Genomic DNA, 57,671 nt, shown 5'->3' with positions numbered 1-57,671 from the left:
CGTTGCAAGGGTCAGAGGGCGTTCAAGCGTCGCTGCGATATTCAGAATGCAGGCTTCGTAGCATGTCAAACGGGCGCGGTCCTGCATTGATTTAAACGTGCTCATTTCACCTCGATCCAATTGCCAAGCGAAATTCCGAGCAGGTCCAGAATGTCTCCGGTAAGGCTCAGAGCCGCGTAGTTGGTCAGAAAATAACTCTGTTCGGCCAGAATCAGGCGTTCTTGCGCATTTACGTAATCGCGTTGAGCGTCCAGGATTTCGATCAGGCTGCGACGCCCGATCGAGAACTGTGCGCGGGATGCAGCAACACTGTCGGCATTGGCACTTGCCGCAATACGGGCCGCGCGCAGCCGTTCCGCGCCTGCTTTTTGATCGGATCGAATAAAGCCCAGCTCCCGCATGATTTCGCGAACCAATTGCTCTCGCGCGAACTCCGCTTCTTTCACCTTTGCTTCTGCGGCGGCGATGGCGGCGCGGCGTTGGCCGGTGCTGTCCAGCTCGTAGTTGAAAGAAAGATCCACGCCAAAATTTGCATCCCGAGTGTCATCCTGGTTGGCAAATGCGGCGACCCGAACGTTCGGTTTGCGCCGTGCCTGAGCGGCCGACCATTCGGCTTTGGCTGCCAGCAAGCTGGCATCCGCCCTACGGATCTGAGGGCTGTTCATCACGATCTGGGCATCACTTCTATTCAGCGGTGGGGCTGGTACAGGAGGGGGCAATGATCCGGGAAAAGTCCCGAAAACTTCTCGAAACCGCGCTTCGGCCCGATCAGTTCGTGATCGCGCGTCAGCCAGTCTTGTGCGTGCATCTGCCATTCTGGACTGAGCGGCCAGAACATCTGCATTTGAACCGGCGCCGCCCGCTGTGCGGTCCGAAATCTGACGCACCAGTTCTTCATGAACCGAGACATTGTCGGCCACGATGCGGAGTATTTTTCTTTGATCAATGACAAGCACATAGGTCTCGATGGCGGCCAGCGCCGTGGCCGATGCCGTCTGAATCTGATCGCCCCGTGTTTCCAGAACACGTGCCCGGGCTGCCGTCAGATCCCCCGAGGCAGCCCCACCGTCATAAACCAATTGTGAAATTCTCAGATAGGGTGAAACATCTGCAATATCAGATTCGACCCGTTCGGACCGTGCATTTATTCCCAACGAGATCTGCGGAAGAAAGGCGCCTTCCGCTGCATCTTGATTGGCTGATGCGATATCCATCCTGGTATTACTTTGCGCCAGTGTCGGGCTTGTCTCCACCGCCTGGCGCACGCGTTGCCCGAATGCACTACTGCTGAGCTTTGCCGATGGCTTTGCTGCCCCTGCACCGGTGGTCCCGGGTGCAAAGGACACTGCCACTGGAGTCAAATCAGGAGGGGGCGTGCAGGCGGACAACGCTATTGCAAGCAGAGCGAACGCAACCCAGGACAACACTGCTTTACAGGAACGCATGATGACCCTCCTGACTGCAATGGTCCATGGCTTCTTCTTTCTGTTGTGCCGCAACCAACGCGTCCAAGAACCCTGAAACACCGGTGGTCTGTTGTGTCAGAGAACTATCAGCTTCCCGATGTGCGCGGGCATGTGCATGTGTCAGCCAGATACTATGGGTCAGCGAAATCTGATGAGCGTGAATCAGTCGCAACCCCCCATTCGATGTAAGCAGTGACAAGTGCGCGCGGGGAATTTTCTCCAGGGCTTTCTGCGTGACGCCAAAATGCCCGCTCGGAAACTCAACCCCCTGAAAAGAGGTAAGCGGACCAAACAATCCCATGTCAGCAAGAACACGACACAGATGAGTTGTGTATTTCATCGACTCTTGCAGGGCGCGAAAAAAGGCTGCGACTTTTTTCAGTTCCGGCGCAAATTGCCCAGATTTGTCGAAGAATACCTCGTCCTCCGGATTGTCAGTGATAAGCCCCGCCGTTTCGTCGACAAGCAATTCGTCACTGCCGTCACCATCCGATTCAATCAGTCGTGGCCGAAACGGAGCACAGCGCAAGACGCATGGGACATAAGTCGCCAGCCATTTGCCATGCGCTGATACAAATGGCGTAGGCTGGTCTGGTTGCATGGACAAAACAGCCACTGGGTAAAAGCCGTGTTCAGATTTCCGAAAAGTGATTGGAAATGTGGCGGCGGCCTGAAGAATTTCTGCTTCGACCACAGGGCAATCTGCCATAGTCCCTGCGAAATCGAACGAGGTGAACCGCCGCCAGAACCGATGACCATGTCGTCCAAGACTGACCGGAGTTAAGCCATTCTGTGCCATAACTGCCTCATGATGTTGAATTACGTCTGTATGTGCGCCGGTCTGGATCAGGCCGTTGCCCCGGTCGGGTCGGTGTGCAGGATGTTATCTGCGGTCAGGCCGCTCAGATCGCTCAGGTCTTGGAACGTGGCCACGGTTTCAACGCTGGCATCGTTCGCCGCCTGGAAATCTATCTTGACCAAAACACTGTTTGTTCCGTCGGTTGCCATCACGTAAAGTTCATCGCCCGCCATGGCTCCGGCAAGACTCTCGACAGCGGCTTCGATTGTGCTGAGGTTGAGGTCTGTGAGTACCGTGCTGAGGCCGACAAATCCGGTGTTTGTGCCCAACGTGTCCCCGGTGGAAAGCAATTCGAACCCGGTGCCATCACCGCGGAGCGTATTGGTGTCCAGCCCGCGGAACATCAGTGCGTCAGTTACATCCGCAGCCGGGCCAATCGTAAAGCCAGTCACAATATCTGTACCATTGCTGGCCGGGTCCGCCTCGAAGACGACGATGTCTCGCCCTGCTGCAGAAACATCAATGGTATCGTCGCCGACACCGCCGCGCGTGATAGTGTCCGTATTCGCAGCGTTGAGCGTGTCATCACCATTGGTGCCAAACTGCACTGTCGTTGGTCCGCCATCAGACGTTTTGATTGTCAGCTCAATAGGCTGGCTGGAGTTCTGGATCGTCATCGTGAAAGTGACAAGCGGCTGAGAAAGATCTGCAAAGGTTGTCGCGGCCCCGGCAAAATTCATCGCGCCCCCGGCGCCTGGGCTGGCCAAAAACAAATCGAAGGCGTTGTTTTCCGAAACCGATGCAGAGTTGAAGGTGACAACCGAAGGGTCAAATCCGAGCTCTGCCGTCAACGCCAGACCACCAGAGATATCGCGGTCGGCTTCGGCATAGATTGCGAACGTCACTGTAGATCCCGAGCGCCCAACTTCAGAAATCACATAGGCGGCGGGTTCGTGCGCAACGGCTTGCTCGGAAACCGACAGCGGATCTGGTCTACCCGCAACTGTCGCCTGCGCGGAAAAGACAAGGTCATCACCTGCCTCTACTGCCGAAAAGTTGGACGCCGCGACAGCCAGCGACCAGGATCCGTCTGCGGCCACCGTTGCAGATCCGACCGAACTGCCGTTTAACGTGACATCCACCGACTGGCCGACTGACAATCCGGTCGATGACCCGCCGATAGTAATCCCGGAGGCCTTGGCATCGGCAAGACCAATCGAATTGTTGACCCCGACATCGTTCAACGTCAACAAGGGGCGAAAATCTGTGGAAAGTGAGCTGTTCGCCGCGGCCGAGCTGTTTCCGGCCAGATCGTCAACAGTGGCGGAAATGGAATAGCTCGTTCCGTCAGAGAGCATTCCAAGACCACTTGCTGGAACGGTAACTGCCCACGAGCCATTTGATGCGACGCCAGTATAGGTTTGCCCGCCGAATGTGACCGAAACGGTCTGGCCATCTTCAGCCGTGGTCGTGCCTGAGATTGCAAGATCCACGCCCCTTTCGGTCACGTCCAACACGGCACCCACAGGCAGACTGTTTATGGTTATTGAAGGTGCTGTGAAGTCAGTGGCAAAGCTTGTCGTGGTTTGATTGTGGTTTCCCGCCGCGTCCGAGATCGACGCATTGATATTGTAAGTCTCGTTGTCTTGCAGGGCAGACAAATCTGTCACGGTTGCCGTATAGGTCCAAGTACCCCCGGTTACTGTTGCCGTTCCGGTGACGTCCGTAGTGCCGTCAGCGCGCGTGACTTCGACGGTAACAACTGTTCCGTCGGGCGCATCGGACGTTCCTGACACCGTCAGGTCGGTTCCTTGTTCAACGACGTTCATGACGGCCCCGTCGGATACGGTTGAAATTCCGATCGTCGGTGGCGTGAAATCGGTGGTAAAGCTGTTGTTCGCTTGCAAGGCCGGATTCCCGGCAGCGTCCGAGACATCCGCGGTTACGGTGACGGTCGCCGCGTCAGAAAGACCTGCCAGATCCGAAGCAGGTACGGTTACGCTCCAATTGCCGCCAGAAACCGTTGCGCTATAGGACTGCCCGTTCAGACTGACGGTTACGATTTGTCCGTCTTCAGCTGTCGTACTGCCCGAGATGGAAAGATCCGTGGCCCGCTCGGATGCGTTCATGACAGCTCCGTCCGAGAAACTGTCGATGCTAAGCGTCGGCGCGGTCACATCCTTGGAAAATGTCACTGCGGCCTGCGGTGCCGTGACGCCACTGGCGTCGTCGACATCTGCGGTAACAGAGAAGTTGCCTCCATCCGACAAGGACGCCAGATCCCCAGCTGGCACAGTCACGTTCCAGGCCCCGCCAGATACTGTGCCGGAATATGTTTGACCATCGAGGGTTACAGTAACTTGCTGACCATCCTCAACGTTTGACGTCAGCCCGCTGATGGTCAAGTCGGATCCGGCTTCGGCTGCGTTCAGTACGGACCCAACAGGAAGCGGTGATATAGAAATGGAAGGGCCGGTCAGGTCCACGGGAACCGATACAAGAAGCGGTACTGCCGGATTGCCCGACACGTCCTCGACGGCTACCAGAACAGATGCCGGCACTCCGGTGGAAAGACTGCTCAAATCGGAATTGGGGATCGTTACACTCCAGCTTCCGCCAGACGCGGTGCTTGTATGCACTTGTCCGTTGAACGTGACGATGATGGTCTGACCATCCTCTGCCGTGGTGGAACCGGTCAAGGCCAGGTCGCCGGCTACGTCGATCAGTTCTATCGAGCCGCCAGCCACGGGATCCAGAGAAACAGTTGGTGCAGTGAAATCAGTATCAAAGCTTCCGCTCGCCTGTGGTGCGGAATTTCCCGCCGCGTCGGCAACATCCGCGGTAACGTCAATCGTCGCGCCATCAGGAAGGGCCGAGAGGTCTGCCGCCGGGACAGTGACGCTCCAGTGTCCGTTGGATACCGTGCCCGAATAGTTTTGCCCGTTCATTGAGACGGTAACGGTCTGCCCGTCTTCTGCATCGGTTGTTCCGGTGACCGTCAGATCCGTTGCCTGTTCGATCGAATTCAAAACAGCGCCATCGGAAAACCCGGTGATCGACAGGGTTGGAGGAATTGTATCAATATCGAACTTGACGGATTCGCTGGACAGTTCCGTGCCTGAATCGTCCAGATGTCTGACTGTCACCGTAGAGACGCCTTGCGGAAGCGCATTTGCTTCGGCCGCAGTGAGAGAAATGCTCCAACTGCCGTCATCGTTGGGTGTTACGGTTTTGACCAGCGAACCTATCGTGACCTCGACTGTCGATGTTCCTTCGGGTGCGGCGGCATTGGTAATGGCACTGTTCAATGCCGTTGCCTGAAGTTCGGCCAGGTTCAGGCTGGTATAGCTCGGTTCCGGTTGGGGTTGGGGTTGGGGTTTAGGCTCTGGCGCGACAGGTTCCGGGGAATCGCCGCCGCCGCCGCCACCTCCGCCCGCAGCGGCAGCTGCACCAGCCAGCCCGAGGCCGCCCAGCGCAGCCCCGGCGCCGCTGATTCCGCCAGCTGCTGCGCCAGCTTCAGCTGCGCTGAACTGGGCGATTTCAGCAACCGCCTCTTCTGCGATCATGATTGCGCCGCTGTCCAGGACCTGCACGTTTTCCGCCGCCACGATCATCGTCCGACCGTCAGCCATTTTCAGAAGAACATCGCCGTTTTTCAGCAACTTGGCGGAGCGCACACCCGGAATTGTCTCTGCAAACTGGAAGGCGTAAAGCTCTTCGATGGTTGCTTGTGACAAGGCAGGCAAGGCCATCAATGTGGACATGAGGCCGCCAGCCGCGCCGCGACCCGCCCAACGACCAAGCTTTCCCTTGATCCATTGTTGAACTTGAGATTTGCGATCTCCGTCCGTTGAGTCAGCCGCCGGACGGTTGTTGGCCTCAGGTGCTTTGGTCATCGTGCCCTCGCATGTGGTGTCCGCGATCATCGCAACAGGAAAGGATGTGCTGTTTGGCGTTTTGCTCATCTGTCTTTCCCATTTGTTGCCGTTGCGATCGGACCTGAAAAAATTGAGTTAAACTGAAACCGAACTTCTCGTTTTCACCACAATTCTGCTTCGGTTTCGGTCTGCTCATCTGGTCATCTTGCCGTAACTGCCAGGGGTGGCGCAGGAGGTGATGGCTGTGATGCTTCAGTTCGAAAGTGTAGTGGCAACGGGGAGCACGGCGCTCGATTCAGGTATCGGCGATACGGCTTTAAAAACGCTTAACGGGAATACGTATCTCTACACGGTGACCGGCCCGGGTGGCGGCGTCGCGGTCTGGCGGCTGGTCGACGGTGCCCTGCCGCAGCTGGTTGATACCGAGTATTACAGCGGTTCGATCACCTTCCAGGTGGGGCGCAGTGCCACGTCGATAACGCTGGCGGGAACCGAGCAGATTGCGCTCGACATCAACACTGCCACGGGCCTGGTCGGGTATGACGTGAACGCGGACGGAACGATCGGTAACCTGAAGGAAACGGGTGTGCTCAACGGAGGCGGAGATATCTCGGCCATCGTACAGTTTTCACTTGGGTCTTCGGGTGTCCTTGCGATGGCGCATGAGGATACAGGTAATATCGGAACCTACCATGTGAACGCGAACGGGACGCTCAGTCTTGCGGGTTTGATTGCCGGCACAGCGGATGCCATGCAGACGTTGCGGTCGGGTTCGGAACATTTTCTGATCTCAAGTGACGCGGCAACAAACTCTGTCTCGACATATCGCATCGATTCCGGCACCGGCACTTTAACCGAGATCAACAATGATTCGGCGCTCGGAACCCTTGGTGTTTCTACTCCAACGGATGTCGAGACCGTAGAGGCATACGGTAAATCCTGGGTCGTGGTGGCGGGGTCCGGAAGCAACTCTCTCAGTGTTCTTCAATTGAACAGCGATGGAAGTTTGAAGGCGACGGACCATGTGCTTGATACGCTTCATACGCGGTTTGAATCGGTTCAGGATCTGGAGGTCATAGACGTGAACGGTCGGGTCTTTGTGGTTGCAGGCGGCGGCGATGATGGCCTGTCTCTGTTCACTTTGACACCCGAAGGTCAACTTGTTCATATGGACAGTTTCGAGGATACGCTGGCCAGTGGATTGCAGAATGTCGAATCGCTGGCGGTTGCACATGTGAGCGACGAGCTGCAAATTCTCGTGACATCACAACAGGATGCCGGGGTGAACGTCCTGACGGTCCCGGTCGATGATCTGGGTGTGGTGCGCAAGGGGTTCGGTACCGTGAACGGGAGCGCGTCGGACGATATCCTCAGCGGCGGTATTCTGGACACGACCCTTTTAGGAGGCGCCGGAGACGACATTCTCATCGCGGGGAAGGGTGCGACGACGATGTCAGGTGGTGCAGGGGCCGACATCTTCGTAATGCAGTCCGGTAGCGGTCTGACCACAATAACCGATTTTCAGGCGGGCCTGGATCGTCTGGATATGTTCGACTACCTGCTGTTGCGGTCGCCTCAGCAACTGACCTTTACCAGCACAGCAAACGGGGCTCAGATCGAATATCGCGGCGAGATCGTGCAGGTCCAATCCGCGTCGGGCGGCGCTTTGACAAGCACGGATATCTTTGGCGCAGGCTTCGCCGGACCGGATCACATCCCGGTAGATTTCGGGGACCTGGGCGGGCTGACACCGGGCAGCTCTGATGGATTGGTCGGGCAGATTACGGTGGACAGCCAGGTTGCGAATCCGGGGCTGACGGATGCGGAAATCCGGTTCACGCCGGACGGCGGGGGTACGGTATCCGCCATCGCAGATAGTCAGGGGCGGTTTGATCTGGAATTGCCCGATGGCACCTTTCCCGGAGTGCTGGACATCACCAAACACTATTCCACGGCAAGCGGGAAGATTGACGCGCTGGACGCTTTGCAAGTGTTGCGTATCTCGGTTGGTCTTGACCCGACATGGGGTCCAGCGACCGCGGAAAACCTGATAGCGGCAGACGTCAACAGGGATGGCACCGTGAACGCCCTGGATGCGCTTGCAATTTTGCAAGTCGCCGTCGGGCAGCCCACGGCCCATGACCCTGAATGGGTATTTCTGGATGAGAACGCGGACCTTTCCGGAATAACCAAGGACAATGTAACCTATCAGACGGGTGTCGATGTTGTGGCGGTGGATGGGGTCATCAACGTGGACATGACCTCCATCCTGTTGGGAAATCTCGAAGCGGCCTGAGTGCCGATAGATATCTAGGCCAAAGCAAAGTTGTATCTTTTTTAGCGGTAAGGTGCGGATTGGCTTTTGCCGCCAAATCGACACGACCCAGCCTCAGCGCTCGGATGCCGCCCCATGACGCGGTGCTTTAGCTTTCGGCCCAAGTGTTGTCGCGCCGGCGGCTTCGTTATCTGTTCCATCCCTGTGTTTTCATTTGCAGATGGTCCAATAATTTCAATGAATTCTATCAGAATCGCAAGTTGCCTGCGATAATCGCCTGACCTTTGGAACCGATAAGCCGCTCAAATTGCTGGTCGGACAACATAGGTCTTGGCGTCGGTGGAGCAAATGTGACATAGCAGGCCGAGACTTCAACACAGAGATGAAAATTAGTAACAATGGAAATATTGGCGCTTTCCATTCCGGAAGTGAAACTGATCACCCCGAAGCGTTTTGGCGATCACCGCGGGTTCTTTGAGGAAACCTACAATGTCGACAGCTTTGCGGCACAAGGGATTCATACGCAATTCGTTCAGGACAATCATTCCCTTTCGAGCACGGTGAACACGGTGCGCGGATTGCATTTTCAGGCTCCGCCAAGAGCGCAGGCCAAGCTGGTGCGCTGCGGTCGTGGACGGCTGTTTGATGTCGCGGTCGATATCCGCAAAGGTTCGCCCACCTATGGTCACTGGGTCGGTGAGGAACTGAGTTTCGAGAACGGGCGGATGCTGTTGGTTCCTGCGGGGTTCGCGCATGGGTTCGTGACGTTGGAGCCGGAGACCGAGATCGTCTACAAGTGTTCTGATACCTACGCGCCGGAAACTGAAGGCGCGGTTCGTTGGGACGATCCCGATATCGGCATTGAATGGCCACAGAGTAATTCAGAACCCCAGCTGTCCGAGAAAGATCGGATCGCACCACTTCTGCGCGAAATTGAATCTCCTTTCGTATTCGAGGACACACAATGAAAATTCTGGTTACGGGCGGGGCGGGCTTTATCGGGTCTGCCGTTATCCGTCGTGCGATTGCCGATGGGCATTCGGTCGTCAATGTCGATGCCCTGACCTACGCGGCCTGTCTGGACAATGTTGCCTCTGTCGCGGATGCGCCGGGATACGTTTTTGAACATGCGGATATCCGGGATGCCGCCGCCATGTCGGCGATACTGGACAGACACCAGCCAGACGCGATCATGCATCTGGCCGCTGAAAGCCATGTTGACCGTTCGATCGATGGCCCAGCCGCGTTCATCGACACGAACCTGACCGGGACCTATGTATTGTTGGAAGCCGCACGCGCCTATTGGGTGGGTGCCGGCCGGCCCGAGCATTTTCGGTTTCACCATATATCAACCGACGAGGTCTTTGGGTCCTTGGGTAAAACCGGGTTTTTCACCGAAGACAGCCCATACCAGCCGAACTCACCCTATTCGGCCTCGAAAGCGGGATCGGATCATCTCGTGCGGGCGTGGCGTGAAACATACGGCCTGCCAGTGGTTCTTACCAATTGCTCTAACAACTACGGCCCTTACCAGTTTCCGGAAAAGCTGATCCCCGTTGTCATCCTCAGTGCGCTGGCGGGCAAACCGATCCCGATATACGGGAAAGGCGACAACATTCGCGACTGGCTGCATGTCGATGACCATGCCGAAGCCCTGTTGCTGGTGCTCGAAAAGGGTGAACTGGGCCGCAGCTACAATATCGGTGGCGAGAATGAGATGACCAATCTTGATCTTGTCAGAATGCTGTGTTCGATCCTGGATCGCCTCAAGCCGGGTGAAACGCCCTATGCGGATTTGATCACGTTCGTCGCTGACCGCCCGGGTCACGATCAGCGTTATGCCATCGATCCGACCCGGATTCGCACCGAACTAAACTGGCGTCCCTCCTACACGCCCGAAACCGGGCTGGAACAGACGGTTCAGTGGTATCTGGACAACAGTGCATGGCTGAACGCCTTGCAGGCCCGCAGTGGCGTGGGTGAGCGGCTGGGTGTTGCCAAATGAAGGCGCTGGTGTTCGGCCACGGGGGGCAGGTGGCGACCGAGTTGCGGCGTCGCGGACAGGCGCATGGTGTCTTGGTTGAAGCTCTGGATCGCGCCGCGGCGGACCTGTCTGACCCGTCGCAATGTGCAGACGCCATCCGGCATACGGATGCGGACGTGATCATCAATGCGGCCGCCTATACGGCGGTGGACCAGGCCGAAGAAGAAAGCGACCTGGCGCAACGGATCAACGGAGATTCACCCGGAGCAATGGCGCGTGCCGCCGCGGCCCGCAACCTGCCTTTTCTGCATATTTCCACGGATTACGTTTTTGACGGCTCTGGTCTGACCCCCTGGAACACCGATGACCCGACCGGGCCCTTGGGGGCCTATGGTCGAACCAAGCTGGACGGCGAACACCAGATCGCAGAGGCTGGCGGTCACTATGCCATTTTGCGCACAAGCTGGGTGTTTTCGGCACACGGAAAGAACTTTGCAAAGACCATTCTCCGACTGGCAGAGACTCGTGACAAGCTGACCATTGTCGCTGATCAGATCGGCGGGCCAACACCTGCTGCCGACATTGCCGAAACCTTGCTGAAAATGGCCAAGGCCGGCCTCGAAGCCAAAGGGGGGGTGTTTCACTATTCCGGCGCACCCGATGCCAGCTGGGCGGATTTCGCCCGTGAAATTGTTTCTCAATCCGGCTTGTCGGTCGAAATCGAGGATATTCCAACCGAGGCTTACCCAACGCCGGCGCCCAGGCCGCTGAACTCACGTATGGACTGTTTGCGGCTGGAAAATGTGTTCGGAATCCAGAGACCCGACTGGAAAGCCGGACTGGCCGAGATATTGAGCGAGTTGAAGTCAGCGACCAGCTGAACCTTGAAAGGACAGATTATGCAGCGCAAAGGCATTATTCTTGCCGGTGGGTCCGGAACCCGGCTTTACCCGATCACCATGGCGATATCGAAGCAATTGCTGCCGATCTACGACAAGCCGATGATCTTTTACCCGCTGAGTGTTTTGATGCTGTCGCAGATCCGCGAAATCGCGATCATCACCACCCCCCAGGATCAGGATCAGTTTCAGCGCCTGTTGGGGGATGGCAGTCAATACGGATTGTCCTTGACATGGATTGTGCAACCGTCTCCTGATGGTCTGGCGCAGGCTTATACACTGGCCGAGGATTTTCTGGACGGTGCCCCGTCTGCGTTGATTCTGGGTGACAACATCTTCTTTGGACATGGCCTTCCGGACCTGCTGCTCGAGGCGGATCAACTGAAGCGCGGCGGTACGGTTTTTGCGTACCGGGTCGCTGACCCAGAACGCTACGGAGTTGTGGATTTCGAAGGGAACAAAGCCCGCGCGATCGTCGAAAAACCCAATGTGCCTCCGTCGAACTACGCGGTGACAGGTCTTTATTTTCTGGATGGCGACGCTCCGGCCCGCGCGCATGAGGTCAAACCGTCAGATCGCGGCGAGCTGGAAATCACGTCACTGCTGGAAATGTATCTGGACGAAGGTTTGCTGGATGTGCAGACTATGGGGCGCGGTTTTGCCTGGCTGGATACCGGCACGCACGGGTCTTTGCTGGATGCGGGAAACTTCGTGCGAACGATCACGGAACGTCAGGGTATGCAGACCGGCAGCCTGGATGAAATCGCCTGGGCGAATGGCTGGATCGACGACGAGGCTCTTGAGGCGCGTGCGCGACTGTTCGCCAAGTCCACGTATGGCACCTATCTGAAAGGTCTTTTGAGCTAGGCCGCGAACTGTATCATGGTTACGTGTTCAGGCGGAAATTTGCACGGGCGGTAAGCTGCTTCACGCTTTGTGATCAAGGTCTGAACGGGGCTGGTCGGACATTCCGGCCATGCCAAACGCCACGCAAGAAAGCCCATTGTTTGGCGCGTTTTCTCGTAGAAAACAACACAACCGGTGACAGCATTTGCAGAAGCGCCGATGCCAGGGCTCGACCAAAAGCCATCGGGACTTCATGCTTGCGGGCGACATAAACGCGTGATTGCCCCATATACCAGCCCTTCAGGCCAGCGATGGCTGGGCTTCCCGGCGAGGATTTGCCTCTGGCGTGGCGCATCTGAGCGTTGTGGACATAGTACAGTGGCCCGCAAACGGCTTTGAGCCGCAGGCTCAGATCATCGTCCTCATGATACAGAAAGATTTCGGGATCAAACCCGCCGACCGCTTCGAATGCTTCGCGGCGGACCAGGAACGCGGCGCCGACGAGGACCGGCAATTCAAAGTCGGAATCGGCTGTTTTCCTGGGCAGGGTTTCATTTCGGGGAATGATCACACTGTATCGCCTGAAACGAGGTGCCCCCTTCCGGTCCAGAATTGCAGGGTTGAAGGCTGACGCATCCGGATGATTGTCGGCCCCCTCTTGCAACGCATCCAATGCTCCGGGCAGCAAGTGAGAATCCGGATTCAGAAAAAAAAGCAGGTCCGTTGTTGCCTTGGCGGCACCAAGGTTGCATGCGCGGCCAAACCCGATGTTGTCGGGGCTTTCGATCAGAGTTGAGCTATGTGCCCTGGCCATTTGCCGAACGGCTTCAATATCATCCGAACCATTGTCGACCAAAATTGTCGGCACGCCCTCTGGGATGGAATTCAGCATCTCAGGCAGTACGCCACTGCTGTTGTAACAAACGCTTATGATCGTAATCTGTGACAATCCTGCCTGCCGTATCTGTGGAATGGGCCTGATCGTTACTTCCTCGCAAACACAGTTAGGGTCAACCCCGGTTACAGTACGACCGATCCGGGCTGCTGAATGCGGTCAGTGATCTTGTGCGCTCAGCGACGACAATCGGAGAAATGATTGAAATGGTTCTGCCCCTATGAAGCGAAGGCGGGAAACCGATCATCAAGCGCGGCCGGATGGTAAAGCCGCATCAGTGGATGCAATGTCTGTTTGATCGGAGCGGTAAGATTTACCTCTTTGGTATTTTTCGATTTCAGGTGGCCGTGGTGAATGAGCAGATTGTTGCCAGTCGTCGGGTTGAAACCAGTAAATCGCAACATGCCCTGAAGGTGATATCGAAATTCCAGCGCCAATCACTTGCCGGAATGAAGGCGTTGGCGGTTCTCAGAACGTTCTGCAAATGGTTGCGGACGCAAGCCTGTGCGCTCAACACCCTGCGCGCGTTTACATGACCTCGCAGTGCCAAAGCCGTGGTTTCCAGTGATATCGGTAAGCTGTTGAAAAGCGTATCAAGCATACCTCAACTGAAGTGCGGCGGGAGCTCACAAGGTTCAACCCGACGCCCACGCGGATGCCGCTTCTTTCGCAGAAAAGGCCACGAAATAAAACCCTGTCAAAACATGGTTCTTTGAAGAAGGTTGCGTGGCGCCCTTGGTGTGAATGATCCCCGGGTGAGTGGTCATTGCCGCTGGGAGAGTTTTGTGCAACAGTGTTCTCTGAGTTGAACATAATTTGGGTACAACATCCAAAGCCTTAGGTATCGGTTTGGTATTGGGGATTGCAGAACCAGACCAAACTATATAGCAGCCGAATTGAAGCACGAAATAAGCATCACGGAAGAATTACAGTGAGCGATAGACATACTTACGAATACGACATTGACATGAACAGTGATGTAGCACCCGCACGCGTGCTGCGCATGGTAAAGCCCGGGTCCAAGGTGCTTGAGATCGGGGCCGGGCCAGGTTCGATCACGCGACATCTTTCCGGCACGTTGGAATGTGATGTTGTGGCGCTTGAGATCGACCCTTCGGCGATCGAAAAGCTAAAGCCGTTCGCACGTTCTGTGTACCCGATGGATCTCAACGATGCTTCGTGGAGTGACATCGTTCGCGAGAAAGACGGGGTATTCGACTACGTGATCGCAGCGGACGTTCTGGAACATGTTTACGACCCCTGGAGCGTACTTTCAGGCATGAAATCGCTGTTGAACGACACGGGATCGGTTATTCTTTCGCTGCCGCATGTTGGCCATGCAGCCATTGCCGGTTGTCTTGTCGATGAAGATTTCGAATACCGTGACTGGGGCCTGCTGGATCGGACCCATGTCCGGTTTTTTGGCATCAAAAACGTTCAGCACCTGCTTAATTCGCAGGGTATGAGCATTGAACAAGCCGAATTTGTGGTTCGTACGCCAGAGATGACTGAGTTTTGTCAACGCTGGAGCCGTCTGCCACAGGATGTTCAGGCCGCCTTGCAGCGCAATCGCTATTCCCATGTCTTCCAGGTCGTAAGCAGATCGGTCCCCAAGGACCGCGCAGAGAATGACATCTACCTGATGGGCCTGCCCGTCGAACGACCCGATGAAGAGACCCGGCAGCATTGGACCAACATGATGGCAGGCCTGCCCCTGTCCGAAGAGATTGATCTGCAATCGACTATCGGGCCGGTGGACGCGAGCGCCGCTTCCCGAGTCGAGCCCGGCCCACTGGCCAAGAAGAAAAAAAAATCGCTGGCGCGGCTGTTGGGGTTGAAGAAGTAATGTCCTCAAACACCGCGGATCGTCAATTCGGCAACATCAGGACAATTGCCTTCTACCTTCCTCAGTTTCATCCGATCCCGGAAAACGATGAATGGTGGGGCAAAGGGTTCACCGAGTGGACAAATGTCGCAAAAGCCAAGCCGCTTTTCACCGGGCATTATCAGCCTCATCTTCCTACGGATCTGGGGTATTATGACCTGCGTGTCCGCGAAACGCGGCTTGAGCAGATCGAGATGGCCAAGGCCAGCGGAATTGATGGATTCTGCTACCACTATTACTGGTTTTCCGGGAAAAGACTTCTTGAGCGGCCCGTCGACGAAATGCTTGCGGATCCCGAAAGCGATATGCCGTTCTGTCTTTGCTGGGCGAATGAGAACTGGACGCGCCGCTGGGATGCGGCCGAGCACGAGATTCTCATTGAGCAGAAGTACAAGCCCGAGGATGATCTGGAGTTCATCAAGTCGATCGAGCCGTTTTTCCGGGATCCCCGCTACATAACAATAGATGGCGCTCCGATCCTGATTGTTTATCGGCCGCAGCATTTGAAGAACTCGCGCAAAACCGTGCAGGTCTGGCGTGACTATTGCGCGTCTGTCGGAATTCCGAAAATCCATCTGACCTGTGCGCTTACGCACCGAAACTGGGACTATGCGTCATACGGGTTTGATTCCGGTGTGGAATTCCCGCCCCACGGCATCAACGTGCCCAACCTCTCGCCAGAAGTGGACTTGTTCGACGATTTCCAAGGCCATTGTGTTGATTTTTCTGCGATCGCAGAACAGTACCTGGGTCACAGCTATGGGCCTGAGAACAACGTTCATCGATCGGTTTTTCCGTCCTGGGACAACACGGCCCGGCGTAAGGAAAATGCCATGGTCGTTTTGAACGGAACGCCGGAAAACTATGAATACTGGCTTTCGCGGGCCTTGCACCAAACCGCTCAGGATTTCCCCGACCAGGAACGTTTCGTTTTTGTGAATGCATGGAATGAATGGGCTGAAGGATGTCACCTGGAACCGGATCGCGAGTACGGGCATGCGTTTTTGCACGCCACCAAGGCCGCTCTCCAAGGTTCAAAGCTGATCGACTGGACGCATGTGGGTGTCCCGGAAATTTCGCGCCGTGGCGAAACCACGGAAGGCATCGCGCATCCTGTTCCATATGGTGCCAACAAGCCGTTGGCCAAACGGGCTTTCCGTCTTTTGCGCGATACGGTCAGCGGTCGGTTGCTGAAACAATGGCTGTCCGCGGCCCGCACAAAATAGAAAACCACGCCGGATTGAGTTGCATGAAAGTCCCAAGTACTTGTCATGCAACTCAGTCTCGTGCTTTGCGTGAAAAAAAGGGTTTTCTTTGTCATAGTCGGCACGACGCGCCTTAGTACGAGAAACTGCATGTCCATCAAAGATACCCTGCTTTACTATTTGCTGACCGCTGCGTCGAAACTCAGCCCACCTTTGTCGCCACGTACGGCAAGGCGGTTCAGAAATTCAGCCAAGAAAAGAGACCCCAAACGGGGTTGGGACAAACCGGGGCAATCCAACAGGCAGGGTTTTGAAGCCATCGGTCAGGCTGAAGAGTTCAAACCCTTCGACCCGCCTGCGAAAGCTGAACCCGCAGTACGGGCAATTGCGCATTACCTGCCGCAATTTCATCCCTTCAAAGAGAATGATGAATGGTGGGGCAAAGGCTTTACCGAATGGTCCAATGTCGGAAAGGCCGTCCCGAATTATCCGGGCCATTACCAACCTCATTGTCCGATTCATCTGGGTTACTACGACTTGCGGTTGCCAGAAATCATGGTCGAACAGACGCGGATCGCGAAGTCATACGGGATAGGAGGGTTCTCCTATTACTACTACTGGTTCGGCGGAAAGACCTTGATGGAGCACCCGCTCGAACAAATGTTGGGCAATCCGGAAGTCGACATGCCGTTTTGTCTGACATGGGCAAATGAAAACTGGACGCGCCGCTGGGACGGGCGGGCGCACGACGTTCTTATCGCGCAAAACCATTCGATCGAGGATTCCCTGAACCTTCTGCGTCATATACGAAAATACTTTGATGATCCGCGCTACATTCGGATAGATGGGAAACCGGTTTTCATCGTGTACCGAGCGAACATCATACCGAATATCGAGGAAACAACCGCAGCTTGGCGAAAAGAGGCAGAAAGCTGGGGCGAGCCGGACCTGTATCTCATAGCTGCCCAGACTTTCGATATCGGCGACCCCGAGAAACTGGGTTTTGACGCTGCTATGGAGTTCCCTCCGCATCAGGTAAAGCGCACCGACATCACGGATGAGATGGGGATCTACAATCCAGAGTTCACAGGAGCCGTTCTGGATTACCAGGCCGTGGTCGAGGCAGAGCTTCAAAAGCCGGAACCCCGGTACAAGCTGTTTCGGTCCTCCACGCTCTCATGGGACAATACCGCGCGCAATCAGGATGCCCCCCGGATTATGGGGCGGTTCACGATCGATGCCTACAAGCGCTGGACGGAACATTTGTGCCGCCAGGTTCTTGCGCAGGAAAAATACAGTGCCGACGAAAAAATCGTTTTCATAAACGCGTGGAACGAGTGGGCAGAGGGGACTCATCTGGAGCCTGACCGAAGATATGGCTTTGCCTATCTTCAGGCGACCTATGATGCGTTACCCAAGAAGTCTGAAAGTCAGATCAATACGTGATGTTTTCGACCTTGAGGTTTCGCGGACCTGACGGTTGGCGCCTCTGATATCCGGACGTCACATGTTGCCCGGGGTTCCGTATCAATTCTGATCGACCCTATGATGCTGTTCCGTATCGTTCGCTCTGACGGTGCGACCTGCAATTTGGTCGAACATCCATTGTACGGCTTCGTCGCCGTCGGACCGGATATGCCGATAAAGGCGAAGTTCGATCGGAGGCACTTCAACCGGCAGCCTCAACATGCGCAGCCCCATTTCACGCGCGCTGCATTCGGTCAGCGTGGCAACCATATCTGTATTGTGCAGAATATCCCGGATGTTCAGATAACTTTGCATCTGAAGCCCGAGTTTGCGCCGTGCGCCCAGTTTGCGCAGGACGATGTCGACCGGACTCGCCCCCTGAGGCCGTGAGGAAACATGCAGATGTGTCAGCTGAAGATAACGCCCCAGCGTCAATGGGCCTGAACCCAGCGGGTGGTCGGGTCGCATGGCACAGACATAGCGGTCCTTCATGATGGTTCGGCTGATCAGATCCGAACTGTCCGGCATCGGAATGTCAGACGCGATGTCGATCGTGCCCTGCTGCAACGCCTTGCGCGTATCCCGGCGGGGAATGCGCACGAGGCTGAGTTCGACCTGGGGTGCCGTGCGCTGAAACCCGGACAAAAGCCCGGGCAGGATGATGAGGCTGTGAAGATCGACCAAACTGACCCGGAACAGCCGTTTGCTGGTGAACGGGTCGAACCGTTCACCCTGCGCCGATGCGGCTTGCAACTGGTGAAGAGCGGCTGAGATCCTGTCCGAAATGCTCTCTGCCAGGGCCGTGGGCTGCATCCCCGTGCTGGTCTTCACGAAAAGCGGGTCGTTCAGTGTCTTGCGCAACCGGGTCAGGGCGTTGCTGACGGCCGGTTGCGTGATCGACAGGCGTTCGGCAACGCGGGTCAGATTTCGTTCGGTATAGATGGCGTCAAAAATAACAAAAAGGTTCAGGTCGATCTTGTTGAGCTTGGTCGTCATGTCATTCACCAGAATTATGCTGATGATCATGCAAGTAAATTTCACAAATGTCATTGAGGGCGGTAAGCTGAATGGTATCCCGGCGGAATACGGAGTTTCATGCATGACCTCATCCGGCCTCGAACTCGATACCGAGCGGCTTTCGACATATTTGGGGCGCCATATCCAAGGTTTCGCCGGCCCATTGTCCTATCGGAAGTTTTCGGGCGGGCAGTCGAACCCAACCTATCTGCTGAAGGCCGGTGGTTCGAAATACGTGCTGCGCCGCAAACCGCCAGGTGACCTGCTGCCTTCGGCCCATGCCGTGGATCGGGAATATCGTGTTCTCAGGGCACTTCATGGCACTGCGGTTCCGGTCGCCAAACCTTACGTGCTGTGTGAGGACACGGATGTCATCGGTTCCATGTTCTATGTCATGAGCTTCCAGGAGGGCCGGATTTTCTGGAACCCGGCGCTGCCCGAGTTGGAGGTGGCCGACCATCATCCGGTGTTCGATGAAATGATCCGGGTTCTGGCCGCGCTGCATTCGGTTGACACAGGCGCCGTCGGCCTGTCCGACTTCGGCAAGCCGGGAAACTATTTCCAACGCCAGTACAGCCGCTGGACCAAACAGTATCGGGCCGCAGAAACAAGTAATCTTCCCGAGATGGAACAGCTTATGGGCTGGCTGTCCCGCAACCTGCCCGATGGTGACGGTTCGGTCAGTCTGATCCACGGTGACTTTCGCATAGACAATTTTATCTTCGCTTCGGATGCCCCGCAGATCACCGCGGTTCTGGATTGGGAACTGTCGACGCTGGGCCACCCGATGGCTGATCTGGGCTATTTCTGTGTGTGTCTCAGATTGCCGCCCACCGGTCTGATCCGGGGGCTGCAAGGGCTGGATCGCGCTGCTTTGAACATCCCTTCCGAAGCTGAGATGATCGAGCGGTATTGTTCGCTTCGTAACCTGTCAGAGATTGAAAACTGGACCTTCTATCTGGCTTTTTCCTTTTTCCGGATGGCTGCGATTGCACAGGGTGTTTACAGCCGTGCGCTGGCAGGAAACGCATCGAACGAGAACGCAATGGCGTTCAAGGGGCTGGTGGCCCCTCTGGCGCAAATGGCGCTCGACGAAATCGCTGCTGCAACGCACTGAAGAGGATCACAATGGATTTTGCTCCATCGCCACGCGCCACGGAAATGCACGACCGGCTGAAGGCCTTCATGCAGGCGCATATCTATCCGCGCATTCGCGACCACAAAGAGGAAATAGAAGCCGGCAATTTCCCCGTTTCGTTCATGGAAGACCTCAAGTCGCTGGCCCGCGCCGAAGGGCTTTGGAACATGTTCCTGCCCTCCTTGCGGGATGATGAGCCCGGAACGCGGCTCAGCAATCTTGATTACGCGCCCCTGGCCGAGCTGATGGGCCAGGTGAGCTGGTCTTCGGAAGTCTTCAACTGCAACGCGCCGGATACCGGGAACATGGAATTGCTGCACATGTTCGCCACACCCGAGCAGCGCGAAGACTGGTTGGTGCCGCTGTTGAACGGCAAGATCCGTTCGGCCTTTGCCATGACCGAACCCGACGTGGCCAGTTCGGACGCGACCAACATAACAACATCCATCCGGCGCGAGGGTGATAAATACGTCATCAATGGCCGCAAGTGGTTCATCACCAATGCGTGCCACCCCAACACCAGACTTTTCATCGTCATGGGCAAAACCGACCCGAACGCCGATCGCCATAAACAGCAAAGCATGATCATCGTTCCAAAGAATACGCCCGGTTTGGAGATCGTGCGCAATCCGACGATCCTGAACATGCACGATCCCGAAGGCCATGCTGAACTGGTGTTCAAGGACGTGCGCGTCCCGGTCGGCAATCTGCTGGGCGAAGATGGCAGCGGTTTTGCACTGGCTCAGGCGCGGCTTGGGCCCGGGCGAATTCATCATTGCATGCGCTCGATCGGGGCGGCGGAAATGGCACTGAACCTGATGGTGGAACGTGCCCAGGAACGGAAGACCTTTGGCAAGCAACTCTCGGAACAAGGCGTGATCCGTGAATGGATCGCCAAATCCCGGTTGGAGATTGAACAGGCGCGGCTGTTGACCCTGAAGGCGGCCTGGAAAATAGATCAGGTGGGGGCGAAAAAGGCCTTCCGCGAAATATCCCTGATCAAGGTCGTGGCGCCCCAGGTACATGCAAAGGTTACGGATCGTGCAATGCAGGTCTTTGGCGCAATGGGCATGACACCCGACACGCCATTGGCCGATAGTTACACTTGGGCCAGGGCATTGCGCTATGCAGATGGACCGGATGAGGTCCATCTTCAGGCCATTGCCAAACAGGAGTTGAAGAATTCCAACTATGGGATGTCGGCGCAGTGGCTGACACCGCCTCTGCGCTAGGTCTGGGCAGGGATGGCATCACCGGAATATCCCTAAGATACGCAAGCCGAGTTGCCCAGTTTTCCTGGCATTCGGATACGCGGCCTGCCGCGCTATGTTCCGGCGGCAAGCAAATCGCTCGCCTTTTCTCCGATCATGATCGCGGGGGCGTTTGTGTTGCCGCTGACGATTTCCGGCATGATCGAACAATCCGCGACCCGGAGGTTTCCGATGCCGTGCACCTTTAGCGCGGGGTCTACGACTGCGGTTTCGTTCGTACCCATCGCGCAGGTCCCCGTTGGGTGATAGATCGAAACGGAATTCGATCTGACCCAGTCCAGCGTGCCCTCGTAATCGTCGGTCGAGAGTTGGGATGTCGGGCGGAACTCTTCGGAAATCTTCGATGCCAGCGGATTGTGCTGTGCGATTCTGCGGGCGATGTTCACGCCGTCAACGATGGTTCGGCAATCCGTTTCCGTCGACAGATAGTTCGGAATGATCTTTACATGCTGTGATGGGTCCGGGCCGTTCAGATGCAGTTCACCCCTGCTTTCCGGCCGCAGCTGGCACACGGACATGGTAAAGGCGGAAAACGGGTGTACGCCTTCGCCGGGGCTGTCGGCGGACCACGGCTGTACATGGAATTGAATGTCGGGTGTTTCTACGTCCGGGCGCGTTTTCATGAATCCGGTCGCAAGGCTGGCCGCCATGGTCATCGGACCGGCGCGGAACAAAGCGTATTTGAGCGCGATACGGGCCTGATTGATCAGGCTGCGCACCTCGTCATTCAATGTGGGCTCATTGCATTTGAAAACGAGACGGGCCTGCAAGTGATCCTGTAGTCTTTTGCCGACATTGGGCAAGGCATGGACCGGATCGATGCCGTTTTTCTTCAGGTGGTCCGGGTCGCCTATACCCGACAGCATCAGAATTTGAGGAGAGTTGATTGCACCGCCGGACAGGATGATTTCGCGCCGAACGTTCAAGGTTTTCTCATTGCCTGCGCGATCCCGATAGACAAGTCCGGTCGCCTGTTTTCCATCCAGCGTTATGCGTGTCACCAATGCGTTGGTGATGATGTTCAGGTTTTGTCGGTTTCGAATGGGTTTCAGATACGCCACAGCCGAGCTGCACCTGCGCCCATTGCGGGTGGTCAGCTGAAAATACCCTACGCCTTCCTGATCTGCGCCGTTGTAATCCGGATTGAACGGGTATCCGGCGGCTTGCGCTGCCGCGACCCAAGCGTCGCAGATCGGTCGCTGAATGCGCATGTTCGACACCGACAGCGGCCCACCGACACCGTGATACGGGTCTTCGCCGCGTTCTTGATCTTCGCTGCGTATGAACAGCGGCAGCACGTCGTCCCAGCCCCAGCCGACATTCCCCATCTGGCGCCAGCGGTCATAATCTTCCTTTTGGCCGCGCACATAGAGCAGACCGTTCAGAGAGGATGAGCCGCCCAGCACCTTGCCGCGTGGCCAGTCGATCGAGCGCCCGTTCAGGCCCGGATCGGGCTCGGTCCTGTAACACCAGTCCACCGAAGGGTTGTGCATGGTTTTGAAATAGCCAACCGGGATGTGGATCCAGGGGTTGGTGTCGCGGCCGCCGGCCTCTAACAGCGCGACGGTAGTGTTGGGATCGGCGCTGAGCCGATTGGCGATGACACAGCCCGAAGACCCCGCGCCAACTACCGCATAATCCACTTCCATGACCGCCTCCTTCCAACGTCGTTGAAAAAAACTCTATGCAAGATGCAAGAAATATACTAGCCTTTTTTGATACAAAACGTCTCAATAATTGCGAACAGGGAGGTAAGCAATGGAGATTGGTCGGAAACTGAGTGGTATTTCGCGGCGGGATTTCTTCCGGGTAGCGGGGCGCTATGGCATGAGCTCGACGCTGCTTGCAGCAGGAGGGTTTGGCGGTGCGATGAGCCTGGCCAATCTGGCGCAGGCGGCGGAATCCACGTATGAAAAACGCTTTTCGAAAGAACCGAAGTACACGTTGAAATTTGGTGCGTCGGGCTTCAACACCCGCAACTTGCTGATCGAGCGCGCCGGCGCCATCGAATTTGCACGCGACCTCGAAGAACGCACCGATGGCGAGATTCGGATCGAGTTCATCGGCGACAACCAGATCTGCGGACAACTCAGCTGTGTTGAAAAAACCCAGCAGGGAATCGTCGATATCTACGCAGCTTCGACCCAGAATTCGGCCGGCGGTGCGCCTTATCTGAACGTCCTAGACTATGCCTACATGTTCCCCAGCCGGGCGGCGCAGTATCATTTCTTCTACAGCCCCGCCAGCCAGCGCATCCTGCGCGACCCGCTTGAAAAGCGTCACGGGCTGAAATTCCTGTTCACCCATTGTGAACTGCGCGGTCTGCAAATGGGCTCGACCTTTGCCGACAAGCCGACCGTCACCAAGCTGGAAGAGCTGTTCGGCACCAAGAACCGCGTGACCGGTACGCAGCTGGGTCGGATCGCGATGCAACTGCTGAACCTGAACCCTGTTCCGGTGGCATGGGAAGAAACGCTGGATGCGCTCAAGACCGGTCTGATCGATGGTGCGGAAACCTGGGCCTCGGCGGTGGCATATGCGAACATGGCGCCTGTGGTTTCGCAATCGGTGAACCTGAAGTTCTTCTGCGGTACCGAACACACTTCGATGTCTGCCAAAGTATTCGATGGCCTGGGCGGTGAATTGCAGGATGCCGTGATGGAATCGTCCTATTTCACCCAGGCCCTGATCCAAGGCGCGAATGAGGCGGCACTGCTGAACACGGTCGGATTCTCGGATCCGCAATTGCCGCAAACCATTTTTGCGGAAAACGGCGTGCGCCCGGCCTTCCTGCCGGAGGACCAGATCAAGCTGGCCGAAGAAATGTGTGCTCCGAACTACAACCCCGAGCCGTGGGCGCAGTGGCGCGAGCGGCTGAACAAATGGGCCGGTGGCATCGATACTTACCAGGAGATCTACGACATCGCGCGCGAGATCCCAGCGGACACGCTGCCGGAAAATGTCGAGCCGCGCCGCTGGTGGAAGGGCGAGGCCTGATTAGACTGCCAGAACCGGCCCGAACGGGCCGGTTCAATCAATACCCACTGGGAGGACGGGCTTCATGTCACTTTGGGCAGACATTGGCGCAATATTCAGCGCTTTTCTCAGCCAGGATTCTTTCGAGATTCAACTTGCTCTGGAATCCGACGCGGCTTGGATCGTTGGTGCGATCGTTGCCGCGATCGGGGGTTTGCTGGTCATGTTGATCTATCGCATGGTGCCGTTGATCGAACGTCATCTGGAACGGTCGGTCATGGTGTATTCTTATCTTGCCATCGCACTGATCATCTTCTGGGGCGTGATCGACCGGTTTGTCTTCAATGATCAGGAACCCTGGTCCACAACCATTCCTCCGCTTCTTTTCATGGTGATGGCCTGGTTTGGTGCGTCCTACAACGTACGCTTGCGCACGCATCTGAGTTTCAGTGAATTCCGCACCGCCATGCCCCGCGGCGGGCAATTGGCCTGCCTGTTTCTTGACGCGGTGCTGTGGTTCATCTTCGCGGTGATCGTCATCGTGACCACCTCGCGACTGGTGGCGCTTTCGGCCTCGAACTTTCAGATCGTACTGGGCACGGACAATATCATGCAGTGGTGGTTCCTGCTGGCTGCACCATTGTCATTCTTCTTAATGGTCGGTCGCGTGTTTCAGAACCTCGCCGATGATTTGCACAACTGGAAAACAGGCGAGCCGCTGATCAAGCAGGCCGTGATCGGGGCAGACTGATGACAGACGGAACACTTGTTACACTGATCTCGCTGGGGGTCACCTTTCTGTTCATGCTGGGCGTGCCGGTGCTGCTGGTCATCGGTTACTGGGTCATTGGATGTTCCTTTGTCCTTGGTCTGACGCTGGACAATATGGGGGCCGAACTTCTGAACGTTTTCAACAAGGGCTTCGCCCTGTTGGCGATGCCGTTGTTCATCCTGACCGGCGACCTGATCAACAAATCCGGCATCGCGCGACGGCTCAGTGATTTTGCCTATGCCTGCCTAGGCTGGATACGCGGCGGACTTGCAATGGCGTCGCTGGGGGCCTGCGGGCTGTTTGCGGCGATTTCGGGGTCGAACTCGGCCACGACGGCGACCATCGGGTCGATGCTGCACCCCGAGATGGTAAAGGGCGGCTATGACGAACGGTTCAGCGCCGCGACCGCTGCTGCGGGCGGTACTGTCGGTATCATCATCCCCCCTTCGATCATCTTCATCGTCTATGGCTTTCTGATGAACCTGCCGATTTCCGAATTGTTCGTGGCCGGTATTCTGCCCGGTGCGCTGATGGTCATCGGGATGCAGCTGGCGTGCTGGATCATCTGCCGCATGAACGGGTGGGGCTATCTGATCCCACTGCAATTGAACCGGGTGCTGAAAACCGCCTTCGGGGCCTGGCTCGGCTTTTTCGCCATCGGGCTTGTGCTTTGGGGCATATATACCGGCAAGTTCTCTCCGACAGAGGCCGCTGGCGTGACCGTGGGCTTTTGTGTCATTGCGGGGCTGGTCAGCTACCCGATCAACCGCATCATGGGGGCCCGGAACGATATACCGCCAACCGAAAAGAGCTTCGCTGAAATGTTCGTGGTCGAGGGGTTCACGATCCCTGAGATCCCCTCAATCGTTATCAGGTCTGCCCAGATTACGGGTATCCTGGCCCCGTTGATCGCAATTTCGGTTGTGATGCAGCAGATCCTGTCCCTACTTGGCGCACAGGAAACAATCGGAAACTTCGTGACCTCCATGGGGGGGTACCATGCGGTTCTGTTTACATCGATGGTGATCGTCTTCTTTTCAGGCATGGTGCTGGAAAGCCTTCCGGTCACCATCATCCTGGCCCCGATCCTTGCGCCAATCGCAGCCTCGGTTGGAATTGATCCAATTCATTTCTCAGTCATCTTCCTGGTCGGTGCATCCATCGGGTTTATCACACCACCATACGGGCTTAACCTGTATGTCGCTTCAGGCGTGACGGGCGTGCCGTACTTCCGGTTGCTGCGCTATACGGTGCCTTATTTGGTGGCCCTGCTATCGGTCTGGATATTGGTGTCGCTGGTGCCCGAACTGGCCTTGATCCTTCTGCCAAATAACTAGAATGTTGAAGGATGGCCGAGACTGATACTAAAGACAGAGAAACTCAGATTCCCACCAACCTGCGCCTGTTGCTGATCCTTGAAGAGGTGGCACGGCGCGGCGTTGCGGTCAAACCTTCGGATCTGATCGATGCATTGGGATTGGCCAAACCCACAATCCATCGTTTGCTGCAAACGGCAGAGGCAGAAGGGTTCCTGCAACGCGATCTTGACGGACGGTCCTATGGTCCGGGCAGAAGACTGCGGCTGTTGTCCGTGAATACCATGTCCGCCGAGCATCTGCGGACCGCGCGTCTCGCCATCCTGCGCGGCGTGGCCGACGAAGTGGGCGAAACATGCAATCTGGCCATCCCGGATCGCGAAGGCATGATCTATCTTGACCGGGTAGAAACCAAATGGCCGTTGCGAATTCAATTGCCGATCGGAACCCAGGTGCCGTTCCACTGCACGGCCAGTGGCAAGATGTACCTTTCCACCTTGCGCCCCAAAACTCTGAACGGGTTTCTGTCAGCCGGAAAGCTAAAAGAGCAGACCGCCCGTTCATTGACAGAGCCGAAGGCCCTGCTGAGTGAAATCAAGATCACGGCCGAGCGGGGGTTTTCCACAGACGACGAAGAATTCATGGCGGGCATGGTGGCGATCGCCGTGCCGGTGCAGGACGCGCAGGGCAGGCTGGTTGCCACGCTTTCAGTTCATGCCCCGACGCAACGGCATGATGTCGGCAGTCTGAAGTCATTTCTCGACACCTTGCGCCGGGGGGCGGAAAAACTGTCGCAGCTGTTGGGCGAGTAAATGGCGCAACGGGATAACCGGCAATAATCAGGCCGACGGCCGTTCGTGGCAGTTGTATCGAGGATGCCGCAAAGCCTCGGAAGGCCTCTTGCCGAAACACAAGACAATCCATCAGCACCGGAATGGCCGTCGTCGCGCCGGCATCGGAACCCTTGGCCAAAAGGCCGCCTCAACATGCAGAACAAAACACCCGGGACTGGGCGTCCCGGGTGGTGTTTTTTGCTGGCCTTTTAAGTTTTTGCCCGACGACTATCCAGCGATACTCAGATGTCGAATTTGACGCCCTGGGCCAGTGGAAGTTCGGCCGAGTAATTCACGGTGTTGGTCTGACGGCGCATATAGGCTTTCCACGCGTCCGAACCGCTTTCGCGCCCGCCGCCGGTTTCCTTCTCTCCGCCAAAGGCGCCACCGATCTCTGCCCCTGAGGGCCCGATATTGACGTTGGCAATTCCGCAATCGGATCCGGCCGCAGACAGAAACTGCTCGGCCTCACGCATGTTCAGGGTAAACACGCAGGATGAAAGGCCTTGTGGTACGTCATTCTGAAGCTCTACCGCGTCGTCGAAATCGTCATAGCCCATGACGTAGAGGATCGGCGCAAAGGTTTCGGTTTTCACGGTCGCGGTCTGACCCGGCATTTCGACGATCGCAGGTTCCATGTATACACCTGCCGGAACACCTTCGGTAACGCGGTTGCCGCCGAACACCGAACCGCCTTCCGCTTCGGCCGCTTTCAAAGCGGCGGTCATCGCCGCGCCCGCGGCTTCGTCCACAAGCGGCCCAACCAACGTGCCGTCTGTCAGTGGATTGCCGATGGGCAGACCCGAATAGGCTTTTTTCAGACGGCTCACCAGTTCTTCGCGGATCGAGTTGTGCACGATCAGGCGACGCAACGTGGTGCAGCGTTGACCGGCGGTACCAACTGCCGAAAAGACAATCGCGCGCACGGCCATCTCCAAATCAGCCGAAGGGCCGATGATCATTGCGTTGTTGCCACCCAGTTCCAGAATGCACTTGCCAAAGCGCTGTGCGACGATGGGGGCGACAGCGCGGCCCATGCGGGTCGATCCCGTGGCCGAGATCACCGGAACATCTTCACTGGCCACCAGTGTTTTTCCCAGATCGGCGCCACCGATAAGCGTTTGCAGAAGACCGTCCGGCGCATCGCCAAATCGGGCCAGGGCGCGTTCGAAAATCTTTTGACAGGCCAGCGCCGTCAGCGGGGTTTTTTCGGACGGTTTCCAGATCACCGGATCACCGCATACGATGGCCAGAGCAGCATTCCACGACCAAACCGCAACCGGGAAATTGAACGCGGAAATCACACCAACCGGGCCAGCAGGATGCCAGGTTTCCATCATCCGGTGGCCGGGACGTTCGGACGCGATGGTCAGGCCATAAAGCTGACGCGACAGGCCGACGGCAAAGTCACAGATGTCGATCATCTCCTGCACTTCGCCCAGACCTTCCGAGGTGATCTTGCCCGCTTCCCAACTGACCAGAGCACCCAGGTCGTCCTTGGCTGCGCGCAGCTCTTCACCCAACAGGCGGATCAGTTCACCCCGGCGCGGGGCGGGGACAACGCGCCATTCCCTGAACGCAGCCTTGGCTCGGGAAAAGATGGCGTCCATGTCCGAGATCGGCGTCTCGTGCACTTCGGCCAGCAGGCTTCCGTCAATCGGCGACGTGACCCTGAGCGTGCCGCCTTTTAGTTGGGCCTCGGTCAGATCCAGGTTTGCAAGCGTGGTTTGGGCTGTCATTACGATGTCTTTCATATCTCAGGCCGCCTTGTTCTGTTCGGTGACGTCGCCAGCGCGATACAGCTGGCCAAATTCAGTGTTGAGGAAATCGTCCAGCTTGACCTGTTCCTGCCGGACAAAGCCTTTCGAGGGCAGAGCTCCGATCCGCATCAGATCGACCACCCCCAGCACGCCTGCGGCGGTCGTGACCTGAATAGCGCTCCAGACCTGTCCATTGATGGTGCGGGCAAAGGATTTGTTGATCAGGGACTTTTCGCGCAGCACGCCATCAATGACGCCTTTTGCGGTGCAATATACCAGCACCACGTCCTGATCGGTGCGGGGCAGAGCGGCCTCGAATATCTCTTTCAGCAGGTCGCGGCGGCGTTCCAGTCCCAGATCGTTCAAAAGCAGCTTCAGGATATCGCAATGACCCGGATAGCGGATCGAGCGATAGGACACATCCCGCGCCTTGCCTTCCAGCGTTTCCGGCAACGTGCCCAGACCGCCCGAGGTATTGAAGCATTCGTATTCCACGCCGTCATGGCCCAGAATCTCGTAGTTCTCCAACGGCGCGGTCTTGACCAGCTTGCCGTTCACGATGGCATCGCATGGGTTGCAATATTCGTTGATCAACCCGTCGGTGGACCAGGTCAGGTTGTATTTCAGCGCATTCGTCGGATAAAGCGGCAATGCCCCCACCCGCATGTGCAGGCTGTCAATCTGGTCAAACTCCGCCGCCAGCGAAGCTCCGGCGATGCCGACAAAACCTGGCGCCAGACCGCATTGCGGCATAAACGCAGTTGCGCTGTCCCCGGCCAGTTCACGTACCGCATTCGTGGCCGCAACATCTTCGGTCAGGTCGAAATAATGCGCCCCCGCCGCTTTGGACGCTTTGGCGATGGAAGGGGTCAAGAAGAACGGCGCTGCCGAGATGACTGCGTCGAAACCGGTCAGTTCCCGGGCCAGCCCGTCCGCGTCATTGGCATCGATCTGTCTGGTTCCAATGCCCATCTTCGAGATATCACCAAGCGCTTTTAGATCATGATCAGCGACCGTCACAGAGTAATTCGGCGACCCTTTCAACAGGGTTGCAATCATCTGTCCGATCTTTCCAGCGCCGACAACGCACACATTCCAGGACATAAAGATCTCCGCTGTTTCCCATCCTGTCGCAAGCGTGACGCGCGGCCACGACAATTCATAGGTGCCAATTTGACGAATTGATGTAGATGGTTGTCATATTGTCGGAAAAAGGGATAAATTATCGGAAGCGCAATTGCCGGCCATGTGTCGCGACAGGTCCTGCCACGTGCCAACGTGGCCCTTGGCCCGATTGCGCCGTGACCTTTTGTCTTGTGTTGCCTGACACTTGGGAAGCGTCACGTTCTTGAGCGATTCCAATAACTTGTTTTCTGACTGCTGGGCGCAACGGTCCGGTGATCTTTCAAGCCGACTGATCCGCTTCCATCCAAGCCTCGAAGCGCTTCCAAGTTCGCGTCACACGCGGATTTTTGAGCGGTGTTTCTCGTTTGCGACATGGTTTGGTCAAATCGAACAACTTCTTGGCATTGCTCGGCTGCATGGTACGCCCAGCGGTCGCCGGAGAAGGCTGTGAAGCTCGGCCGTGGCCGCCTTGTCGCGTGTTGAACAAGGGCAGGTGTTGCATTGATCGCGTTATGTCCCAAGCCCGAAAACTCAGCCTGTTCCGAGAAGGGCGTTGTGATCTCTTGCCTGCACGCCGATTCGCAACAAACTCACCAAACACCCTGGGAGGGTCACAACGAATGACTGCAAGGCCACTCGATCATATTCGTGTCCTCGATTTTGGCCAATACCTGGCTGGTCCACTGGTTGGCATGATGCTTGCTGATTTGGGGGCAGAGGTGATCCGCATCGACCCGCCCTGTGGCCCGCGATTGAAAGAACCGGCCACAGACATGCTGTCACGTGGCAAAACCGCCGTGACGATCGACCTCAAATCCGAAGGGGGTTTGCAGGTCGCGCGCGAACTTGTGGCGCGGGCTGACGTGGTGATCGAGAACTTCCGGCCCGGCGTGATGGAGAGGCTGGGCCTGGGTCCGAAAGCTCTGCGCGACATAAATCCGCGCATCGTGTCATTGTCATTGCCGGGGTTTGCCTCAACCGATCCCGCGCTGGCCGATCTTCCGGCGTGGGAAGCCGTGATCGCGGCCCGCACTGGGCAATTCACGGATATGGGGCTGAACCGGCGCCTGATGGGCATCAACCCATCCTTTTCACCTTTGACGCTGGCATCCGCCTATGGCGCTTCGTTCGGCGCGATGGCCGTGCAGTTCGCCTTGGCTGCACGTGACCGGAACGGAGGCGACCACATCGAGGTGCCTCTGGCTTCGGCCCTGCTGGAAGGGTTGGTGTATAACTGTGAGCAGATTGAAGACTATCCCGAACGTTACAAGTCCCCTCGCGAAGTGGAACTTGACAGGCGCGCAGCCGAAGGCTTGCCAACGGATCTGAGCTTTGCGGAACTGGAAGAGTTCCTGGACCCTTTCTATCGAACTTATACCTGCGCCGACGGGCGTGGGTTCTATGTGGTGGCGGGCAGTGTGAAAACACATCCCCGGCGGGTGTTGGAGACGCTTGGCCTCAAACACCTTGCCGATCAATTGCCGGACTTCGACGCCTATCTCGATACCGCAGACTGGCCGGATGAATGGTCGCTGCGCAACTACCCTGTCGGAGCAAGGGATCGCGCGCGTGTATCCGACGCAATGAAAAAGGCCTTTCTGACAAGGCCCTCTCATGAGTGGGAAGCCCTTTTCGGGTCTGCCAAGGCGCCCGGAACGGCGCAACGGTTCAGCAAGGAATGGCTGGCCGATCCGCACGCTTTGGCCTCGGGCCTGGTGTTGGAGGTAGAGGACCCGCGTCATGGGAAGATGCAGCAGATGGGAAATGTTGCGTGGCTTGCGGATGATGGCGCTGCGCTGGTCAAAAAACCGGGCCCCGATTCCGATGACGCACCCGTTTCAACGATCCTTGCCGAACCGCCGCGCAGCGGACCACCAGCCGCAAGCGGCCAGGGCTGGCTGGAGGGTTTGAAGGTGCTGGACCTGACCAACGTGATCGCCGGTCCGACGGTCGGGTCCACGCTGGCACGATTTGGCGCTCAGGTGACTTCCGTTCAGCCGGCAGAGCCATCAGTTGATCCGTGGAACACCGTGGTTTTCGGCCTGCACGCACATCGTGGAAAACAAAGCGTTTTGCTGAACCTGAGCTCGGATGACGGGAAGCGGGCGTTACGGCGGCTCATCGACTCCTCGGATGTCATCACCATAAACGGCACGGATGAGCAGCGCGATGCCCTGGGGTTGAGCGCGGAAGAGCTGGCGGCGATCAACCCCCGTCTCATTCTGGTGCAACTCGATGCCTTTGGCGGTCCTGCGCGCGGACCCAAATCGGACCATCTGGGGTATGACGACCTGGCGCAGGCGGCGACAGGGGTCATGGTGCGTTTTGGCGGTGGCATGGCCACGCCCGAAGAGCATGCGCATTTCGGTACCATTGACGTTCTGACCGGCTATTGCGCATGTGTTGCGCTTGGTGCGGCCCTGCTGAGATTGCAGAAAACCGGCAAAGGCGGGATTGCGCGGGCTGCGTTGGCGGCGGCCGGCAACCTCATTCAGGCGCAATTGATGTATGATTTCGAAGGCCGCGCGCCCTTTGATGAACCGGCCGGGAGCGCAGCTATGGGCTGGGGACCATTCTACCATTGTTACCGCGCGGCGGACGGGTGGATGTTCTTTGCCGCACCCACCGAACAACGCAAAGCCCTGCGCCGTGTCTCGGACCTCGCCAGCGTGGCCGATATGCCGGAAAAGGAATTGCCGGATGCGCTTGCGGATCATTTTGCAAGGCAACCTGTTGAATACTGGCAAAAGGCGTTTTCCGGTTCCGCCAGCACTGTCATGCCTCTTGGATCGTTGCATGACACGCGCGACGCCGTGTTGCAGCCGGAAAGCGCCGGGAATATCGACCTGACGCGGGGAACGTTCAACGTCATTCGGCATGACATGCATCCCATGGGCCGGTGGTGCGATCTGGTTGCCCCAAATGCCGTGCGACCCGAACGCGCCCGGATCGTCATTCCCGGACCGATGCCGAAATACGGCGCGGATACACGCAGCATTCTGCGAAACGTCGGTTATGCAGATGAGGATATCGACGCGATGATCTCTGCTGGATCTGCCGCCGAAAGCTGGTCGGAAAAGTACTTGCCCGAGTAGCCGACCAGCCACAGACGGTTCGGAAATCAAGAAGATATACCATCCGCCGCCGCAGGCACGGGCTCCCGGGCCTGGCGATGGGCAATATCTGTCGTGACAAGCTTTGGACTGGCACCCGCGCGACTTGCACAGAATATTCAACCGCTTTGCCACAGTTTTTTTTGCATGTCTTGCGGCAAGAACCGTCCTAGGGTCGGCAAAGCACAGCTTTGCACACACAACGAAACAAGAACCACTGACCATGAGCCAAATATCAGAGAGCCTGCTGAACCAAATCCGCAGCCGATTTGCCCAGATCGATCATTGCCCCGAACAGGGTGAGCGGATCTTTTTCGAGAATGCCGGAGGCGCACTGACATTGAATTCAGTTTTGGAAAGCTCGGTTCGTTACGCCGCCATCCCGGACAACCAGGGGCGCGACAATCCGGGATCCCATGCGCTGGTCGCCACGATCAACGCGGCCAAGGCGGATATGCGGGATTTCATGAACGCACCCGGCGGGCAGTTCTTTGTGGGTGAAAGCGGTACAGAACTGTTGTTCCGGCTGATCATGAACGCATGTCTGGGAACGGGTCCGGGCGTTGTGCTGGGATCCACATTGGAACACCCGGCGACGCGTTCGGCCTGTGATCGTTGGGCCCGCATTTCCGGGCAAACCCACGTTTTGGTACCCCATGATGACGCCACCGGCACCGTCTTGGCCGAAGCCTATGCCGCGGCCGTGACACCGGATACCAAAGTGGCGACGATCCTGCATACCTCTCCGGTGACGGGAATGGGCGTTGATGTCGCTGCCGTTTCTCAGGCCATCCGCACCGTGGCTCCGGATTGTTTCATCATCGTCGATGGCATCCAGCACGCAGCGCATGGCCGGATCGATCTGACCACCTATGACGTCGATGGTTATGTGATTTCGCCCTACAAGGTGTTTTCGCGTCATGGCTACGGCGTGGCCTGGATCTCTGATCGCTTGACCGCGCTGGAGCACAACGCCTTGCTGAATGGCCCCGCGGACAATTGGGAAATGGGCACGCGCGACACCGGAGCTTATGCCACGATGTCCGACGTCGTATCCTATTTCGAATGGCTGGGCAGTCAGGTCAGCGATGCCGAAGACCGGCGCGGCAAGTTTCTGGCGGCGGGTGATGCGATCCATGCGCAGGAAAAGGCGCTGACCGATGCGATGATCCACGGCACCGGTAACCTGAGCGGCCTGGCCGAGATGGAAAAAGTCACCATTCTGGGCGGGGCCGACAACCCGGCACGAGAAGGTCTGGTATCGCTGCGTGTCGAAGGCGTGGCCTCGTCCGAGGTCGTCAAACGGCTGAACGAACACGGTATCCGCACGCATCTGCGCAAGGCGGACCACTATTCCGGCAATATCCTGACACCGCTTGGCTATGATGCCTGTGTACGGGTCTCGATGTGTCACTACAACTCGATTGGCGAAGTCGCCAAATTCCTTGCCGTCATGAAAGAAATCGCCGCCTGAGCCGCGCCATATCCAAGGACATTCCCTCATGAAAACCCATGCACAAGCTGTTGTCATCGGCGGCGGCCTTGCCGGTACGTCGATCCTGTATCACCTTGCCAAACTCGGCTGGACGGACTCGATCCTGCTGGAACGCGATGAGCTGACCAGCGGATCGACCTGGCACGCGGCGGCCAACATCCACGGTCTGCATGACAACAACAACATCACCCGCATCCAGCACTATACGATGAACCTGTACAAAGAGCTGGAGAAGGAAACCGGCCAAAGCTGCGGGGTGTTCCAGCCCGGATCGCTCTATCTGGCCCAGACCGAAGAGCGCGAACAGCAGTTGCGCCTGCAAGAGGCGAAGGCCCGGTTCTATGGGCTGAATTTTCACGAGGTCAGCCGGGAAGAGGCCAAAGAGCTGCACCCGCTGGCGCAGTTTGATGACATCCGCTGTATCATGTACGAACCTGATGGCGGCAATGTGGACCCGTCCGGCGTACCGCATGCCTATGCCGCCGGGGCCCGTGCGATGGGGGCCACCATCGAACGGTTCTGCCCGGTGATCGCCACGGAACAGCAACCCGATGGCAGTTGGATCGTTCGTACGCCCAAGGGTGACATTCATGCCCAATGGGTGGTCAACGCGGCGGGCCTCTGGGGGCGCGAGGTGGCGGCGCTGGCAGGCTTGACCCTGCCGCTGCAACCGACCGAACATCAGTATTTCGTGACCGAAAGCATCGACGAAGTGGCCAGTCTGGGCCGTCGTCTGCCGTCAATCGCCGACCGGGACGGCGAGTATTACTTCCGACAAGAGGGCAACGGCCTGCTGATCGGGGCCTATGAGAAAGACATGAAGTTCTGGGCCGAAGACGGTACGCCGCTTGACTTCGCGCATGATCTGTTTCCCGACGATCTGGACCGGATCATGGAAAATGTGATCCGCGCCACCGAACGCGTGCCGGTTGCCGCCACAGCCGGGGTGAAACGGGTAATCAACGGCCCGATGATCTGGTCGCCCGATGCCAATATGCTGTGGGGGCCGGTGCCCGAACTGAAGAACTATTTCCTCTGCGGCGGTCTGATCCCCGGCTTCTCGCAATCCGGCGGGCTGGGGCTGCTGGCGGCGCAATGGATGATCGAGGGTGAGCCGCAATATGACATGTTCGCCTGGGATCTCGCCCGCTTTGGCGACTGGGCCGACAAAAAGTTCACCAAGGCCCGGGTCGAAGACGCATACACCCATCGGTTCAAAATTCACTTCCCGAATGAAGAACGCAGTGCAGGCCGCCCGGCCCGTGTGCGCCCCGCCTACGAGATGCAGAAACAGATGGGCTGTGTCTTTGGTCTCAACTGTGGCTGGGAACACCCGTTGTGGTTTGCCGATGTACCCGGCACCGAAGAGACCACTGGTTTCACCCGCCAGAACTGGTTTGATCCGGTCGGGCGCGAGGTTCAGATGCTGCGCGACAGCGTGGGCGTGATCGATATCTCGAACTTCGCCAATTACCTGATCAAGGGGCCTGGTGCCTACGACTGGCTGGACCGCCTGGTGGCCAATCGCGTGCCGACCGAAATTGGGCGCAGCTGCCTGACGCCGCTGATTTCGGTCCGCGGTGGCGTGGCGGGGGATTTCACCGTCACCAAGCTGGCGGAAGACGAATATATGATGATTGGCTCCGGCATGGCTGAACGCTATCATCAGCGCTTCTTTCAGATGGTGGAAATGCCTCAGGGCACAACTCTTGACGTCGCAACGGACCGCATCGCCGGGTTCAACATCGCCGGCCCGAAATCACGCGAGGCATTGGCGCGCTTGACCAATGCAGACCTTTCCAACGAAGCGTTCCGCTTCATGCGGTCCCGAAAGATCACCGTAGCAGGTGTTGATTGCGTGGCCATCCGGGTCAGCTTTACCGGCGATCTGGGTTGGGAACTGCACTGCGCCGAAACCGATCAGGTCGCGCTTTACTCTGCGTTGCTCGAAGCCGCCAAAGACTACGGTGGCGGCCCCGTGGGTGGACGGGCGCTTGGGTCGCTGCGCATCGAAAAGGGTTATGGATCCTGGGGGCGGGAATATTCCCAGGAATACTGGCCGCAAGAGGTCGGGCTGACGGGCCTGATCAAGCTGGACAAGGATTTCCTGCACAAAGACGCCTATCTGTCCATCAAGGATAGAGCTCCGCGCGAGGTCCTGTCCATCTTTGAACTGGACGTGACCGAGGATGCCGACGCCACCGGCAGTGAGCCGATCTTTACACCTGATGGTGCGCCTGTCGGCCGTGTCACATCGGGGGCGTACGGGTATTCAGTCGGGAAATCTCTGGCATTGGGTTTCCGCAACCCCGAGGTGGCGCAGCCAGGGGATGAAGTGGTGATCCAGGTGATTGGCAAACCGCATAAGGCTCGGGTGCTGGCAGAGGCGCCGTTCGATCCTTTGGGCGGCAGGCTGCGCGACTGAAACAACCGGCCCGCCGGATCAAGGTCATCCCATAGCCGCAGATCTCATCCGCGATCTGTGGCTATGGGATGTGCAATTTGCTTTCGAACCGTTCGACAGGGTCCGCCTCGGTTTCGGGATGCCACGGTTTCGCGGCCGGTGCGCAAACCTTCAGACAATCAACAGCGCGCGCTGCGATCTGATCCGCGATTTCGGTTATGTTGACCGGGTTCAAATAGAAGGCAGGCACAGGGGGCAGGATGATGGCTCCCATTTCTGCGGCCGCAGTCATATTGCGCAAATGCGCCAGTGTCAGCGGCGCTTCTCGTGCCAGCAGTACCAGTGGGCGTCGTTCCTTGAGCTGAACGCCCGCCGCGCGTGTCAGCAGGTTGTCGTCCAGTCCATGCGCGATCGCACCCAATGAGCGCATGGAACAGGGCGCGACGATCATCCCGGATACCGGCACCGAACCGGACGCTATACTGGCCCCGATATCGGCGGGCGCATGATGACGGGTTGCCGACTGCCGCAGTTCCTTCAGGGCATCCGGGCCGCATTCCTGCGCAAGCGTCAGACGGGCGGCGGGGCTGACGACCAGGTCGATTTCGATATCCGCCGATGTCAGATGTCGTGCGACCGCAAGGCTCAAAACCGCACCGGAAGCGCCTGACACGCCTAAGACTACTCGGGTTTTCGTCATGTTCTCAGCTCTGGCATCAATCTGTCTATCAGGTCTTCCGCAAATGCGTGATCAACCTTGTCGGTGCGCATGACCGTCCCCCATTCCCGCTGTGTTTCACTGCCTGTTTTTGTCGTGGCGTCGATGCCCAGCTTTCCGGCCAGACCGGGTTCCGGCGAGGCGAAATCCAGATAATCCATGGGTGTCCTGTCCAGGTTCATCACATCGCGGCCCGGGTCCATCCGCGTGGCAAGCGCCCAGGCGATATCGTTCCAGTTTCGGGGGTCGATATCGGCATCTACCGCAACGATCATCTTTGTATAGCTGAATTGCGGCAGCATCCCCCAAAGCGCCATCATCACACGCCGGGCCTGGCCCGGATATCGCTTGTCGATGGCGACGATGGCGATGCGATAGGAACAGGCGGCAGGCGGCAGCCAAAGGTCGTGTATTTCGGGGATCTGAGCGCGAATGGTCGGCAAGGCCAATCGATTGAACACTTCGCCAATGATCGCAGGTTCGTCAGGCGGGCGTCCGGTATAGGTTGACAGATACAGTGGTGCCTCGCGATGGGTCACGGCCGTGACATGCATCACCGGAAACGGCTCGGCGGGGTTGTAGTACCCGGTATGATCCCCGAACGGCCCTTCGGGTGCTGTCTCGCTTGGCGACACCCAACCTTCCAGAACGATCTCGGCATCTGCCGGTACAAGCAGTGCGACGGATTTGGCCGGAACCAATCGTGGCCGGTTCTGGTTCAGGGCCCCGGCAAATGTCAGCTCAGACACCAATTCGGGCAGGGGCAGAGCCGCCGACAACAAGGTCGCGGGGTTTGCGCCCAGAACTATTGCGACCGGCGTCTTTTCGCCGTGCTGCGCCCAACTGCGATGATGAGCGGCCCCGCCGCGATGTGGCAACCAGCGCATAATCAGACGGTTCCGGTCCAGCACCTGAACGCGATAAACGCCGGCGTTGTAAGTTTGTACCGCGTCGGGTTCGCTGCCACGGGGGCGGGTGATGACCACAGGCCAGGTGATCAGGGGCCCCGCGTCCCGGGGCCAGTGTGTCTGGATCGGCAGCGCAGAAAGATCAACATCGGCTCCGCTGTGGCAAACCTGCTGAACAGCGGCGGTTTTGATCTGCTTCGGTCGTGTGGACAATGCGGCCTTCAGCATCGGCCACCGGGACAGCGCATCCCGCAACCCGCCCGGCGGCGTCGGGGCCCGAAGCGCGGCCAGAAACGCGCCCAGATCACCCAGCCCATCGGAAGAAACGCCCAGCCCGGCGGCGACGCGTTCCGAAGTTCCGAACAGGTTGACCACAACCGGCATGTCGCACTGCCCCGAGGGCACGCCCGTCGGCGTGTCGAATTGCAACACGGGCCCATTGGCCTCTAACACGGCGCGGTGGACAGCGGTCATTTGATGGCGCACGGAAACCGGTTCGGCGATGCGCCTGAACTGCCCTTTTTCTTCACACCATTTCAGAAAATGTCGAAGGCTGGGATATGGCGGCAGAGTGCGAATGGGTTTGCTCCGGCGATGGTGCCTACCCTCTAGCAGCGAAAGAGACCGGTCGAATTGACAACCGTCAAGTCCCGGGCGCCGGGGCGGCTTTAGGAAGGCCGCACCGGTTCACTTTGTTGAGACAGCAGGAGGTCTGTTTGTCCGATCCCCTAAACCAGATACCGCAATGCCCTGCCGCTTTGGCCGCAGCCCTGCGGTTTGTTCCGCTTGCACCCTTGTCGCTGTCACTGACGGCGTTTTCCCGCAAAATAACCAAGAAACACCCCGATTTGCTCAACCGGCTCGGGGAATACAGCCGGGCAGCCTTTGTGCTTGATCCAACGGATCTGCCCGTTGTCCTTCTGCTCGAACCGAATGACGGCGCACCGAGAATCAGATTGAGCCGCGGGCGCGTGGACGGGGCCGCGCGAATTTCCGGCCCACTGGCGGCGCTGTTGGGGCTGGTGCATGGAGCGTTTGACGGTGACGCCCTGTTCTTTTCGCGCGATCTGGTGATCGAGGGCGACACAGCCGCGGCACTGGCGCTGCGCAACGCAATTGACGACGCAGAGCTGGACCTCGCGCACGAGGCCGCAACCCTTTCCGGCCCGCTTGAACGCCAGCTGAAGCAGATCATCGCCTTTGCAGAGCGTCGGACCGGCCTGTGCCTGACCCGACCCGAGGACGCGATCCTATGGTAATGGAAATCGTTTGCCCGGCGGGAACGCCCGCGGCCCTGCGTGCAGCCGTCAGGGCCGGGGCTCACACGGTCTATTGTGGCTTCAATGACGAAACCAATGCGCGGAACTTTCCGGGGCTCAACTTTGACCGCGCTGAAATGCGGGCCGGAATTTCCTTTGCCCATGATCACGGATCGAAGGTCTTGATTGCAATCAATACCTTCCCGCAGGCAGGCAACGAAGGGATTTGGAAACAAGCGGTGGCGGATGCCGAAACCTGCGGTGCAGATGCTGTCATTCTCGCCGATCTGGGCTTGCTGGACTACGCGGCGCGACATCATCCCAAGCTGCGCAGACATCTGTCCGTGCAGGCCGCGGCGGCCAATGCTGACGTGATCAATTTCTATGCCGAAACTTTCGGTGTAAAGCGGGTGGTCTTGCCGCGCGTTTTGTCCGTTCCGGAAATTGCCGCGATCAACTCTGAAACCGACGTCGAAACCGAAGTCTTCGTGTTCGGCGGTCTTTGCGTCATGGCCGAGGGGCGATGCTCGCTGTCCTCTTATGCCACCGGGTTGTCTCCAAACATGAATGGTGTCTGCTCCCCTGCCAGCCATGTGCAGTATCAAGAAGAACAGGGCGCGTTGAACGCGCGCCTTGGCGGGTACCTGATCCACCGGGTCGAACGGGATGAGCCCGCACCGTATCCGACTTTGTGCAAAGGGTGTTTTTCCGCAGGTGAAAAAACCGGGCACCTGTTCGAGGATCCCGTCAGCTTGAACGCAGAACGGCTGATCCCGCAATTGCAAAAGGCAGGTGTGACAGCCTTGAAGATCGAAGGGCGCCAGCGGTCAAAATCTTATGTCGCACAGGTCGTTCGGAATTTTCGCGCCGCGGTCGATGCGCTGGAGTCAGGCCAGCCGATGCCCGAAGGTATGCTTGCGCGACTGTCGGAAGGGCAGGCCATGACGACCGGCGCTTACAAAAAGACGTGGAGGTGATCCGATGGAACTGACAATAGGCCCGAACCAGTTCTTCTGGCCCTCCGAAACCTGGGCTGCATTTTATGATGATCTGGCCCGATCGCCCGTCGACCGCGTCGTGCTTGGGGAACTGGTCTGTTCCAAGCGCTTGCCGTTCTACCAGGATCGTATCCCTGCGGCGATTTCCCGGCTGGTGGAGGCGGGCAAAGAGGTTGCGCTGACAAGCCTGGCCCTTGTGACCCTGAAACGCGAGCGCAAACTCACGGCTGAGCTTGCAGAAATGGGCGTCATGGTCGAGATCAACGATCTGACCGCGCTGGCACATTTGCCCGGCACCTGCACGTTTGCCGTTGGCCCGCTGGTAAATGTCTACAACGAAGGTACTTTGAAATGGTTGGCTGCTCGGGGTGCGCGCCGGGTTTGTCTTCCGCCGGAACTGCCCATCGCTTCGGTCAAAACGCTGGCGCAAGCTGCCTCGGACTTGGGCGTCGCGATCGAAATATGGGGGCATGGCAGGTTGCCGCTGGCCATTTCCGGGCGCTGTTACCACGCGCGATTGCATGGGCGCAGCAAGGACAATTGCCAGTTTGCCTGCGAAGACGATCCGGACGGGTTGGACGTTCTGACCGGTGACGGCAAGCCTTTTATGGCCATGAACGGTGTGCAGACCCTGTCAGACAGCCATGCCTGTACGGATCATCAGATCGACCTGCTGAAACAGGCTGGCATCTCGGCGTTGCGTCTGTCGCCGCAATCTGGCGGATTCCGTCAACTGTGCGAACTGTATCGAAAACGTATCGACGGTGATCTTCCCCAAGGAGAAGTGGAGTGCGCCCTGCGTGGTGCTGATCCTGATATTCGGTTGAGCGACGGATTTCTGACGGGGTCCTGCGGTGCAGAATGGTCCGGTACATCAAAGGCGGCTTCGATCTCGGTTTGACCGCCGCATCGGCACGGCGTCCGTCGCGCCGGACGCGAATGAAACAGCCTATGCTTTGAACCCTTGGGATGAGTCCGGGTTTGTCCGGGTTTCTTCCTCTTGAACCCAGGTTTCGGCCTGCAAGACCCCGGGTTGCCCGGTGCCGATAATCCCCACGACCTGCACATCGCCGGTATCGGTGGGAGCGGCCACCTGAACACGCCGGATCAATGCGAAAAGGGCGACCGCAATACCGATAGCCGCCAGAAGAAACGGAAGACCGCGCCCGCCGAACAATGAGATAGAGTTCGGCCCCAGCATGGTTCCCACCAGCAGGCCGACATTCAGCAGCAGCACCATCGTGCCACTGGCGGGAACGATCTGAGACAGCTTGAGCTGATCATTGGCATGCGCCGTCAGGATCGAATACGCGGGATACAGCCCGATTGCGATCAGAACAAAACCATAGACGATATGAGACGGCGACGTATCGATGGCCATCCAAAGACTGGACAGGGTCGTAACGACACCCAGCCCGATGACCACATAGCGTCTGTCGGTGTGATCAGACAGCCAGCCGATCGGGTATTGCACCACCGCACCGGCGATCAGCGCCGCCACCAGCGCCCCTGACGCCTGCGCCGTCGTAAAGCCGTTTTGCAACGCATAAAGCGGCAACGAGATATAAGACGCCGCGACACCGATGCTGACCAGAACGATACCGATGACTGCGATGGGCGAAACCTTGTAAAGCACGGGAACCGACATGCGTTCCGGAGCGGCATATTCCGGCGCCTTGTTGCCCGACAGAAGAAGCGGCACGATCGAAAGCGAAATCAGGATGGAAACAAGCCCGAACAGCAGGTTCCCAGTGGGGTCGGGAAAGCCTACTATGGCGGTGCCAAGCGCCGGGCCGGCAAGCTGGATAATGAAATACAGCGACAGGACCTGAGCGCGCATGTTGTTCTCGGACTTCGCGTTCAGCCAGCTTTCGGTGATGACGTAAAGCCCCGGGTAACAAAATCCGCCCAACAGACGCATCACGCTCCAGCTGATCGCGTCGCTGGTCAGCAGATGCACGATGGCCGCAATCGAAACCAGCGAGGCGAGGGCCGAAAATGCCCGAATATGCCCGACATTTTCGACCAGCCTCGGGGCAAGTGCCGTCCCTGCAAGCGCACCCAAGGGATAGCTTGCCTGCATGACGGAAATCGTGAAGTCACTAAAGCCCAGACTGGCCCCCCGGATCGTCAGCAACGTCGCCAACAGACCGTTGGCAACCATCAGCATGAACATCCCAAGGAACAGTGCCCAGTTTTCGTTTAACGCGCGTATCATAGCGAACCGCTACTGATGCGGGGCGGGCCTGTATACAACTCCTACGACATCGGGATGTCGTTTGATGGAACTTCTCCGTTGCGGGCCACAATGTCGGATTCAACCGTCCCAAGGCCCATTGCAACTGGGTTTTCGGCTGAGCTGATTGGCCTCAGTACCCGCAGGAATTGCGGCTGAGTTACACGTCGCCTTGCATGATCCGGGCATAGATATCGGGATCCGTCACGCCTTCAGAGCCGATCGTCAAAACCCGAGACTGCGGCGTCAATCCAAGCTTCTGGAAAAGCTCGGGGTTGTTGGCCGCTTCGATCAATGCGGCCAATCCGGCAACGCCGCTCTCTCCGGCTTCGATCGCCGGATCACTACCATGCGGACGCGCCAGGCGACGGACGGTGGGCGGTATCAGCTGATCGTCGATTGTCAGAAAGTCCGAGGCTTCGCTGCGCAAAACCTCCCACGCCATCGGTGACGGCACCCCGCAGGACAAACCCGCCATGATGGTCTCTTCATCGATATCTACGGACGCGGCTTGCCCCTGCCTTGCGCTTTCGAACAAACACGCCGCCAGATGCGGTTCCACGACCACGACGCGCGGCGCGGCATCACCCCAGGCCTGACGCAATGCTGCCGCAACTGCCGCGGCAAGCCCTCCAACTCCACCTTGCAGAAAGACATGCGTCGGTGCCGTGTCCATTGCATCCACGACTTCTTTGACCATGACACCATAGCCCGACATCACGTCGCGCGGCGGGTCAGTGTAGCCTGACCAGGATGTGTCCGAAACCACGAACCAGCCGTTCTTGTCAGCTTCCCGCCGACACTGATCCACCGAGGCGTCATAGTCTCCATCGATGCGCACGACGTCGGCCCCGAGTTCGCGCATGGCCTGCGCGCGGCCTTCACTGACTTCGGCGTGAATGTAGATCCGGCACGGCGCGCCGAACCGCTTGCACCCCCATGCGAGCGACCGACCGTGGTTGCCATCGGTTGCCGAAACAAGCGTGATACTGGCAACCATGTCGGCGCAGCGGCCAGTACGGATATCTTCCAATGACACGTCCTGACCGGTCCGGCGCGATATTTCGCGTTGCAGAACACGCAAGGCGGCAAAGGCCCCCCCCAAGGCCTTGAAACTTCCAAGACCAAACCGGGGACCTTCATCCTTGTAGTGGACTTCCGCGACTCCGATCTCGGCTGCCAACGATGGCAAAGAATGCAGAGGCGTTGGCGCATACCCCTCCCATTGGGTGATTTCCCTTGCTGCGCGATCGAAATCCTGTTGTGTCAAAACGGTTTCGGCAGCGGGGCCAAAGCTCGGCCTGCCTGCCTGATGGGCGATGATTTCTGTCATGGTCGTGTATCCTGTCAAGGGGTCAGCGGCAGGCGCTGCCGTACCAGCTCTGCCCAGAGTTCTGCACCCAGCGGGAGCAGTGCGTCGTTGAAATCGTAATCAGCCGAGTGCAGCGGACGGCCGTTTGATCCTTCGGTCCCGTTGCCGATAAGCAGGAAACACCCGGGCACAACGGCGGCAAATTCAGCAAAATCTTCCGAGAAAGACATGGCAGAGCAGTCTCCGTCCACCTCAAGACCCATGGCCGAAGCCGCTGCAACGACATGCGATGCGGCATCGGCATCATTGTTTGCCTCGATGAATGCGGTACGGAAATCCACACTCACCTCGACGCCATGGCTTTCGGCCACACCGCCTGCGATCTGGCGCATGGTGCGTTCGATCAGCTTGCGGTCTGCCGGTGACATGGCCCGCGCGTCACCTTTCAGAACAGTACGCCCCGGAAGGACATTGCGCTGCCCGTCGGTGGTGAACTCGGTCACCGACACCACGGCGCCGGATGAAGGTGCAAGCTTGCGTGAAACTATGGTTTGCAGGGCCAATACAAGTTCCGCCGCAGGCGTGATCGTTTCGCGCCCGACATGGGGCATCGAGGCATGACCGCCTTGACCGGAAAGCGTGATTTCAAACAGGCTTTCACTGCAACAGATGACACCGGCGCGGGTGGAAACCCGCCCGACAGGCTCACCCGGAAGATTGTGCGCGCCGTAAACCTCATCAATCGGGAAGGTCCGCAAAACGCCCTCATCGATCATCGCTATTGCCCCAAGCCCATGCTCTTCATTGGGCTGGAACAGAAAGACAACCGTGCCGTCAAACGTCGGATCCTTGGCCAGCAATTCGGCGGCCCCAAGCAGCATCACCGTGTGGCCATCATGTCCACAGGCATGCATGACACCTTCGTTCTGCGACTTGTGCGCAAACGTATTGACCTCGGTAATCGGGAGCGCGTCGAAATCCGCGCGCAGCCCAATGGCGCGATTGCCATTGCCCGCCTTCAAGACGCCCACGACACCGACCCCTTCAAACACCTCGATGCCTAGGTTGCGCAGATGCCCGGCAATCCGGTTCTTGGTCCAGACTTCCTGAAACCCAAGCTCGGGGTTGCGATGAAACTCATGGCGCAACGCACGCAGGCGTTCTGTCAATGCTGTCACGGCAAAACTTCCCCTTCGACGTGTTGCTTCACATGTGAGAAACAAGTTTATTGCAAGTGACCTGAAAAAAGGGCTCTAGTTAGTGGCAAGCCATGCAAGTTTCTTTCACATGACGCAATTGGATGACTTTGACCGCGCGATCCTGCGGATTCTGCAACAAGACAACAGAACCACGCAGCACAAGATTGGCGAGGCCGTAAATCTGTCCGCACCCTCGGTGCAGCGCCGTATCCGCCGGATGGAGGCCGAGGGCGTGATACGAGCCAATGTGGCCGTCGTTGACCCGGCGGCCGTAGGTCTTCAACTTACCATCTTCGTTGAACTTGAACTGGTCAGTGAAACCCCGGACGAGATCGATGCCGTCAAGAAAACCCTGCTGAATGCTCCGGAAGTCCAGCAATGCTTTTACGTGACCGGAGAGGTTGATTTCATGGTTGTCGTGGTCGTCGAAAGCATGGCGGTTTACGAAGATTTCACCCGCAGGATGTTCTTTGAAAACGGCAATATTAGAAAGTTCAGAACCTTCGTTTCCATGGATACCATCAAATCCGGCAGTGCTTTGGGGTTCTGACCGGCACATGGTGCAACGACAGGCCCGTCCAGACATGTCCGCGCAAGTCTGGACCATTCGGTTGGGTTGACAGGACTGCGAAGGCAAGTCCCGTCACGGGTCTCAACGCAATTTTTCCAACGTGTTTTCAACTACATTCCATTGCGCGGAATGACATGTGCTTTCTCTTCCTCAAAGATCAGCTCCTCCCCTGACCATGCCTTCAGGCGCGAGATCAAATGAAACTCGGTGGCCGTTGCCCGTTGTTCGGAATAGGTCCATATCCTGGCCGACCAGTCCTCACGGTCGAAACCGGCGGTCTGCTCCATCGTGGCAACAGCAGAAAGCGGGTCACCCGGATGGATTGAATATCTTCGATCCGACACGTCGCTGAGCACCGTCCCAATATCGTCCAGGCGGAAATCACCCACCGGCCCGAAGACGCCCCCGTCCAGAAAAAACCTGTGTGTCACCTTGCCATTGGTCAGGTCCGCGTGGACCGAGCGTTCCATCGAGCCCGAGCGCACCTTGGTCTTTCTTGCGGCCTCACCGGACGCCGATGGTTCCGGCAGCGGGCGGGGTTCGGTTGTGTCAACGCCTGGGTTGCGGATGGGCAAGTGCAAATGAGATTGACCCGGGCGGATTGTAAGTGTCACAGGTTCGGGGGCGGGCCAGAGTACCGGCCAGTAAGCCGAAGCGATCTGCAAAACGATGCGATGACCTGACGGAACCCGATATCCTGTTCCATACATCGAGACGGTAACAGCCATCTCTTCCCCGGGTGTGATCGGCGTGGGTTCTGTATCGCTGATCCGGTGGTTGAGGTTGCAGAATCCCCTGGCAATCAGCGTCTGCGCACCGTTCGGGTCTTCGTCCACCAGCAATACAACGACAAAGCCCTGAGTCTGATCTGCTGACACCTTCAGATCGACCGATGGTTGCCCCAGGATATCAAGTGCGTCTTCAAGTGGCGCCGCTTTGAACTGCAACGCGCCGGCGGCGTCGATCCGGCAATCTGCCGCCATGTCTCCGGGAATGGCGAAAGAGCACATATCACCTGCGGCCGCCCCAAAACTTTGCGGCGAGCAAATCGCAAGCTCTGCCGCGGAAACGGGGTCTGCCTCAAGCGTCAGATGATTCAGCCACAGGGACGTGTTGGTGATATTCGGTGACGGCCAGCTCGGCTCTTCGACCCAGCGCCCCGTGCGTTCCAGATGCGTTCCGGTCGGCGCTGCGCTGTCTTGAAGGAAAAAACGCAAGGGTGGTTCGTCCATCAACCCTGTGTCTTTTCCCTTCAGCCAGTGATCCCAGAACCGGATGACCTCGCCGACGAAATCAGCCTTGGGGCCGGGCACCCCTTCATGCGGGTAAAGATGCGCCCAGGGCCCCATCAGGATCTTGACCGGTCCGCTGAGGTGTTCGGCAATGCGGAATGGGGTATCGCGGTATAGATCCATCCAGCCGCCGAAAAAGTAGACCGGTATATCCACGTCGGCATAGTTCTCGCAGATCGAACCGCGCCGCCACATCTCGTCATGGGTCTGGTGTTCCAGCCACATGGCCGGCCAGAACGCGGCGCCTTCCAACCGCTCGCGCCACATGTCAAGCCAGCGGTCCGGGCCGACAATCTCTGGGTCTGGTGGCATGGCGTTGTACAGCTGCATGATCGAGCCCCACCAGAAATTGTCGTTGGCTAGACATCCGCCGTAAAAGTGGATGTCCTCGCGCCACCGGTTGTCTGTGCCCATCACCGGTGCGATCGCCTTCAACGCCGCAGGGCGCGTCGCCGCCACTTGGAACGCGTTATATGCGCCCCAGCTTTTGCCGAACATTCCGACGTTCCCATCGCACCAGTCCTGATCGGCGATCCACTGGATGAGGTCGTGACCGTCCTGAATCTCCTGATGCGAATACTCATCTTCGGAAACACCATCACTGTCGCCATAGCCTCGGATATCAACGCGGATCGACGCGTAACCGGCGGCGGCAAACTGCGGATGCATGCTTTCATCCCGCATGCGTGTCCTGTCCCGGCGGCGATAGGGGATGTATTCCACGATACAGGGCACAGGGGCGTTCTTCGCGCTTTCCGGCAGCCACAGGCGCGCCGCAAGTTTCGTGCCGTCAGGCAGCGGTATCCAAACAGTCTCGATGACCTCAATATTGCTCATGTCCGGTCCTTTTCGTTCGGGCGCATAAGGGGTTTCATGCCGTGCGGGCAATCGGCTGTACGTGTTCAACCCATTCTCAGATGGCGTCACCACCGAAGGCCTAGGCGCAGCGCGTCATAGACTGCCGCGTGTATGTTGCGCGAAGAAACGGCGTCTCCGATCCGGTAAAGATCAAAACCGGCATTCGGGTTCACCTGCGGAAACACGTCACCCGAATTGGCGACAAGAGCGTCGTGATCCACACGGCCACGATTTCGCGAAAGCGGCTTGAGTTGGAAATAGAGATCATCCAGAGGCAAGGTGCCCTGATTGACAATGACCTGATCATACACGCGCTTTTCAACAAGTTTCGAGTAATCCGTTCCAATCGCCGCTTCCAGTTGATTGCCTGAGCGAACCAGCGATTTCAGCGTTCGGGTAACGGTGAACACCGCCCCCGTTTTTTGCAGCGCACGCATATATGGCACCAGATTCATGCCCATGATCTCGGGCGCAAAGCTGCGGTCGCGGGTCATGATCTCAACCCGCGCACCGGACCCGGCGATGACCTCGGCCGCCATCAGGGCCGGGTGGTCGCCCGCATCATCGTAGATCAGGACATTTTCGCCCGGTTGCACGTCTGCCGACAGGATGTCCCAGGCCGAAACCGCCAGATCGTTGCCGGTTTCCAATATTGTCGTCTCGGGCAAGCCTCCGGTTGCAATCACGACCATATCCGGGGCAAAGGTTGTTACGTTCTCCGCCTCTGCAAACGTGTTGAACTGAAACCTGACGTCGCGCGCAGCACATTGCGCCATGCGCCAGTCGATGATCCCGATCATCTCGGCCCGGCGTCGGGATTGCGCGGCCAGACGCACCTGACCTCCGGGTTCAGGGGCCGCTTCCAGAACGGTAACGTCATGCCCGCGCTCTGCCGCGACCCGCGCGGCTTCAAGCCCTCCGGGCCCTGCGCCGACGACGACCGCCCGGCGGCGGGATTTGGCTGCGGGGATCACATGCGGCATCGACAATTCGCGCCCGGTAGCGGGGTTGTGAATGCAAAGGGCTTCACCCGCCTGATAAATTCGGTCCAGGCAGTAGGTTGCACCGACGCAGGGGCGGATGTCATCCTCCTGACCGGCCCGGATCTTGGACACGATCATCGGGTCGGCCATATGCGCGCGGGTCATGCCGACCATATCCAACAACCCCGAGGCCACGGCATGTCGTGCGGTTGCCACATCGGGAATGCGCGATGCATGAAAGGTCGGCATCCCGATTTCGGCTCGTACACGCCCGGCAAAATCCAGATGAGGCGCACTTTTCATGCCCTGTACCGGGATCACATCCGTCATGGCCGGATCCGTATGAATGCGCCCGCGGATGACGTTCAGGAAATCGACCTGACCGCTGTCGCGCAGCCTTCGGGCGATTTCCAGCCCGTCTTCTTCGGTGATGCCGCCTTTTTCGACTTCATCCGCGGTATAGCGGACGCCAACGATGAAATCCTGCCCGACACGGTTGCGGATTGCATCCAGAACCATGAAGCCGAACCGCAACCGATTGTCGAAACTGCCGCCATAGGGCGCGTCCATCGTATTGGTGAGTGGTGACCAGAACTGATCGATCAGGTGGCCATAGGCTTGCAATTCGATTCCGTCGAGACCCGCGGCCTTCATACGCTCGGCTGCATCGGCGTAGTCGCTTACGATCCGTTCGACATCATGGTCTTCCATCTTCTTGGCAAAGGCCCGGTGGGCCGGTTCACGATAATGCGAAGAAGAGACCGACGGCAGCCAATCGCCCTTGTTCCAACCCGTGCGCCGCCCCAGATGGGTCAACTGGATCATGACCGCGCAACCATGAGCATGGCAGGCATCCGTCAATTCAGCCATCCAGCGCACCACCTCGTCCTTGTAGGCAAGGATGTTGTTGAACACCGGTGGGCTGTCGCGACTGACGGTGGCGGAACCCGCCGTCATGGTCATCGCGACCCCAGCTTTCGCGCGCATCTCATGATAGGCGCGGTAACGCTCTTTCGGCATACCGTCTTCGGGGTAGGCGGGTTCATGACTGGTCGTCATGATCCTGTTCTTCAGCGTCAGATGCTTCAGCTGATAGGGTTGCAGCAGCACATCGCGGGTCATGACCACCCGTCCTTTGTTGGAACCATTGACGTCAGTCGACCAACTTCGCTGTCCTGCATCGGACATGCAAAAAGCAGTGTTTCGGCAGTGCCGGGTGGCATATGGCGCTCCGATATTGGGGCGAGCGGAGAAGCTCTTGACCGATTGAAAGCAGACTGGGAAACCTCCGTCAAACGCCTTGTGAACCAAAGTCGCGATGTTTCTCCGAATGCGTTGGCCGAGGCGCGCAAGACAGGACAGAAAAGGTATCCGCGAAAACGACCTGTCCGCAAGGCGCTGGCAACCGCTTATCCCGTCGCCGCGCACCGGACATAAGCGTGCTGTTAGGCTGAAAACTCCCGCGCGGCAGGCTGGCAATTTTTCGATGATTGAAGGTCTGGGCTGGCGGTTGGCGTCGTTTCGCTCTATCGCCCAACTGGAACATACCTTTCGTGACAGGAGACAGCAGTCGTGACCATCACTCGGATCGAGACCGGCAAGCGCATGAGCCGCATCGTCAAACATAACGGAACCGCCTATCTGTGCGGTCAGGTTTCCGATGCCGCAACCGTTGCCGATCAAACCCGTGACATCCTTGCCAAGATCGAGGACCTTCTGGCCAAGGCTGGCAGCGACAAGACGCGTATCCTGCAATGCGTGATCTGGCTGTCGGACATGGCCGACTTTGCCGAAATGAACGCGGTCTGGGATGCCTGGGTGCCAGAGGGCCACGCCCCGGCCCGCGCCTGCGGCGAGGCGAAACTGGCCCGTGATGTTCTGAAGGTCGAGATGATCGTTACCGCAGCCTGCGATTGATCCGCCCGGCCTCGCGCCGTGTGCTGATTTCAGGCGTGGGCGGGTTTGGGTCTGGGAAACAAGACGTCCTGCCCGCGTTCCTACTGTACCTGAGAATGTACCTTTACCAGAGTTTCCAGAAACAGCTTGGCCACGCGTGTTGGCGCAGGTTGTTTTCTGGCCACGGCCGCGAAACGGGTTCTGTATTTGATCTCTTTGGGTAGAACCTTTTTCATAAGCCCATGTTCGACAAATTCCTGCGCCAGATGATCGGGAAGAAACCCAAGGTAGCGACCTGAAAGTATCAGAATGACAAGGGCTTGTTCGTTCTGCACTTTGGCCGCACGTCGAAACCCCAGTTGTTGACCAACGATGAGGTTCGGAGAGTTCACGTGCAGGCCGGCGTAGTTGAACTTGCGAAGAACACTCAGTTTCAACTCTGGATCCGAGCGGTCAAACAGGGGGTGTTCCTGCCCACAGTACAAATACATGTTTTCCCCGTAGAGCGACGTGTATTCCAGGCTTGCCGATGGTCTGTGCAAAGCGATGATACCGACATCCAGTTGCCCGCTGATGACCATTGTTTCGATCACGTTGGGGGGTTCCAGCGACAGTTCGATGTGAACCGCCGGTGCGGCCTCATTGAACTTGTGAATGGTGCGGGCAAGTTGGGCTTCCGGGTTGGTCGTACATTGATCGAACAGAGCCACGCGAATGCTGCCGGCCAGTTGTTGTTTGACTTCGTTGACCTCGGTTCTGAACTGCGCCACGGAAATAAGCAGGTCTTCTGCCGCGGCCAGCACCTTTTCGCCGTCTTCCGTCAGTGAAAACCCTGCCGGCCCCCGGTTGCACAGCTTTAGGCCAAGCCTCAGTTCCAGGTCAGACAAGTGTTTCGAGATCGTCGATTTACCGATGTTCAGCTCGATCTCGGCGGCCGTGATGCCACCACTTTCCGCGACGGTTTTGAACACGCGCAGCAGACGGATGTCCGTGTCGCCGATCCGGGTATCAAGTTTGTTCTGTCTCATATCGCATGTTTGAAATCTATGAAACCTTTCGCGCAAATATTAACAACGACGAAACCAAGTTGGCAAGTTAGCTTCGTGTCGCCGAGGTAGAATCGGACTGGCCACCTTCTCCCCAGGTCAGCGCGCACCTCGAAACACGACATATGGGAGGAAATCCATGTCATTTATCAAAAAGCTTGGCACTTTCAGCGCAGCCGTTTCCGTTGCCGCACTGATGGTTGCAGGCACGGCCGAGGCGAAGAACTTCAAGATCGCTGTCGGCGACAGCGCGGGCAGCGCACAAGAGGCGCTGGGGCTCGCGTTCGTAAAAGCGCTCGAAGAAAAATCAGGTGGTGAGCACACCGCGACACTGTTCCTCAACGGTCAGCTCGGTTCCGAGCAGGACACGGTGAACGAGGCGGCGATTGGCACGCTGGATATGTCGCTGCTGGCGATCAACAACATCACGCCGTTCTCGCCTTCGGTCGGTGTTTTCACACTGCCTTACGTGATCCTCAGCCTGGAAGATGCCGAAAAACTGACCCAGGGTCCAATCGGTCAGGAACTGGTCGAAAACACCATCCGTGATGCCGGTGTGCGCATCATCGGCTGGACCTATACCGGTTTCCGCCGTCTGACGAACTCGAAGAAGCCGGTCAAATCGGTTGCGGATTTGCAGGACCTGATCATTCGCGTTCCCAAAAACGAAATCATGATCGAAACCTACAAGGCATGGGGCATCAACCCGACCCCGATGGCCTGGTCGGAAACCTTCACCGGCCTGCAGACCAAAGTGGTTGACGGTCAGGACAACCCTTACCTGACGATCAATGCGATGAAGTTCTACGAGGTTCAGAACCACGTCACCAACCTGCGTTACATCTTCTCGATCGAACCGCTGATCATCTCGGAAGCCGTGTTCCAGGACCTGTCCGAAGAGGAACAGCAGATGATCCTGGAAGCAGGGCAGGAAGCCACTCAGGTCTCGGCCCAGTTCCTGCGGGACTCGGAAGCAGCCATCAAGGAAGAGCTGACGGCCAAGGGGATGGAAATCATCGACCCCGAGAACGACGAAGCCGAGTTCATTCAACTGGCGACCGAAGCTGTATGGCCGCAATTCTACGAGTCCATTGGTGGTGTCGAGAAACTGAATGCAGTTCTCGAAGCCATCGGCCGCGAGCCGGTCCAGCAATAATCGTCGCACGGCGATACCGGGAAGAGCGCTGCGGCGCTCTTCTCACTTCAGGGAGGAGTGAAACCACATGTTCTGGAAATTTCTGGACAACATAGAAAGTGTCATCTGCCGGATCCTCTTATCCGGCTTCGTCTGCCTTTTGTTCGTGCAGATCATCGCGCGCGAGGTCTTCGGCTTTTCGGTCAGCTGGATCGAGGAACTCTCGGTCTACATGTTCGTCTGGTTCGTCTATTTCGGCGCAAGTTACGCCGCTCTGAAAGGTGCGCATAACCGCGTGACATTCCAGTTCAAGTTCCTGCCCGATGGGTCGATCAAATACATCGAAGCCTTCGCCGATCTCTTCTGGCTCTTCTTCAATGTCTACTTCCTGTATCTGGCGACGGATTTTGTCTTCAACAAGATGAACAAGTTCTGGAAATCCCAGACCCTGGGTATCGAGATGAAGTACGTCTACATGGTGCTGCCCATCGCGTTTGCGCTGATGACCGTCCGCATCATTCAGGTGAATTACCGCCGCCTTATCAAGGGCGAGGATATTCACGATCCCGATCAGATCGACCTCGACGAAATCAAAGCTGCGACTGAAGCAGCAAAGAAATCCTAAGGGCAGGGGGATAAACCATGGAATCCGAAATCGTCACAATCCTGTTTGGGTCTTTCCTGTTTCTGCTGCTCATTGGCGCGCCGATCACTGTGGCGCTGGGTGTGGCATCGCTGGTCTCATTCCTTTACCTGGACGAGAACCCGATCAAATTCGTGCAGATCGCCTTTACCTCGGTGGGTGCTTTCCCCCTGATGGCGTTGCCTGCCTTCATTCTTGCCGGGGCCCTGATGGAGGCCGCCGGTATCTCGAAACGCCTGATCAATGTTGCTGAAAGCCTGGCCGGTCCTTTCACCGGCGGTATTTCGGCTGCAACGGTCATGGCTTGTCTGTTCTTCGGCGCCATTTCGGGCTCGGGCCCGGCAACAACCGCGGCCGTTGGGATGCTGATGATCCCTGCGATGATCGACCGCGGCTATGAGCGCGGCTATGCCTCGGCGATCACTGCGTCCTCTGGCGGCCTCGGGATTATCATTCCTCCCTCCATCCCGATGGTGATCTTCGGCATTGCCGCGCTCGGCATGGCGCCGCCGCCGGAAGCCGTGGAAAAGTTCGGAACCTTTCAGTCGGTTTCGATCTCGAAACTGTTCATTGCCGGATTCGTCCCGGCCTTCCTGATCGCCACCAGCCTGCTGATCCTGAACTTCTTCATGTCGAAAAAGCGCGGCTACAAGGGCGTTTCCGAAGGTTGGTCGATCCGTCACGTGGGCTGCGAAATGTATCGCGGTTTCTGGTCGCTGATGGCGCCGCTGGTGATCCTGGGCGGTATTTATACCGGCTTCTTCACCCCGACCGAGGCGGCAATCGTGGCGATTTTCTACACCCTGTTCGTGGGCGTGGTTATCTACCGCGAACTGACCTGGCAGTCGCTGTTCCAGTCGCTTGAAGCCACCACCTGGCTGACTGGGCGTGTTCTGCTGATCCTGTTCACCGCGACCGTGTTTGGCCGACTGCTGGTGGAAAACCAGATCCCGGCAATCATCGCGGATTCGATGCTCAGCTTCACGGACAACCTCTATGTCATCTGGACGCTGATCATCTTTTTCCTGCTGTTCGTCGGCATGTTCATGGAGACGCTGGCCACCATCCTGATCCTGGTTCCGGTGATGCTGCCGGTGGCTTATTCGGTGGGTATCGATCCGATCCACTTTGGCGTGGTGATGGTCTGCACGCTGGGTATCGGTTTCCAGACTCCACCACTGGGCGAAAACCTGTTCATCGCCTCGGGTATCTCGAACATCACGATCGAACAGATCTCATTGCGTGCGCTGCCTTTTGCGGCCGCCAACACGATTGCGATCTTCATCATCGCCTTCTTCCCTGAACTGTCGCTGTGGCTCCCACGGCTGTTTGGCTACTGATCTGAAAGGATGACGACATGAAACAGATGGTCACAAACATCCTCTTTGCCACTGACCTGTCCGAAAACTCGGGTCACGCCATGCGCCATGCCGCCAGCATCGCGCAGGCCACGGGGGCCGAAATTCACGTGCTGCATGTGAATGAGCCACTGTCGGACGATGCCAAGATCACGATGGAGATCTTCATCCTGAATGAAGAAACCCGCAAGACCGCGATCGAGCGTCGTCACGAGATGGTGCGCAAGGTACTGGCCGAACGACAAGCCAAATTCTGGGCGCAGTTCGACGGCGACGATGGAAAAATTCGCGATCAGATCACCTCGGTCGAGGTCACCGATGGTCACCCGGCCGAAGTGATCCTGCGCCGCTCGGTCGAACTGGGCTGTGATCTGATCGTGCTGGGTGCGCATGATCACGGCTTTTCGCATACGTTTCTGGGCACCGTCGCAAAACGCGTTTTGCGGCGCTCCAAGATACCGACACTGATCGTTCCGAACCCGGACGAAACGTAACAACCCCACTGACAAGGAAGTACAAAATGAGCAAAACTCTGACCGCGCAGGACCTGGCGGACACGTTTGACGCGTTCAACCGCCATGACATCGACGGCGTAATGACCCACTTCGCCGACGACTGCGTGTTCTACACCGTGGCTGGTGACGAGAAATACGGCAACAAGGTTGAAGGTGCCGAAGCCATAGCCGCCGCGTTTTCAGGCGTCTGGGCAGGCATGAAAGACGCCCATTGGGACCATCACAGCCATTTTGTCCACGGTGATCGTGCCGTGTCCGAGTGGACCTTCTCAGGAACCGACGCAAACGGTATGCGGATCGAAGCTGAAGGTGCGGATCTGTTCACCGTTCGTGACGGTAAAATCGTTGTAAAACAGGCGCTTCGAAAGACGCGTCCAATGTTCAAAGCCTGATCCGCCGCCCTGCGCGCAGCCTCGGAGAAAAACAAGAATGGTGGATAACAGCATCCCGCGTCACTGGCCCAAGGCCAGCTATGACCCGAAATATGACCCGATCATAGATGCGGGTCCGGGTCACAATCGCGACCACGCGCCCACATATTGGATTGGAACGGCCGGAACACCTCCGGCCGATGATGGACCTGTGTCCAGCGATATGGATGCGGATGTGGTGGTGATCGGGTCGGGGTATACCGGCCTGTCCACCGCCATTCATCTTGCCAAGGAACACGGCATTCAAGCCGTTGTTTTAGAAGCAAATACAGTCTCTTGGGGCTGCTCCACCCGCAATGGCGGGCAGGCCCAGATCTCATCCGGACGGCTGAAACGGTCGCAATGGATTCAGCGCTGGGGCACGGACGTGGCCAAGCGCATGCATGCCGAGGTCACAGAAGCGTTTCAGCTGTTCAACGATCTGATTGCGTCGGACGATATCGATTGCGACCCGCAGCCAGGCGGCCACTACTACATCGCGCATCGCGACAAGGTCATGCCCTCCCTCAAGAAAGAAAGCAAGCTGCTCAACGACGTGTTCGGCTATGGTTCGCGGATTCTCTCTCGGGAAGAACTTCACGAAAAGCACGTGCGCGATATGGAGGCCGCAGGTGCCATGTGGGAACCTGACGGGACCTGCATCCATGCGGGTAAACTGGCCTTCGGCTACGTCAACATGGCGCGCCGTCTGGGGGTGAAAATTCACACCGGCAGCCCGGTCATGGGATGGCAGACGAAGAACGGCGTGCATCACCTGCGCACACCGGGCGGCATCGTCCGCGCCAAAACGGTGGCCTTGGCAACCGCGGGCTATACTCCGCCAGGTCTGAACACGCGCACAAAGCACCGCCTGATGCCCATCCTGTCCAACTCGATGGTGACACGGCCGCTTACCCAGGCCGAACTGGATGAGTGTGGCATTCAGACCAAATCCCCCCTGACCGACACGCGTACGCTGCGCCACTATTACCGCCTGCTGCCGGACAATCGGATGCAGATCGGCAGCCGCAGCGCGGTGACAGGGCGTGATGCCGAGAACGAAAAACATCTGGAGCTACTGAAAAAGGGTCTCGCCCGAAAGTTCCCGGCGCTGACGGATATCAACCTCGACTACTCGTGGTGGGGCTGGGTCGATGTCAGCCATGATATGATGCCGCGTATCTTCCAGCCGGACCCGCAACAGCGCGTGTTCTACGCGATGGGATACGGTGGCAACGGCGTGATGTACTCGGCTCAGGCCGGGCGTCGTATGGCACAGCTGATCGCGGGTAAGAAAGACAAGGCGTTTGAACTACCGATCTTCACGTCCCCGCTGCCCAGCCACGGCATTCTGACGCCTTTCCGCCGACTGGGACAGCGCATGGCGTATGTCGGCTACTACCTCAAAGACGAAATACTGTAACTCACAGGGGCTTCGGCGCCCTGAAAGGATAAGGAAACACCCTTATGAAAATGACGACGGAAGAGGCCTTTGTTAAGGTTTTGCAGATGCAC

Annotated in this window: 46 protein-coding genes (1 of these 46 running past the window's edge); 29 read left to right on the top strand and 17 right to left on the bottom strand. The window is 57.8% G+C overall.

Going from position 1 to position 57,671, the window contains the following annotated elements:
- The 4 genes in view from I9185_RS14710 to I9185_RS14695 are tightly spaced (at most 47 nt apart) and all read right to left on the bottom strand, a layout consistent with a single transcriptional unit that may run on beyond the window.
- Positions 1-105, bottom strand: the 5' end (the start) of a protein-coding gene (locus I9185_RS14710; protein ID WP_245223583.1) for a type I secretion system permease/ATPase. 2,043 nt of this gene lie to the left of the window's left edge; only the first 105 of its 2,148 coding nucleotides appear in the window; it begins with the start codon at positions 103-105; its stop codon lies off the left edge, out of view.
- A complete protein-coding gene (locus I9185_RS14705) occupies positions 102-1,445 on the bottom strand; it encodes a TolC family protein (RefSeq protein WP_210093421.1) in 1,344 nt (447 codons plus the stop codon). Before I9185_RS14705 ends, I9185_RS14710 begins: the two co-directional genes overlap by 4 nt.
- Entirely contained in the window at positions 1,432-2,265 is an 834-nt protein-coding gene (locus I9185_RS14700; protein WP_210093420.1) for a SapC family protein, read from the bottom strand. The genes I9185_RS14705 and I9185_RS14700 overlap by 14 nt, the downstream gene beginning before the upstream one ends.
- 47 nt (positions 2,266-2,312) lie before the next feature.
- Positions 2,313-6,230, bottom strand: a complete 3,918-nt coding sequence (locus I9185_RS14695) for an Ig-like domain-containing protein (RefSeq protein WP_245223581.1) — start codon at positions 6,228-6,230, stop codon at positions 2,313-2,315.
- Between the two features lie 151 nt (positions 6,231-6,381).
- On the opposite strand from I9185_RS14695, the gene I9185_RS14690 reads away from it, so the two are divergent.
- From I9185_RS14690 to rfbA, 5 genes are all read left to right on the top strand, one after another.
- The gene (locus I9185_RS14690) at positions 6,382-8,439 is read left to right on the top strand and encodes a dockerin type I domain-containing protein (RefSeq protein ID WP_245223580.1); all 2,058 of its coding nucleotides are present in this window, start codon (positions 6,382-6,384) and stop codon (positions 8,437-8,439) included.
- 377 nt (positions 8,440-8,816) lie between these two features.
- Positions 8,817-9,386, top strand: a complete 570-nt coding sequence (gene rfbC, locus I9185_RS14685; protein WP_210093419.1) for a dTDP-4-dehydrorhamnose 3,5-epimerase — start codon at positions 8,817-8,819, stop codon at positions 9,384-9,386.
- The gene (gene rfbB / locus I9185_RS14680) at positions 9,383-10,423 is read left to right on the top strand and encodes a dTDP-glucose 4,6-dehydratase (protein WP_171724549.1); all 1,041 of its coding nucleotides are present in this window, start codon (positions 9,383-9,385) and stop codon (positions 10,421-10,423) included. The genes rfbC and rfbB overlap by 4 nt, the downstream gene beginning before the upstream one ends.
- Positions 10,420-11,283 carry a dTDP-4-dehydrorhamnose reductase gene (gene rfbD / locus I9185_RS14675; RefSeq protein ID WP_210093418.1) on the top strand — a complete coding sequence of 288 codons (864 nt, stop codon included), beginning with the start codon at positions 10,420-10,422 and terminating at the stop codon, positions 11,281-11,283. The genes rfbB and rfbD overlap by 4 nt, the downstream gene beginning before the upstream one ends.
- Before the next feature lie 18 nt (positions 11,284-11,301).
- A complete protein-coding gene (gene rfbA, locus I9185_RS14670) occupies positions 11,302-12,168 on the top strand; it encodes a glucose-1-phosphate thymidylyltransferase RfbA (RefSeq protein ID WP_210093417.1) in 867 nt (288 codons plus the stop codon).
- A 73-nt stretch (positions 12,169-12,241) separates the two neighbouring features.
- Here rfbA and I9185_RS14665 read toward each other — a convergent pair whose 3' ends face one another.
- A complete protein-coding gene (locus I9185_RS14665; protein WP_210093416.1) occupies positions 12,242-13,096 on the bottom strand; it encodes a glycosyltransferase family 2 protein in 855 nt (284 codons plus the stop codon).
- Positions 13,097-13,302: 206 nt separating this feature from the next.
- On the opposite strand from I9185_RS14665, the gene I9185_RS14660 reads away from it, so the two are divergent.
- From I9185_RS14660 to I9185_RS14645, 4 genes are all read left to right on the top strand, one after another.
- A complete protein-coding gene (locus I9185_RS14660) occupies positions 13,303-13,578 on the top strand; it encodes a hypothetical protein (RefSeq protein WP_209835048.1) in 276 nt (91 codons plus the stop codon).
- Between the two features lie 395 nt (positions 13,579-13,973).
- On the top strand, positions 13,974-14,888 hold the full coding sequence (locus tag I9185_RS14655; RefSeq protein ID WP_210093415.1) for a class I SAM-dependent methyltransferase: 915 nt from the start codon (positions 13,974-13,976) through the stop codon (positions 14,886-14,888).
- Positions 14,888-16,153, top strand: a complete 1,266-nt coding sequence (locus I9185_RS14650) for a glycoside hydrolase family 99-like domain-containing protein (RefSeq protein WP_210093414.1) — start codon at positions 14,888-14,890, stop codon at positions 16,151-16,153. Before I9185_RS14655 ends, I9185_RS14650 begins: the two co-directional genes overlap by 1 nt.
- Positions 16,154-16,282: 129 nt before the next feature.
- Complete coding sequence (locus tag I9185_RS14645; RefSeq protein WP_210093413.1) at positions 16,283-17,578, top strand: glycoside hydrolase family 99-like domain-containing protein; 1,296 nt, start codon at positions 16,283-16,285, stop codon at positions 17,576-17,578.
- 81 nt (positions 17,579-17,659) lie between these two features.
- Here I9185_RS14645 and I9185_RS14640 read toward each other — a convergent pair whose 3' ends face one another.
- The gene (locus I9185_RS14640) at positions 17,660-18,625 is read right to left on the bottom strand and encodes a LysR family transcriptional regulator (RefSeq protein ID WP_210093412.1); all 966 of its coding nucleotides are present in this window, start codon (positions 18,623-18,625) and stop codon (positions 17,660-17,662) included.
- On the opposite strand from I9185_RS14640, the gene I9185_RS14635 reads away from it, so the two are divergent.
- Together I9185_RS14635 and I9185_RS14630 are read left to right on the top strand one after the other, a co-directional pair.
- The gene (locus I9185_RS14635; RefSeq protein ID WP_210093411.1) at positions 18,618-19,733 is read left to right on the top strand and encodes a phosphotransferase family protein; all 1,116 of its coding nucleotides are present in this window, start codon (positions 18,618-18,620) and stop codon (positions 19,731-19,733) included. The two genes, I9185_RS14640 and I9185_RS14635, sit on opposite strands and share 8 nt — an antisense overlap.
- A gap of 11 nt (positions 19,734-19,744) precedes the next feature.
- Positions 19,745-20,986 (top strand): acyl-CoA dehydrogenase family protein, encoded by a 1,242-nt coding sequence (locus I9185_RS14630; protein WP_171724541.1) that lies wholly within the window; start codon positions 19,745-19,747, stop codon positions 20,984-20,986.
- A 92-nt stretch (positions 20,987-21,078) separates the two neighbouring features.
- Here the strand turns inward: I9185_RS14630 and I9185_RS14625 are convergent, their stop codons facing one another.
- Complete coding sequence (locus I9185_RS14625) at positions 21,079-22,674, bottom strand: GMC family oxidoreductase N-terminal domain-containing protein (protein ID WP_210093410.1); 1,596 nt, start codon at positions 22,672-22,674, stop codon at positions 21,079-21,081.
- A gap of 109 nt (positions 22,675-22,783) precedes the next feature.
- Here I9185_RS14625 and I9185_RS14620 point away from each other — a divergent pair, with 109 nt between their 5' ends.
- From I9185_RS14620 to I9185_RS14605, 4 genes are all read left to right on the top strand, one after another.
- A complete protein-coding gene (locus I9185_RS14620) occupies positions 22,784-24,022 on the top strand; it encodes a TRAP transporter substrate-binding protein (RefSeq protein ID WP_171636329.1) in 1,239 nt (412 codons plus the stop codon).
- Between the two features lie 64 nt (positions 24,023-24,086).
- Complete coding sequence (locus I9185_RS14615; protein WP_171636326.1) at positions 24,087-24,752, top strand: TRAP transporter small permease subunit; 666 nt, start codon at positions 24,087-24,089, stop codon at positions 24,750-24,752.
- A complete protein-coding gene (locus tag I9185_RS14610) occupies positions 24,752-26,110 on the top strand; it encodes a TRAP transporter large permease (RefSeq protein WP_171636325.1) in 1,359 nt (452 codons plus the stop codon). The genes I9185_RS14615 and I9185_RS14610 overlap by 1 nt, the downstream gene beginning before the upstream one ends.
- Positions 26,111-26,121: 11 nt before the next feature.
- Positions 26,122-26,901 (top strand): IclR family transcriptional regulator, encoded by a 780-nt coding sequence (locus I9185_RS14605; RefSeq protein ID WP_171636323.1) that lies wholly within the window; start codon positions 26,122-26,124, stop codon positions 26,899-26,901.
- Positions 26,902-27,164: 263 nt separating this feature from the next.
- On the opposite strand, the gene I9185_RS14600 is transcribed toward I9185_RS14605, so the two are convergent.
- Together I9185_RS14600 and I9185_RS14595 are read right to left on the bottom strand one after the other, a co-directional pair.
- Positions 27,165-28,661 carry an aldehyde dehydrogenase family protein gene (locus I9185_RS14600; RefSeq protein WP_209835121.1) on the bottom strand — a complete coding sequence of 499 codons (1,497 nt, stop codon included), beginning with the start codon at positions 28,659-28,661 and terminating at the stop codon, positions 27,165-27,167.
- An 18-nt stretch (positions 28,662-28,679) separates the two neighbouring features.
- Positions 28,680-29,786: a saccharopine dehydrogenase NADP-binding domain-containing protein gene (locus I9185_RS14595; RefSeq protein ID WP_171233222.1), complete on the bottom strand. Its 1,107-nt coding sequence runs from the start codon at positions 29,784-29,786 to the stop codon at positions 28,680-28,682.
- A gap of 641 nt (positions 29,787-30,427) precedes the next feature.
- Here I9185_RS14595 and I9185_RS14590 point away from each other — a divergent pair.
- The 3 genes from I9185_RS14590 to I9185_RS14580 all read left to right on the top strand — a co-directional run bounded on the left by I9185_RS14590 (position 30,428) and on the right by I9185_RS14580 (position 36,840).
- Positions 30,428-32,902: a CoA transferase gene (locus I9185_RS14590; RefSeq protein WP_210093409.1), complete on the top strand. Its 2,475-nt coding sequence runs from the start codon at positions 30,428-30,430 to the stop codon at positions 32,900-32,902.
- 241 nt (positions 32,903-33,143) lie between these two features.
- Positions 33,144-34,394: an aminotransferase class V-fold PLP-dependent enzyme gene (locus tag I9185_RS14585; protein ID WP_210093408.1), complete on the top strand. Its 1,251-nt coding sequence runs from the start codon at positions 33,144-33,146 to the stop codon at positions 34,392-34,394.
- Positions 34,395-34,422: 28 nt separating this feature from the next.
- On the top strand, positions 34,423-36,840 hold the full coding sequence (locus I9185_RS14580; RefSeq protein WP_210093407.1) for an FAD-dependent oxidoreductase: 2,418 nt from the start codon (positions 34,423-34,425) through the stop codon (positions 36,838-36,840).
- A gap of 61 nt (positions 36,841-36,901) precedes the next feature.
- On the opposite strand, the gene I9185_RS14575 is transcribed toward I9185_RS14580, so the two are convergent.
- Together I9185_RS14575 and I9185_RS14570 are read right to left on the bottom strand one after the other, a co-directional pair.
- On the bottom strand, positions 36,902-37,519 hold the full coding sequence (locus I9185_RS14575) for a UbiX family flavin prenyltransferase (protein WP_210093406.1): 618 nt from the start codon (positions 37,517-37,519) through the stop codon (positions 36,902-36,904).
- Positions 37,516-39,024 carry a UbiD family decarboxylase gene (locus I9185_RS14570; protein WP_210093494.1) on the bottom strand — a complete coding sequence of 503 codons (1,509 nt, stop codon included), beginning with the start codon at positions 39,022-39,024 and terminating at the stop codon, positions 37,516-37,518. The genes I9185_RS14575 and I9185_RS14570 overlap by 4 nt, the downstream gene beginning before the upstream one ends.
- Before the next feature lie 137 nt (positions 39,025-39,161).
- On the opposite strand from I9185_RS14570, the gene I9185_RS14565 reads away from it, so the two are divergent.
- The 3 genes from I9185_RS14565 to I9185_RS14555 are packed head-to-tail and all read left to right on the top strand — an operon-like array spanning position 39,162 to position 41,603.
- The gene (locus tag I9185_RS14565) at positions 39,162-39,704 is read left to right on the top strand and encodes an SCP2 sterol-binding domain-containing protein (RefSeq protein ID WP_348539746.1); all 543 of its coding nucleotides are present in this window, start codon (positions 39,162-39,164) and stop codon (positions 39,702-39,704) included.
- Complete coding sequence (locus I9185_RS14560) at positions 39,704-40,681, top strand: peptidase U32 family protein (protein WP_171724648.1); 978 nt, start codon at positions 39,704-39,706, stop codon at positions 40,679-40,681. Before I9185_RS14565 ends, I9185_RS14560 begins: the two co-directional genes overlap by 1 nt.
- 4 nt (positions 40,682-40,685) lie before the next feature.
- Positions 40,686-41,603: a U32 family peptidase gene (locus tag I9185_RS14555; RefSeq protein ID WP_171724531.1), complete on the top strand. Its 918-nt coding sequence runs from the start codon at positions 40,686-40,688 to the stop codon at positions 41,601-41,603.
- Positions 41,604-41,651: 48 nt separating this feature from the next.
- Here the strand turns inward: I9185_RS14555 and I9185_RS14550 are convergent, their stop codons facing one another.
- From I9185_RS14550 to I9185_RS14540, 3 genes are all read right to left on the bottom strand, one after another.
- Positions 41,652-42,920, bottom strand: coding sequence for an MFS transporter (locus I9185_RS14550; RefSeq protein WP_171636305.1), 1,269 nt, complete (start codon positions 42,918-42,920; stop codon positions 41,652-41,654).
- Positions 42,921-43,098: 178 nt separating this feature from the next.
- Entirely contained in the window at positions 43,099-44,271 is a 1,173-nt protein-coding gene (locus I9185_RS14545) for a diaminopropionate ammonia-lyase (RefSeq protein ID WP_210093404.1), read from the bottom strand.
- Between the two features lie 14 nt (positions 44,272-44,285).
- Positions 44,286-45,428, bottom strand: a complete 1,143-nt coding sequence (locus I9185_RS14540; RefSeq protein WP_210093403.1) for an amidohydrolase — start codon at positions 45,426-45,428, stop codon at positions 44,286-44,288.
- A 109-nt stretch (positions 45,429-45,537) separates the two neighbouring features.
- On the opposite strand from I9185_RS14540, the gene I9185_RS14535 reads away from it, so the two are divergent.
- Positions 45,538-45,999: an Lrp/AsnC family transcriptional regulator gene (locus I9185_RS14535; protein ID WP_171636299.1), complete on the top strand. Its 462-nt coding sequence runs from the start codon at positions 45,538-45,540 to the stop codon at positions 45,997-45,999.
- Between the two features lie 131 nt (positions 46,000-46,130).
- Here the strand turns inward: I9185_RS14535 and I9185_RS14530 are convergent, their stop codons facing one another.
- The gene (locus tag I9185_RS14530) at positions 46,131-48,149 is read right to left on the bottom strand and encodes a CocE/NonD family hydrolase (protein ID WP_210093402.1); all 2,019 of its coding nucleotides are present in this window, start codon (positions 48,147-48,149) and stop codon (positions 46,131-46,133) included.
- A gap of 86 nt (positions 48,150-48,235) precedes the next feature.
- Entirely contained in the window at positions 48,236-50,275 is a 2,040-nt protein-coding gene (locus I9185_RS14525) for an NADH:flavin oxidoreductase (RefSeq protein WP_171636295.1), read from the bottom strand.
- A 450-nt stretch (positions 50,276-50,725) separates the two neighbouring features.
- Between I9185_RS14525 and I9185_RS14520 the strand changes: the two genes are divergently transcribed.
- On the top strand, positions 50,726-51,070 hold the full coding sequence (locus tag I9185_RS14520) for a RidA family protein (RefSeq protein ID WP_171117928.1): 345 nt from the start codon (positions 50,726-50,728) through the stop codon (positions 51,068-51,070).
- Between the two features lie 80 nt (positions 51,071-51,150).
- Here I9185_RS14520 and I9185_RS14515 read toward each other — a convergent pair whose 3' ends face one another.
- Complete coding sequence (locus tag I9185_RS14515; protein ID WP_210093401.1) at positions 51,151-52,077, bottom strand: LysR family transcriptional regulator; 927 nt, start codon at positions 52,075-52,077, stop codon at positions 51,151-51,153.
- A 157-nt stretch (positions 52,078-52,234) separates the two neighbouring features.
- Here I9185_RS14515 and I9185_RS14510 point away from each other — a divergent pair, with 157 nt between their 5' ends.
- From I9185_RS14510 to I9185_RS14485, 6 genes are all read left to right on the top strand, one after another.
- Positions 52,235-53,251 carry a TRAP transporter substrate-binding protein gene (locus I9185_RS14510; RefSeq protein WP_171636290.1) on the top strand — a complete coding sequence of 339 codons (1,017 nt, stop codon included), beginning with the start codon at positions 52,235-52,237 and terminating at the stop codon, positions 53,249-53,251.
- Positions 53,252-53,318: 67 nt separating this feature from the next.
- Complete coding sequence (locus I9185_RS14505) at positions 53,319-53,855, top strand: TRAP transporter small permease (RefSeq protein ID WP_171636288.1); 537 nt, start codon at positions 53,319-53,321, stop codon at positions 53,853-53,855.
- A 17-nt stretch (positions 53,856-53,872) separates the two neighbouring features.
- The gene (locus I9185_RS14500) at positions 53,873-55,213 is read left to right on the top strand and encodes a TRAP transporter large permease (RefSeq protein WP_171117920.1); all 1,341 of its coding nucleotides are present in this window, start codon (positions 53,873-53,875) and stop codon (positions 55,211-55,213) included.
- Between the two features lie 17 nt (positions 55,214-55,230).
- Complete coding sequence (locus I9185_RS14495; protein ID WP_171636286.1) at positions 55,231-55,725, top strand: universal stress protein; 495 nt, start codon at positions 55,231-55,233, stop codon at positions 55,723-55,725.
- A gap of 26 nt (positions 55,726-55,751) precedes the next feature.
- Entirely contained in the window at positions 55,752-56,138 is a 387-nt protein-coding gene (locus I9185_RS14490) for a nuclear transport factor 2 family protein (RefSeq protein WP_209835032.1), read from the top strand.
- Between the two features lie 37 nt (positions 56,139-56,175).
- Entirely contained in the window at positions 56,176-57,579 is a 1,404-nt protein-coding gene (locus I9185_RS14485; protein WP_171636284.1) for an FAD-binding oxidoreductase, read from the top strand.
- Positions 57,580-57,671 lie beyond the last annotated feature (92 nt).

The sequence above is a fragment of the Ruegeria sp. HKCCSP346 genome, from assembly GCF_017872595.1.
Taxonomy (GTDB): domain Bacteria; phylum Pseudomonadota; class Alphaproteobacteria; order Rhodobacterales; family Rhodobacteraceae; genus Ruegeria.
The sequence above is the reverse complement of the archived record's forward strand: the minus strand, read 5'-3'. Positions and strand labels throughout refer to the sequence as shown.

Coding starts and splice junctions, on each gene's coding strand:
- I9185_RS14545 (WP_210093404.1), bottom strand. CDS start 44,271: ATGACAGAAATCATCGCCCATCAGGCAGGCAGGCCGAGCTTTGGCCCC.
- I9185_RS14630 (WP_171724541.1), top strand. CDS start 19,745: ATGGATTTTGCTCCATCGCCACGCGCCACGGAAATGCACGACCGGCTG.
- rfbC (WP_210093419.1), top strand. CDS start 8,817: ATGGAAATATTGGCGCTTTCCATTCCGGAAGTGAAACTGATCACCCCG.
- I9185_RS14620 (WP_171636329.1), top strand. CDS start 22,784: ATGGAGATTGGTCGGAAACTGAGTGGTATTTCGCGGCGGGATTTCTTC.
- I9185_RS14695 (WP_245223581.1), bottom strand. CDS start 6,230: ATGAGCAAAACGCCAAACAGCACATCCTTTCCTGTTGCGATGATCGCG.
- I9185_RS14490 (WP_209835032.1), top strand. CDS start 55,752: ATGAGCAAAACTCTGACCGCGCAGGACCTGGCGGACACGTTTGACGCG.
- I9185_RS14690 (WP_245223580.1), top strand. CDS start 6,382: ATGGCTGTGATGCTTCAGTTCGAAAGTGTAGTGGCAACGGGGAGCACG.
- I9185_RS14610 (WP_171636325.1), top strand. CDS start 24,752: ATGACAGACGGAACACTTGTTACACTGATCTCGCTGGGGGTCACCTTT.
- I9185_RS14640 (WP_210093412.1), bottom strand. CDS start 18,625: ATGATCATCAGCATAATTCTGGTGAATGACATGACGACCAAGCTCAAC.
- I9185_RS14650 (WP_210093414.1), top strand. CDS start 14,888: ATGTCCTCAAACACCGCGGATCGTCAATTCGGCAACATCAGGACAATT.
- I9185_RS14495 (WP_171636286.1), top strand. CDS start 55,231: ATGAAACAGATGGTCACAAACATCCTCTTTGCCACTGACCTGTCCGAA.
- I9185_RS14510 (WP_171636290.1), top strand. CDS start 52,235: ATGTCATTTATCAAAAAGCTTGGCACTTTCAGCGCAGCCGTTTCCGTT.
- I9185_RS14625 (WP_210093410.1), bottom strand. CDS start 22,674: ATGGAAGTGGATTATGCGGTAGTTGGCGCGGGGTCTTCGGGCTGTGTC.
- I9185_RS14500 (WP_171117920.1), top strand. CDS start 53,873: ATGGAATCCGAAATCGTCACAATCCTGTTTGGGTCTTTCCTGTTTCTG.
- I9185_RS14585 (WP_210093408.1), top strand. CDS start 33,144: ATGAGCCAAATATCAGAGAGCCTGCTGAACCAAATCCGCAGCCGATTT.
- rfbD (WP_210093418.1), top strand. CDS start 10,420: ATGAAGGCGCTGGTGTTCGGCCACGGGGGGCAGGTGGCGACCGAGTTG.
- I9185_RS14505 (WP_171636288.1), top strand. CDS start 53,319: ATGTTCTGGAAATTTCTGGACAACATAGAAAGTGTCATCTGCCGGATC.
- I9185_RS14590 (WP_210093409.1), top strand. CDS start 30,428: ATGACTGCAAGGCCACTCGATCATATTCGTGTCCTCGATTTTGGCCAA.
- I9185_RS14575 (WP_210093406.1), bottom strand. CDS start 37,519: ATGACGAAAACCCGAGTAGTCTTAGGCGTGTCAGGCGCTTCCGGTGCG.
- I9185_RS14555 (WP_171724531.1), top strand. CDS start 40,686: ATGGAACTGACAATAGGCCCGAACCAGTTCTTCTGGCCCTCCGAAACC.
- I9185_RS14485 (WP_171636284.1), top strand. CDS start 56,176: ATGGTGGATAACAGCATCCCGCGTCACTGGCCCAAGGCCAGCTATGAC.
- rfbB (WP_171724549.1), top strand. CDS start 9,383: ATGAAAATTCTGGTTACGGGCGGGGCGGGCTTTATCGGGTCTGCCGTT.
- I9185_RS14615 (WP_171636326.1), top strand. CDS start 24,087: ATGTCACTTTGGGCAGACATTGGCGCAATATTCAGCGCTTTTCTCAGC.
- I9185_RS14600 (WP_209835121.1), bottom strand. CDS start 28,661: ATGACAGCCCAAACCACGCTTGCAAACCTGGATCTGACCGAGGCCCAA.
- I9185_RS14580 (WP_210093407.1), top strand. CDS start 34,423: ATGAAAACCCATGCACAAGCTGTTGTCATCGGCGGCGGCCTTGCCGGT.
- I9185_RS14700 (WP_210093420.1), bottom strand. CDS start 2,265: ATGGCACAGAATGGCTTAACTCCGGTCAGTCTTGGACGACATGGTCAT.
- I9185_RS14525 (WP_171636295.1), bottom strand. CDS start 50,275: ATGACCCGCGATGTGCTGCTGCAACCCTATCAGCTGAAGCATCTGACG.
- I9185_RS14635 (WP_210093411.1), top strand. CDS start 18,618: ATGATCATGCAAGTAAATTTCACAAATGTCATTGAGGGCGGTAAGCTG.
- I9185_RS14660 (WP_209835048.1), top strand. CDS start 13,303: ATGGTAAAGCCGCATCAGTGGATGCAATGTCTGTTTGATCGGAGCGGT.
- I9185_RS14645 (WP_210093413.1), top strand. CDS start 16,283: ATGTCCATCAAAGATACCCTGCTTTACTATTTGCTGACCGCTGCGTCG.
- I9185_RS14535 (WP_171636299.1), top strand. CDS start 45,538: ATGACGCAATTGGATGACTTTGACCGCGCGATCCTGCGGATTCTGCAA.
- I9185_RS14605 (WP_171636323.1), top strand. CDS start 26,122: ATGGCCGAGACTGATACTAAAGACAGAGAAACTCAGATTCCCACCAAC.
- I9185_RS14595 (WP_171233222.1), bottom strand. CDS start 29,786: ATGTCCTGGAATGTGTGCGTTGTCGGCGCTGGAAAGATCGGACAGATG.
- I9185_RS14705 (WP_210093421.1), bottom strand. CDS start 1,445: ATGCGTTCCTGTAAAGCAGTGTTGTCCTGGGTTGCGTTCGCTCTGCTT.
- I9185_RS14550 (WP_171636305.1), bottom strand. CDS start 42,920: ATGATACGCGCGTTAAACGAAAACTGGGCACTGTTCCTTGGGATGTTC.
- I9185_RS14560 (WP_171724648.1), top strand. CDS start 39,704: ATGGAAATCGTTTGCCCGGCGGGAACGCCCGCGGCCCTGCGTGCAGCC.
- I9185_RS14530 (WP_210093402.1), bottom strand. CDS start 48,149: ATGAGCAATATTGAGGTCATCGAGACTGTTTGGATACCGCTGCCTGAC.
- rfbA (WP_210093417.1), top strand. CDS start 11,302: ATGCAGCGCAAAGGCATTATTCTTGCCGGTGGGTCCGGAACCCGGCTT.
- I9185_RS14515 (WP_210093401.1), bottom strand. CDS start 52,077: ATGAGACAGAACAAACTTGATACCCGGATCGGCGACACGGACATCCGT.